The 56,521-nt window shown below is 39.2% G+C and carries 72 protein-coding genes and 2 other annotated features (1 of these 74 cut by a window edge); of the genes, 2 read left to right on the forward strand and 70 right to left on the reverse strand.

The window, feature by feature from the left end; all coding sequences use genetic code 11:
* Nucleotides 1-33 precede the first annotated feature (33 nt).
* Nucleotides 34-252, reverse strand: coding sequence for a hypothetical protein (locus tag VF726_RS29510; RefSeq protein ID WP_048526377.1), 219 nt, complete (start codon nucleotides 250-252; stop codon nucleotides 34-36).
* Between the two features lie 170 nt (nucleotides 253-422).
* On the opposite strand from VF726_RS29510, the gene pdaB reads away from it, so the two are divergent.
* Nucleotides 423-1,187 carry a polysaccharide deacetylase family sporulation protein PdaB gene (pdaB, locus tag VF726_RS29515; protein ID WP_440173815.1) on the forward strand — a complete coding sequence of 255 codons (765 nt, stop codon included), beginning with the start codon at nucleotides 423-425 and terminating at the stop codon, nucleotides 1,185-1,187.
* 90 nt (nucleotides 1,188-1,277) lie between these two features.
* Here pdaB and kbaA read toward each other — a convergent pair whose 3' ends face one another.
* Nucleotides 1,278-1,889, reverse strand: a complete 612-nt coding sequence (gene kbaA, locus VF726_RS29520; RefSeq protein WP_440173816.1) for a KinB signaling pathway activation protein KbaA — start codon at nucleotides 1,887-1,889, stop codon at nucleotides 1,278-1,280.
* Between the two features lie 139 nt (nucleotides 1,890-2,028).
* On the opposite strand from kbaA, the gene gerD reads away from it, so the two are divergent.
* A complete protein-coding gene (gerD, locus tag VF726_RS29525) occupies nucleotides 2,029-2,646 on the forward strand; it encodes a spore germination protein GerD (RefSeq protein ID WP_166705278.1) in 618 nt (205 codons plus the stop codon).
* A gap of 56 nt (nucleotides 2,647-2,702) precedes the next feature.
* On the opposite strand, the gene VF726_RS29530 is transcribed toward gerD, so the two are convergent.
* The 68 genes from VF726_RS29530 to VF726_RS29865 form a co-directional block, all read right to left on the reverse strand.
* Complete coding sequence (locus tag VF726_RS29530) at nucleotides 2,703-3,770, reverse strand: P-loop NTPase (RefSeq protein WP_440173817.1); 1,068 nt, start codon at nucleotides 3,768-3,770, stop codon at nucleotides 2,703-2,705.
* 141 nt (nucleotides 3,771-3,911) lie between these two features.
* Entirely contained in the window at nucleotides 3,912-4,625 is a 714-nt protein-coding gene (gene cwlD, locus VF726_RS29535; protein ID WP_440173819.1) for an N-acetylmuramoyl-L-alanine amidase CwlD, read from the reverse strand.
* A gap of 66 nt (nucleotides 4,626-4,691) precedes the next feature.
* Nucleotides 4,692-5,120 (reverse strand): DUF2521 family protein, encoded by a 429-nt coding sequence (locus VF726_RS29540; protein WP_048526371.1) that lies wholly within the window; start codon nucleotides 5,118-5,120, stop codon nucleotides 4,692-4,694.
* A 162-nt stretch (nucleotides 5,121-5,282) separates the two neighbouring features.
* Nucleotides 5,283-5,675, reverse strand: a complete 393-nt coding sequence (gene rpsI, locus VF726_RS29545; RefSeq protein WP_000079986.1) for a 30S ribosomal protein S9 — start codon at nucleotides 5,673-5,675, stop codon at nucleotides 5,283-5,285.
* A 21-nt stretch (nucleotides 5,676-5,696) separates the two neighbouring features.
* Nucleotides 5,697-6,134: a 50S ribosomal protein L13 gene (gene rplM / locus VF726_RS29550; RefSeq protein ID WP_001260793.1), complete on the reverse strand. Its 438-nt coding sequence runs from the start codon at nucleotides 6,132-6,134 to the stop codon at nucleotides 5,697-5,699.
* 152 nt (nucleotides 6,135-6,286) lie between these two features.
* A complete protein-coding gene (gene truA / locus VF726_RS29555) occupies nucleotides 6,287-7,030 on the reverse strand; it encodes a tRNA pseudouridine(38-40) synthase TruA (protein ID WP_087955362.1) in 744 nt (247 codons plus the stop codon).
* 14 nt (nucleotides 7,031-7,044) lie between these two features.
* Nucleotides 7,045-7,839, reverse strand: a complete 795-nt coding sequence (locus tag VF726_RS29560; protein WP_001186532.1) for an energy-coupling factor transporter transmembrane component T family protein — start codon at nucleotides 7,837-7,839, stop codon at nucleotides 7,045-7,047.
* The gene (locus VF726_RS29565) at nucleotides 7,827-8,708 is read right to left on the reverse strand and encodes an energy-coupling factor ABC transporter ATP-binding protein (protein WP_000406519.1); all 882 of its coding nucleotides are present in this window, start codon (nucleotides 8,706-8,708) and stop codon (nucleotides 7,827-7,829) included. Before VF726_RS29565 ends, VF726_RS29560 begins: the two co-directional genes overlap by 13 nt.
* Entirely contained in the window at nucleotides 8,684-9,526 is an 843-nt protein-coding gene (locus VF726_RS29570; protein ID WP_000711782.1) for an energy-coupling factor ABC transporter ATP-binding protein, read from the reverse strand. Before VF726_RS29570 ends, VF726_RS29565 begins: the two co-directional genes overlap by 25 nt.
* Before the next feature lie 103 nt (nucleotides 9,527-9,629).
* On the reverse strand, nucleotides 9,630-9,992 hold the full coding sequence (gene rplQ / locus VF726_RS29575; RefSeq protein WP_000331490.1) for a 50S ribosomal protein L17: 363 nt from the start codon (nucleotides 9,990-9,992) through the stop codon (nucleotides 9,630-9,632).
* Between the two features lie 35 nt (nucleotides 9,993-10,027).
* Nucleotides 10,028-10,972, reverse strand: a complete 945-nt coding sequence (locus VF726_RS29580; RefSeq protein WP_000569643.1) for a DNA-directed RNA polymerase subunit alpha — start codon at nucleotides 10,970-10,972, stop codon at nucleotides 10,028-10,030.
* Nucleotides 10,973-11,152: 180 nt separating this feature from the next.
* Nucleotides 11,153-11,542, reverse strand: a complete 390-nt coding sequence (gene rpsK / locus VF726_RS29585) for a 30S ribosomal protein S11 (protein WP_000101798.1) — start codon at nucleotides 11,540-11,542, stop codon at nucleotides 11,153-11,155.
* Between the two features lie 24 nt (nucleotides 11,543-11,566).
* Nucleotides 11,567-11,932 (reverse strand): 30S ribosomal protein S13, encoded by a 366-nt coding sequence (gene rpsM / locus VF726_RS29590; RefSeq protein WP_000090788.1) that lies wholly within the window; start codon nucleotides 11,930-11,932, stop codon nucleotides 11,567-11,569.
* Nucleotides 11,933-11,953: 21 nt separating this feature from the next.
* The gene (rpmJ, locus tag VF726_RS29595) at nucleotides 11,954-12,067 is read right to left on the reverse strand and encodes a 50S ribosomal protein L36 (protein WP_000868344.1); all 114 of its coding nucleotides are present in this window, start codon (nucleotides 12,065-12,067) and stop codon (nucleotides 11,954-11,956) included.
* A gap of 35 nt (nucleotides 12,068-12,102) precedes the next feature.
* Nucleotides 12,103-12,321: a translation initiation factor IF-1 gene (gene infA, locus VF726_RS29600; RefSeq protein WP_001029884.1), complete on the reverse strand. Its 219-nt coding sequence runs from the start codon at nucleotides 12,319-12,321 to the stop codon at nucleotides 12,103-12,105.
* A 68-nt stretch (nucleotides 12,322-12,389) separates the two neighbouring features.
* A complete protein-coding gene (map, locus tag VF726_RS29605) occupies nucleotides 12,390-13,136 on the reverse strand; it encodes a type I methionyl aminopeptidase (RefSeq protein ID WP_000582539.1) in 747 nt (248 codons plus the stop codon).
* Nucleotides 13,136-13,786, reverse strand: a complete 651-nt coding sequence (locus VF726_RS29610; RefSeq protein WP_440173824.1) for an adenylate kinase — start codon at nucleotides 13,784-13,786, stop codon at nucleotides 13,136-13,138. Before VF726_RS29610 ends, map begins: the two co-directional genes overlap by 1 nt.
* A 56-nt stretch (nucleotides 13,787-13,842) precedes the next feature.
* Complete coding sequence (gene secY / locus VF726_RS29615; protein ID WP_000490117.1) at nucleotides 13,843-15,144, reverse strand: preprotein translocase subunit SecY; 1,302 nt, start codon at nucleotides 15,142-15,144, stop codon at nucleotides 13,843-13,845.
* Nucleotides 15,144-15,584, reverse strand: coding sequence for a 50S ribosomal protein L15 (gene rplO / locus VF726_RS29620; RefSeq protein ID WP_000766080.1), 441 nt, complete (start codon nucleotides 15,582-15,584; stop codon nucleotides 15,144-15,146). The genes secY and rplO overlap by 1 nt, the downstream gene beginning before the upstream one ends.
* Before the next feature lie 33 nt (nucleotides 15,585-15,617).
* A complete protein-coding gene (gene rpmD / locus VF726_RS29625; RefSeq protein ID WP_001085231.1) occupies nucleotides 15,618-15,800 on the reverse strand; it encodes a 50S ribosomal protein L30 in 183 nt (60 codons plus the stop codon).
* 13 nt (nucleotides 15,801-15,813) lie between these two features.
* On the reverse strand, nucleotides 15,814-16,314 hold the full coding sequence (gene rpsE / locus VF726_RS29630) for a 30S ribosomal protein S5 (RefSeq protein WP_000554646.1): 501 nt from the start codon (nucleotides 16,312-16,314) through the stop codon (nucleotides 15,814-15,816).
* Nucleotides 16,315-16,335: 21 nt separating this feature from the next.
* Nucleotides 16,336-16,698, reverse strand: a complete 363-nt coding sequence (gene rplR, locus VF726_RS29635; RefSeq protein WP_000628818.1) for a 50S ribosomal protein L18 — start codon at nucleotides 16,696-16,698, stop codon at nucleotides 16,336-16,338.
* Between the two features lie 33 nt (nucleotides 16,699-16,731).
* Nucleotides 16,732-17,271, reverse strand: coding sequence for a 50S ribosomal protein L6 (gene rplF, locus VF726_RS29640; protein WP_000086556.1), 540 nt, complete (start codon nucleotides 17,269-17,271; stop codon nucleotides 16,732-16,734).
* Between the two features lie 32 nt (nucleotides 17,272-17,303).
* Nucleotides 17,304-17,702, reverse strand: a complete 399-nt coding sequence (rpsH, locus tag VF726_RS29645) for a 30S ribosomal protein S8 (RefSeq protein WP_000245511.1) — start codon at nucleotides 17,700-17,702, stop codon at nucleotides 17,304-17,306.
* A 29-nt stretch (nucleotides 17,703-17,731) separates the two neighbouring features.
* The gene (gene rpsN, locus VF726_RS29650) at nucleotides 17,732-17,917 is read right to left on the reverse strand and encodes a 30S ribosomal protein S14 (protein ID WP_001085700.1); all 186 of its coding nucleotides are present in this window, start codon (nucleotides 17,915-17,917) and stop codon (nucleotides 17,732-17,734) included.
* Between the two features lie 33 nt (nucleotides 17,918-17,950).
* The gene (gene rplE, locus VF726_RS29655; RefSeq protein WP_001080829.1) at nucleotides 17,951-18,490 is read right to left on the reverse strand and encodes a 50S ribosomal protein L5; all 540 of its coding nucleotides are present in this window, start codon (nucleotides 18,488-18,490) and stop codon (nucleotides 17,951-17,953) included.
* Nucleotides 18,491-18,516: 26 nt separating this feature from the next.
* The gene (rplX, locus tag VF726_RS29660) at nucleotides 18,517-18,828 is read right to left on the reverse strand and encodes a 50S ribosomal protein L24 (protein ID WP_000558200.1); all 312 of its coding nucleotides are present in this window, start codon (nucleotides 18,826-18,828) and stop codon (nucleotides 18,517-18,519) included.
* Nucleotides 18,829-18,866: 38 nt separating this feature from the next.
* Nucleotides 18,867-19,235, reverse strand: coding sequence for a 50S ribosomal protein L14 (gene rplN / locus VF726_RS29665; protein WP_000615912.1), 369 nt, complete (start codon nucleotides 19,233-19,235; stop codon nucleotides 18,867-18,869).
* A gap of 43 nt (nucleotides 19,236-19,278) precedes the next feature.
* The gene (rpsQ, locus tag VF726_RS29670; RefSeq protein WP_000004106.1) at nucleotides 19,279-19,542 is read right to left on the reverse strand and encodes a 30S ribosomal protein S17; all 264 of its coding nucleotides are present in this window, start codon (nucleotides 19,540-19,542) and stop codon (nucleotides 19,279-19,281) included.
* A 20-nt stretch (nucleotides 19,543-19,562) separates the two neighbouring features.
* A complete protein-coding gene (gene rpmC, locus VF726_RS29675) occupies nucleotides 19,563-19,763 on the reverse strand; it encodes a 50S ribosomal protein L29 (protein WP_000855718.1) in 201 nt (66 codons plus the stop codon).
* On the reverse strand, nucleotides 19,753-20,187 hold the full coding sequence (gene rplP / locus VF726_RS29680; RefSeq protein ID WP_000928969.1) for a 50S ribosomal protein L16: 435 nt from the start codon (nucleotides 20,185-20,187) through the stop codon (nucleotides 19,753-19,755). Before rplP ends, rpmC begins: the two co-directional genes overlap by 11 nt.
* A gap of 1 nt (nucleotide 20,188) precedes the next feature.
* A complete protein-coding gene (rpsC, locus tag VF726_RS29685; RefSeq protein ID WP_000529956.1) occupies nucleotides 20,189-20,848 on the reverse strand; it encodes a 30S ribosomal protein S3 in 660 nt (219 codons plus the stop codon).
* A gap of 3 nt (nucleotides 20,849-20,851) precedes the next feature.
* Complete coding sequence (gene rplV, locus VF726_RS29690; RefSeq protein ID WP_001148024.1) at nucleotides 20,852-21,193, reverse strand: 50S ribosomal protein L22; 342 nt, start codon at nucleotides 21,191-21,193, stop codon at nucleotides 20,852-20,854.
* A gap of 17 nt (nucleotides 21,194-21,210) precedes the next feature.
* On the reverse strand, nucleotides 21,211-21,489 hold the full coding sequence (gene rpsS / locus VF726_RS29695) for a 30S ribosomal protein S19 (RefSeq protein WP_000124454.1): 279 nt from the start codon (nucleotides 21,487-21,489) through the stop codon (nucleotides 21,211-21,213).
* 60 nt (nucleotides 21,490-21,549) lie between these two features.
* Nucleotides 21,550-22,380, reverse strand: coding sequence for a 50S ribosomal protein L2 (gene rplB / locus VF726_RS29700; protein WP_000511583.1), 831 nt, complete (start codon nucleotides 22,378-22,380; stop codon nucleotides 21,550-21,552).
* A 28-nt stretch (nucleotides 22,381-22,408) separates the two neighbouring features.
* Nucleotides 22,409-22,699 carry a 50S ribosomal protein L23 gene (gene rplW / locus VF726_RS29705; RefSeq protein ID WP_001205558.1) on the reverse strand — a complete coding sequence of 97 codons (291 nt, stop codon included), beginning with the start codon at nucleotides 22,697-22,699 and terminating at the stop codon, nucleotides 22,409-22,411.
* Nucleotides 22,699-23,322 (reverse strand): 50S ribosomal protein L4, encoded by a 624-nt coding sequence (gene rplD / locus VF726_RS29710; protein ID WP_001127258.1) that lies wholly within the window; start codon nucleotides 23,320-23,322, stop codon nucleotides 22,699-22,701. Before rplD ends, rplW begins: the two co-directional genes overlap by 1 nt.
* Nucleotides 23,323-23,347: 25 nt before the next feature.
* Entirely contained in the window at nucleotides 23,348-23,980 is a 633-nt protein-coding gene (rplC, locus tag VF726_RS29715; RefSeq protein WP_048526367.1) for a 50S ribosomal protein L3, read from the reverse strand.
* A 34-nt stretch (nucleotides 23,981-24,014) separates the two neighbouring features.
* Nucleotides 24,015-24,323: a 30S ribosomal protein S10 gene (rpsJ, locus tag VF726_RS29720; RefSeq protein WP_001040596.1), complete on the reverse strand. Its 309-nt coding sequence runs from the start codon at nucleotides 24,321-24,323 to the stop codon at nucleotides 24,015-24,017.
* Between the two features lie 398 nt (nucleotides 24,324-24,721).
* A complete protein-coding gene (tuf, locus tag VF726_RS29725) occupies nucleotides 24,722-25,909 on the reverse strand; it encodes an elongation factor Tu (protein WP_098759792.1) in 1,188 nt (395 codons plus the stop codon).
* A gap of 117 nt (nucleotides 25,910-26,026) precedes the next feature.
* On the reverse strand, nucleotides 26,027-28,105 hold the full coding sequence (fusA, locus tag VF726_RS29730; RefSeq protein ID WP_000090370.1) for an elongation factor G: 2,079 nt from the start codon (nucleotides 28,103-28,105) through the stop codon (nucleotides 26,027-26,029).
* A 207-nt stretch (nucleotides 28,106-28,312) separates the two neighbouring features.
* Nucleotides 28,313-28,783 carry a 30S ribosomal protein S7 gene (rpsG, locus tag VF726_RS29735; protein ID WP_001137491.1) on the reverse strand — a complete coding sequence of 157 codons (471 nt, stop codon included), beginning with the start codon at nucleotides 28,781-28,783 and terminating at the stop codon, nucleotides 28,313-28,315.
* A gap of 29 nt (nucleotides 28,784-28,812) precedes the next feature.
* Complete coding sequence (gene rpsL, locus VF726_RS29740; RefSeq protein ID WP_001142341.1) at nucleotides 28,813-29,235, reverse strand: 30S ribosomal protein S12; 423 nt, start codon at nucleotides 29,233-29,235, stop codon at nucleotides 28,813-28,815.
* A gap of 114 nt (nucleotides 29,236-29,349) precedes the next feature.
* The gene (locus tag VF726_RS29745) at nucleotides 29,350-29,598 is read right to left on the reverse strand and encodes a 50S ribosomal protein L7ae-like protein (RefSeq protein WP_016089671.1); all 249 of its coding nucleotides are present in this window, start codon (nucleotides 29,596-29,598) and stop codon (nucleotides 29,350-29,352) included.
* 113 nt (nucleotides 29,599-29,711) lie between these two features.
* The gene (gene rpoC, locus VF726_RS29750) at nucleotides 29,712-33,323 is read right to left on the reverse strand and encodes a DNA-directed RNA polymerase subunit beta' (RefSeq protein WP_048526366.1); all 3,612 of its coding nucleotides are present in this window, start codon (nucleotides 33,321-33,323) and stop codon (nucleotides 29,712-29,714) included.
* 37 nt (nucleotides 33,324-33,360) lie between these two features.
* On the reverse strand, nucleotides 33,361-36,894 hold the full coding sequence (gene rpoB, locus VF726_RS29755; RefSeq protein ID WP_440173835.1) for a DNA-directed RNA polymerase subunit beta: 3,534 nt from the start codon (nucleotides 36,892-36,894) through the stop codon (nucleotides 33,361-33,363).
* Nucleotides 36,895-37,186: 292 nt separating this feature from the next.
* The gene (locus VF726_RS29760; RefSeq protein ID WP_440173837.1) at nucleotides 37,187-37,786 is read right to left on the reverse strand and encodes a class I SAM-dependent methyltransferase; all 600 of its coding nucleotides are present in this window, start codon (nucleotides 37,784-37,786) and stop codon (nucleotides 37,187-37,189) included.
* A 76-nt stretch (nucleotides 37,787-37,862) separates the two neighbouring features.
* Nucleotides 37,863-38,222, reverse strand: a complete 360-nt coding sequence (rplL, locus tag VF726_RS29765) for a 50S ribosomal protein L7/L12 (protein ID WP_000159736.1) — start codon at nucleotides 38,220-38,222, stop codon at nucleotides 37,863-37,865.
* A 67-nt stretch (nucleotides 38,223-38,289) separates the two neighbouring features.
* The gene (rplJ, locus tag VF726_RS29770; protein WP_000048716.1) at nucleotides 38,290-38,790 is read right to left on the reverse strand and encodes a 50S ribosomal protein L10; all 501 of its coding nucleotides are present in this window, start codon (nucleotides 38,788-38,790) and stop codon (nucleotides 38,290-38,292) included.
* Between the two features lie 39 nt (nucleotides 38,791-38,829).
* Nucleotides 38,830-38,973: a sequence feature (ribosomal protein L10 leader region), on the reverse strand.
* 49 nt (nucleotides 38,974-39,022) lie between these two features.
* Nucleotides 39,023-39,715, reverse strand: coding sequence for a 50S ribosomal protein L1 (gene rplA, locus VF726_RS29775; RefSeq protein ID WP_002020168.1), 693 nt, complete (start codon nucleotides 39,713-39,715; stop codon nucleotides 39,023-39,025).
* A gap of 176 nt (nucleotides 39,716-39,891) precedes the next feature.
* A complete protein-coding gene (gene rplK / locus VF726_RS29780; RefSeq protein WP_001085872.1) occupies nucleotides 39,892-40,317 on the reverse strand; it encodes a 50S ribosomal protein L11 in 426 nt (141 codons plus the stop codon).
* A gap of 167 nt (nucleotides 40,318-40,484) precedes the next feature.
* Nucleotides 40,485-41,018, reverse strand: coding sequence for a transcription termination/antitermination protein NusG (gene nusG / locus VF726_RS29785; RefSeq protein WP_000415794.1), 534 nt, complete (start codon nucleotides 41,016-41,018; stop codon nucleotides 40,485-40,487).
* A 131-nt stretch (nucleotides 41,019-41,149) separates the two neighbouring features.
* A complete protein-coding gene (secE, locus tag VF726_RS29790) occupies nucleotides 41,150-41,329 on the reverse strand; it encodes a preprotein translocase subunit SecE (RefSeq protein WP_001241321.1) in 180 nt (59 codons plus the stop codon).
* Between the two features lie 32 nt (nucleotides 41,330-41,361).
* Entirely contained in the window at nucleotides 41,362-41,508 is a 147-nt protein-coding gene (gene rpmG, locus VF726_RS29795) for a 50S ribosomal protein L33 (protein WP_002070160.1), read from the reverse strand.
* Nucleotides 41,509-41,636: 128 nt separating this feature from the next.
* A complete protein-coding gene (locus VF726_RS29800) occupies nucleotides 41,637-42,296 on the reverse strand; it encodes an RNA polymerase sporulation sigma factor SigH (protein WP_000387198.1) in 660 nt (219 codons plus the stop codon).
* Nucleotides 42,297-42,363: 67 nt separating this feature from the next.
* Entirely contained in the window at nucleotides 42,364-42,876 is a 513-nt protein-coding gene (locus VF726_RS29805; RefSeq protein ID WP_000997883.1) for an NYN domain-containing protein, read from the reverse strand.
* Between the two features lie 3 nt (nucleotides 42,877-42,879).
* Nucleotides 42,880-43,623, reverse strand: a complete 744-nt coding sequence (gene rlmB / locus VF726_RS29810; protein WP_000093759.1) for a 23S rRNA (guanosine(2251)-2'-O)-methyltransferase RlmB — start codon at nucleotides 43,621-43,623, stop codon at nucleotides 42,880-42,882.
* Nucleotides 43,620-44,027 carry a Mini-ribonuclease 3 gene (locus VF726_RS29815; RefSeq protein WP_000564261.1) on the reverse strand — a complete coding sequence of 136 codons (408 nt, stop codon included), beginning with the start codon at nucleotides 44,025-44,027 and terminating at the stop codon, nucleotides 43,620-43,622. The genes rlmB and VF726_RS29815 overlap by 4 nt, the downstream gene beginning before the upstream one ends.
* A gap of 2 nt (nucleotides 44,028-44,029) precedes the next feature.
* The gene (gene cysS, locus VF726_RS29820; RefSeq protein WP_016089674.1) at nucleotides 44,030-45,427 is read right to left on the reverse strand and encodes a cysteine--tRNA ligase; all 1,398 of its coding nucleotides are present in this window, start codon (nucleotides 45,425-45,427) and stop codon (nucleotides 44,030-44,032) included.
* A complete protein-coding gene (cysE, locus tag VF726_RS29825) occupies nucleotides 45,408-46,073 on the reverse strand; it encodes a serine O-acetyltransferase (RefSeq protein WP_000476500.1) in 666 nt (221 codons plus the stop codon). The genes cysS and cysE overlap by 20 nt, the downstream gene beginning before the upstream one ends.
* 138 nt (nucleotides 46,074-46,211) lie before the next feature.
* Nucleotides 46,212-46,457: a binding site (T-box leader), on the reverse strand.
* Between the two features lie 47 nt (nucleotides 46,458-46,504).
* Nucleotides 46,505-47,962 (reverse strand): glutamate--tRNA ligase, encoded by a 1,458-nt coding sequence (gene gltX, locus VF726_RS29830; RefSeq protein WP_048526361.1) that lies wholly within the window; start codon nucleotides 47,960-47,962, stop codon nucleotides 46,505-46,507.
* A gap of 89 nt (nucleotides 47,963-48,051) precedes the next feature.
* Entirely contained in the window at nucleotides 48,052-48,528 is a 477-nt protein-coding gene (gene ispF, locus VF726_RS29835) for a 2-C-methyl-D-erythritol 2,4-cyclodiphosphate synthase (RefSeq protein ID WP_048526360.1), read from the reverse strand.
* Between the two features lie 115 nt (nucleotides 48,529-48,643).
* Nucleotides 48,644-49,324: a 2-C-methyl-D-erythritol 4-phosphate cytidylyltransferase gene (ispD, locus tag VF726_RS29840; protein WP_440173843.1), complete on the reverse strand. Its 681-nt coding sequence runs from the start codon at nucleotides 49,322-49,324 to the stop codon at nucleotides 48,644-48,646.
* Between the two features lie 16 nt (nucleotides 49,325-49,340).
* Nucleotides 49,341-50,450 (reverse strand): PIN/TRAM domain-containing protein, encoded by a 1,110-nt coding sequence (locus tag VF726_RS29845; protein WP_048526358.1) that lies wholly within the window; start codon nucleotides 50,448-50,450, stop codon nucleotides 49,341-49,343.
* Nucleotides 50,451-50,610: 160 nt separating this feature from the next.
* A complete protein-coding gene (disA, locus tag VF726_RS29850; RefSeq protein ID WP_000392167.1) occupies nucleotides 50,611-51,684 on the reverse strand; it encodes a DNA integrity scanning diadenylate cyclase DisA in 1,074 nt (357 codons plus the stop codon).
* A 3-nt stretch (nucleotides 51,685-51,687) separates the two neighbouring features.
* Nucleotides 51,688-53,064, reverse strand: coding sequence for a DNA repair protein RadA (radA, locus tag VF726_RS29855; RefSeq protein ID WP_001085207.1), 1,377 nt, complete (start codon nucleotides 53,062-53,064; stop codon nucleotides 51,688-51,690).
* A gap of 96 nt (nucleotides 53,065-53,160) precedes the next feature.
* Nucleotides 53,161-55,596 (reverse strand): ATP-dependent protease ATP-binding subunit ClpC, encoded by a 2,436-nt coding sequence (gene clpC, locus VF726_RS29860; RefSeq protein ID WP_000971179.1) that lies wholly within the window; start codon nucleotides 55,594-55,596, stop codon nucleotides 53,161-53,163.
* A gap of 22 nt (nucleotides 55,597-55,618) precedes the next feature.
* On the reverse strand, nucleotides 55,619-56,521 hold the 3' portion of the coding sequence (locus tag VF726_RS29865) for a protein arginine kinase (RefSeq protein ID WP_440173846.1). The gene runs 162 nt beyond the window's last position; 903 of the gene's 1,065 nt are visible here — the last part of the coding sequence; the start codon falls outside the window, past its right edge; its stop codon occupies nucleotides 55,619-55,621.

Consider the following 56,521-nt stretch of genomic DNA (forward strand, 5'->3'; position numbering starts at 1 on the left):
TTATCATATAATAACTATTAACGTCAACACTTTTTAATAAAAAGTTCTTTTTCTTACATAACGAATACATTCCTCTGTATTAGCGACTCTTCGAAACAAACAAAAAATGATTTTATATCTTTCTTCCATCGCTTTTTTTACAACATCATGAATACGCTCATCTTCAAAATCAAATAAAAGTTCTTCTAACTCTCTCTTCAGTATGTATTCCATTTCTTTTTTCTCTTCTTTCGTTAACATAAATCCAAGCAACTCATCACCTCAGTCGTTTCTTACAGAGCAATAAACGTTCTGCTCATTTTTATTTAACAAAATCCTATCATCCATTATATCCACTACTTACGATATTAATCCCTTGTTCTCTTTTTTATATTCACAGCATATATGTAACTGAAAAGGATTGGACAAAGGGGCGTAATATTATGTTTTTCTTTTTTATTACGAGTAAAAGAAACTTTAAACACATTAGCTTAATAGTGATACTTTCCTTATTTACAGCGTGGCTACTCTTTTTGAAAACATATTCACACGAATCCGCTTTTTCAACTGCTACAGGACCTAAAGTCATTTACAAAGGCGACACCTCCAAAAAACAAGTTGCATTTACGTTTGATATTAGCTGGGGAGACAAAAAAGCAATTCCAATCCTTGATACACTTAAAGAAAGAGATATTAAGAATGCAACTTTCTTCCTTTCTGCTGCATGGGCAGAAAGACACCCTGATGTTGTTGAGCGCATCATAAAAGATGGACATGAAATCGGTAGTATGGGGTACAATTACACGTCCTACACTTCTCTAGAGACAAATGAAATACGAAGAGATCTTTTGCGAGCGCAAGATGTGTTTACAAAACTCGGTGTGAAACAAGTCAAGCTATTACGTCCACCTAGTGGAGATTTTAACAAAGCAACACTAAAAATAGCAGAATCACTTGGATACACTGTCGTTCATTGGAGTAATAACTCAAACGATTGGAAAAACCCTGGCGTAAACAATATCGTTTCCACCGTCTCTAATAATTTAAAAGGTGGAGATATCGTCTTATTACATGCATCCGATTCTGCCCTTCAAACAAATAAAGCTTTACCACTGCTTCTGCAAAAATTAAAGAGTGACGGCTATGAACAAATATCCGTATCACAACTTATTTCCAACACAAGTACGAAAAGTGAAGATGTAAAATAATTCTGCACACATAAAAAGCTCTACTACCTTTCACTCAGGTAATAGAGCTTTTTTCATTCATACAATTAACCTGTGTAAAAACTCTCTTAATTAGGCCGACTTACTCGTCTTTCCAATTAAACGATGTAATATAAGTAACTGATATGCATTACATAATAAAAGTGGTATCACCATTAAATATAACCAATCTGTATCATTAATCCGAAGAGCTGGTACCCACTCAAGAATTGTTACAACAACCATAAAGAACAAAGCGGGCACAAATGCCTTTTTGTTCGTTTCTTTACTTTTTATATAAGCAACAATGGCCCCAAACACAAATAATACACCTGCAACAAGTATGTTATTTCCTAATGAAACTTCCCCATTTGCAATCAATACAGATCTTAAATACACGAAATCAAATAAAACGAATGCAATAAAGAAGAGCTGCACTGTATTCCATAAAGAAGGTGACCTGAACATCCCTAGCCCAAAACGATGGATTGTTAAATAGGCAAAGAACCCCATTTGACTAATAACACTAAAAATGAATCCTACGCCCATCAACCAGAAGGAAACTGCTAAAATCTCCTTCGCGTCGGAATTTTGAAAAAATTTAGCGTACTTGTCCCACTCTAAAACAAACCCAATAATGACCGTACTAATCCCACCAAGAAACAACGTCGTAAAAAATAGTCGTACCCACTTGCGGCTATTCACAACACATCCCCCATTATCCTTATATTTCTAATCAAATTGTATCAATGACAATTTCAAAAAGCTAGCCATGTTCATGTATAAATTCCTTAAAGATATTTATATTAAAAAGAGAGAACTGTGCTGAAAGGAGTTCCAACTTATGAAACGGATGCTGCTCGTTTTGACTTCTTCTTTTCTATTTTTTGTACTTGTAGCATGTGCACAAGAAAAAGAAGCAAAGTCCGAACTTGATTATGATCAAACGAAGAAAATGATTGTTGATATTTTAAAAACCGATCAAGGTAAGAAAGCCATTCAAGATGTGTTAACTGATGAAAAAATGAAACAAGCACTCATACTAGATGAAACAGTAGTAAAGAAAACGATTGAAGATGCAATGGTATCCGATAAAGGGCAACAATTTTGGGAAAAGCTCTTTAAAGACCCTGAGTTCTCATCGAAATTCGCTAAAAGTATGGGAAAAGAACAAACAACCTTAATGAAAACATTACTAAAAGACCCTGAATACCAAGCAGGCGTTATAGAAATTATGAAAAACCCTGAAGTAGAAAAAATGATGCTACAAACGATGAAGAGCAAAGAATACCGCCAATATTTACAACAAGTACTAACAGAAACTGCCGAAAGCCCACTCTTCCAAGCTAAGATGATAGATATTATTAGTAAAGGTGTACAAAAGGCTGAAAAAAGTGGTTCTGATAAAAAAGAAGCAGGCGGTGAAGGTGGTTCTCAAGACGGTAAAAAGGAACAGCAGTAAAAATAATAACGATAATAATGAGTGGACAATATATGTATCGTCCACTCATTATTATTTTATTTTTGTGCAACAGCTGTTTTATCAATTACTGTCTCAGCTATCGTGCGATAAATAAGACCTGTCGTATGTGTATCCTCGTATACTGACGGCGCAAAGTCTTCTTTATTCCAATCAGGTTGTTGAAGTGGGATTCGGCCAAGTACTTCCGTTTGAAGTTCTGTAGCTAATTTATCTCCCCCACCTCTTCCAAACACATATTCTTTTTCACCAGTTGTTTTACTTTCAAAATACGCCATATTTTCAACAACGCCAAGAATACTATGTTCTGTACGTAAAGCCATAGCTCCAGCACGCGCTGCTACAAATGCCGCTGTTGGATGTGGCGTTGTTACAATAATCTCTTTACAAGCCGGCAACATCGAATGTAAGTCTAGCGCAACATCACCTGTACCCGGTGGTAAATCTAAAACTAAATAGTCTAAATCTCCCCACTCTACTTCTGTAAAGAAATGATTTAACATTTTCCCAAGCATAGGTCCTCTCCAAATAACCGGTGCGTTATCCTCTACAAAGAACCCCATTGAGATTACCTTTACACCTAGACGTTCCACTGGGATGATTCTATCTCCTCTTACAACAGGACGTTTCTCTATCCCCATCATATCCGGTACACTAAAACCATAAATATCGGCATCAATGATACCAACCTTTTTCCCTAGACGAGCTAGAGCAATAGCAAGGTTAACAGAAACTGTTGATTTTCCCACTCCACCTTTTCCACTCGCCACTGCTAAAAATGTCGTTTTTGAATTTGGTGACAATAAAGATTCCGTTTGCTCTTCTTCCTGTTCTGGTGCAAACTGAGATAATTCCTCTTCTGTAAATTCTGCAAAGCGAAGCCCTACTGTTGCTGCTCCTAGTTCTTTTACTAACTTTACAATTCCAGATTGCAATTGCATTTGTTCCGCTGTACCGGTTTTTACGATTGCAATTTTAACACTTACATGTTCCTTCTCAGGCTTAACTGTTACCTCTTTAATTGCCCCTGTTTCTTTTAACGTTTTATGTAAAAACGGATCTACAATCCCTTCTAACGCTTCCACTACTTGCTCTTTCGTTACCATAATTAGCCCAGCCCCCTGTATGAAAAATAACGTAATGTTAATTTAATGTCTCTCTTTATTCTCAAAATAAATGCGTTTACATTTCCAGTATAACATATTTTCGGAAAACTTCGTTAACGAGAGAAACGCAAAAAATCCTCCTTATTCTGGAGGATTTCCTTTTTCGGTGAAATAACGTAATATACCACGATATACTGCAGCCGCTACCTTTTGCTGATATTTCTCCGAATTTAACATATACCTTTCATTTACATTCGATAAAAAGCCAGCTTCAATTAAAGCGCCTGGTGTTTTCGCATACTTTAATAGATACACATGAGAAATTGTTTTAGCAGAACGATTCGTATTCTCTAAACTCGTTCTCAATTCAGCTTGTATAAATTTCGCAGCACGTTCATTTTCAATTGAAGAACGGTAATAGAACGTTTGTGCGCCTCTCGATCCACTACTAGTTAAAGCGTTTAAATGAATACTCGCAAAAAAGTCTACATCAGGTTTATTAATAATCTCTACACGCTTTTTTAAATCCTCTGCTTTACGTCTACTATATGATTTTGTATCTTTCTGAGCTAAATCATAATCTCCATCTCTCGTTAAAATAACTAGCGCACCTTGCTCTTGTAAATAATCTTGCACCTTCTTTGTAATCTCAAGCGTAATATCCTTTTCTACAATATCCTTTCCACCAACTGCCCCTCCGTCTGGCCCACCATGCCCAGCATCTAATACAATTACTTTCCCTGATAAGGGTAAATTCCAAGCTCGCCACGATTTTGTAATTTGAAACTCTTGTTTGACTAAAAAAAACAAAACAACCGCAGCGAGTGCAAAAGAGATAATTCGAATTCTCTTCATACCTTTCCTCCTCCAGCTAGTCCCTCTAATTACTTATATGGGACAAGAGGAAAGTTTATGCTTGTCTTAATGAAGCTTTAATCGATATCTTCTTTCACCTTTTTCATATCCTTCCTGCCACCATAAGCCGATAAACTGCTGGCAAGATTCAAAAAGCAATTCCTCATCTTGTAACTTAATTTCACGCATAGTCATGCTCGCTAAAAATTGAAATAGTGTTTCCGTTAATTGTTGCTCTTCTTCTAAGGCTCTATATTTCACATCAAAGAACGATTCACCATAATAACCAAATTTACTATATCTCGCTCCTAATAAATACGATTCTATTCCTAGTTCAATACAGTAATCTTCATACTGCCGATGAAGTTCCTGCATCTGAAAGGCATCTCTAATATTTGAACGTAATGTTTTTAATGATAATTCCCGCAGCATCTTCCGTTCATATTTCAACTGCTTTTCTTTTTGTTTTTCTTGTAAGCTGACAATGACATTCATAGTACTTATAAACCTCCCTAATACGTATTAGTCTAAACTTCTAAAGAAGAAGCATACGCGAGAGGGTAGGACTAAAATATTCCAAGCAACAAAAATTATAAAAGAAGAATGAAACATAAAAAAACCCCAACCAAAATGGTTGGGGTTTGTAGTTCGCAAAAATTAACGTTTTGAGAACTGAGGTGCACGACGTGCGCCTTTAAGACCGTATTTTTTACGCTCTTTCATACGTGCGTCACGAGTTAATAGACCTGCACGTTTTAGTGTTAGACGGTATTCTGGATCAGCTTTTAATAAAGCGCGAGAAATACCGTGACGAATAGCACCAGCTTGACCAGTGTATCCACCACCATTTACGTTTACAAGTACATCGTAGTTACCTAAAGTTTCTGTTGCAACTAGAGGTTGTTTCACTACTTCACGTAATGCAGCAAATGGGATATAGTTTTCAAAATCACGACCGTTAATGATAACGCGTCCTTCGCCTGGAACTAGGCGTACGCGCGCTACTGAACTCTTACGACGTCCAGTGCCATAGTATTGAACCTGTGCCAAAGTAAGCCCTCCTTTAATTAATTATCCGCGAAGTTCGTAAACTTCTGGTTTTTGTGCTTGGTGTGGATGCTCTGCTCCAGCATACACGTTTAGTTTCTTAGAAACTTGACGGCCTAAGCGTCCTTTTGGAAGCATGCCTTTAATTGCAAGCTCTAACATTTGTACAGGGTAGTTTGTACGCATTTCTAGAGCTGTTCTTTGTTTAAGTCCACCTGGGTGGTTAGTGTGACGGTAGTAAATTTTATCGTTTAATTTATTACCTGTTAAATGAATTTTCTCAGCGTTAATAATAATTACATGATCACCCGTGTCAACGTGTGGTGTAAATGTAGGTTTGTTTTTACCGCGTAAAATGGATGCTACTTCACTAGCAAGGCGACCTAAAGTTTGACCTTCAGCATCAACCACATACCATTTACGCTCAACTTCGTTAGCTTTTGCCATAAAAGTCGTACGCATGTGTTTCCCTCCTCGTTATCTTTTCCATAGAAAAAATCTATTGTTTATCTTAAACACGATTTCCTTCCGGGGCTAATCGTGGTTTTAGAAACAATACCATATGTTATGATATACTTTTGAGTTTCTAATGTCAAGCAAATGTTACACCAGGATTAGTTGTTATAGTTTACTTGCCATAAGTAAAGCCCATGACCAGGAGCCATCTTTCCAGCAAACTGACGATTTTGTTTCGCTAGAATCTCTGGAATGCTATCTGGATCAAGCTTTCCTTGCCCTACGCTCAGTAACGTACCAACAATAATTCTGACCATATTATATAAAAATCCATTACCTACAAAACGAAAAATTAATTCATCGTCTTGCTCAATTAGCTCAATTTCATAAATTGTTCTCACTTTATCTTTTTTGTCAGTTTTTGCCGAACAAAAAGAAGTGAAATCATGCGTTCCAATAAAATAAGGGATCGCTTTTCTTATAGAGTTTATTTCGAGTGGATATGGATATTGATATACATAATTTCTACGGAATACATCCGCAGTCTTTGATAATAATACACGATAACGATATTCTTTTCTCTCAACACCGTAACGCGCATGAAATTCTTCGGTTTTTTTCTCTACCTGCCTGATAACAATATCATCTGGCAACATTGTGTTTAATGCATTACCCCATTGCCACTCTTCAAGAGACAACGGTGTATCAAAGTGTATTACTTGTCCTTTAGCATGAACGGTAGAATCCGTTCTGCCTGATGCCTGAACACGAACAAGTTCTCCTTTATGCAATTTCTGCAAAGCTTTTTCAATCTCTTGTTGAACAGTACGATGCTGCGGCTGAATTTGATAACCACAAAAATGCATGCCATCATATGCAACCGTACATTTTATTCTATCCATTTCTCTATTCTCCATTACGATCGCACCCATGCCAAAATACAAGCTAAACAAAGTAAGCTTATAATCGTTACTGTATCGCTTGTTTTCCAGCGTAGTTGCCTAAATTTAGTACGTCCTTCGCCACTTTGATATCCACGAGCCTCCATAGCAATTGCTAAGTCCTCAGCACGCTTAAAAGCACTGATAAATAGAGGAACGAGTAGGGAGATAATGGCTTTCATCCTATCTTTTATCGGTCCCCCTGCGAAATCAATACCACGTGACGATTGTGCCTTCATTATTTTACTCGTTTCATCCATTAATGTTGGAATAAAACGAAGAGAAATTGACATCATTAATGCGATTTCATGAACAGGAACTTTTATACGCTTCAACGGCTTTAATAACGTCTCCAAACCATCTGTAATCTCAATAGGTGTCGTCGTTAACGTTAATAATGTCGTCATTAAAATAATAACGAAGAATCGTATAGAAATGTATATCCCTTGCTCTAATCCTTTTTCATGTATCGAAAACCAACCAAGCTGGAATAGTACTTCCCCTTCTTTATTTGTAAAAATATGCAGGAAAAATGTAAAAAGAAAAATCCATAGAATTGGTTTTAAGCCCGAAAGTACATAACGAATCGGCACTTTTGCAAAAAATAAAGCAATGAGTGCATATAAAAATAAAAATCCATATGAAATCGCATTATTTGCTAAGAAAACAACAAATACATATAAAAAGACAATCAGCAGCTTCGTACGTGGATCAAGTTGATGAATAAGAGAATTCCCTGGAATATACCTTCCAATAATCAACTGCTGCATGATTCATGACCACCTTTTCGTAACACCTGCACAACTTCATGAGTAAGATCCTCTAAAGATAAGGTAGCCTTTGGGATTGAAATGCCAAACTTCTCTTCAATTGCACGTTTATACTTTAAAGACATAGGAAGATCCACGCCAATTTTCTCTAGTTCATCAGCATGTGAAAATACTTCCTCTGCACTTCCTTGCAAAAAGACCGTTCCTTTATGCATGACTACAATCTGCTCCGCATACTTAGCAGCATCCTCCATATTATGCGTTACAAGAATAACCGTAAGACCTTTCTCCTTATGCAGCTTATAAAACATCTCCATAAGTTCATTCTGCCCTTTTGGATCTAGTCCTGCTGTAGGTTCATCTAATACAAGCACTTCGGGTTCCATCGCCAATACACCCGCTATCGCAACACGCCTCATTTGCCCACCACTTAACTCAAACGGTGAACGTGTTAACAGTTCTGGTTCTAACCCTACAAGTTCAATTGCCTCTCTTGCCTTTTGCTTCGCTTCTTCTACAGATACCCCAAAATTAGTAGGGCCGAAACAAATATCTTTCTCCACAGTCTCTTCAAACAACTGATGTTCTGGGAATTGAAAGACAACCCCTACCTTTTTACGTAGTGGCTTTAGCTTTTTTTCTTTCTTTCCTGCCGAAATGAAATGTTCACCAATTTGAACTGTGCCATTTGTCGGCTGCAATAAACCATTTAAATGTTGAATCATCGTCGACTTACCTGAACCAGTATGACCGATAATGGCATAATAGCCCCCACTTGGAAACGACACGTCTACATCATAAAGTGCGCGTCTTTCAAATGGAGTTTTATATTGATAACGATGTTCTACTTTTTGGAATGTAATCTCCAAAGTTCGTTCACCAAGCTTTCCATTGTAAGATGCGTATTTTGCAAGAGAATTTCATTTCTTTTTAATAATTCTGCTATTTTCACTGAAAATGGTACATCTAATCCAATTTCTTGGAGCATATGAGAGGATTTGAAAATTTGTTCTGGAGTCCCTTCCTCTAATATCTCTCCCTTATTTAAAATAATGACACGGTCTGATTGTGCCGCTTCTTCTAAATCGTGCGTAATTGATAACACGGTAATACCTTTTTGATTAACAAGTTGTCTAACCGTTTCTACTACTTCACGTCTCCCTTGGGGGTCTAGCATTGACGTTGCTTCATCTAATATTAAAATAGATGGCTGAAGTGCTAAAACACCTGCTATTGCCACTCGCTGCTTTTGCCCACCAGATAACGAATGAGGCTCATCATTAAGAAAATCTTCCATACGGACAAGTTTGAGGGCCTGATCTAATCTTTCTACCATTTGCTCTCTTGGCATTCCGATATTCTCTAAGCCAAAGACAACGTCATCTTGCACTGTCGTTCCAACAAATTGATTATCTGGGTTTTGAAATACCATCCCAATTTGTTTTCGAACATCCCATACCGTTTCCTCTGATAAAACCATTGTATCATTTACTGTAATAGTTCCTGCTTCTGGCAAAAACAAACCATTCAATAATTTTGCAAGTGTAGACTTCCCTGAACCGTTTTGTCCAATAACAGATACCCATTCTCCCTCATATAAAGAAAATGAAACATCTTTTAATGCATAAGTGGCTGCCCCAGGATATTGAAAGGATATATTTTCTGTCCGAAGTTTCTCTTTTTTCAATACAAGGCACCCTTTCTTTCGCCAAGTTAGCCTATTTTTATATTTAAAAAAAAGGGCCATGACCAGTTTCTTGAAAAGAACTGTCCTGCCCTTTTAATTATCATTATACTAACTCGATAATTACCATTGGTGCTGCGTCTCCGCGACGTGGACCAATTTTTGCAATACGAGTGTATCCGCCTTGGCGCTCAGCATAGCGTGGAGCTACATCAGCGAATAATTTTTGAAGTGCATCTTGACCAGTCTCAGCGTTAGCTACTTCATTGCGAATGAAAGCTGCTGCTTGACGACGAGCATGAAGATCTCCGCGTTTACCTAAAGTGATCATTTTTTCCACTACAGAACGAAGTTCTTTTGCACGAGTTTCTGTCGTTTGGATGCGCTCGTTGATAATTAAATCAGTAGCTAAGTCACGTAACATAGCTTTACGTTGCGCACTTGTACGGCCTAATTTTCTGTATGCCATTCGTAGTTCCCTCCTTTGTTGATGGGTTTAAATCCTCAGTCGTCTTTACGTAAACCTAAACCTAATTCCTCAAGTTTATGTTTAACTTCTTCTAAGGATTTACGTCCTAAGTTACGAACTTTCATCATATCTTCTTCTGTTTTGTTCGCAAGCTCTTGTACAGTATTAATTCCTGCACGTTTAAGGCAATTATAAGAACGAACAGAAAGATCTAGTTCCTCGATAGTCATCTCAAGAACTTTCTCTTTTTGATCTTCTTCCTTCTCAACCATAATCTCAGCATTTTGTGCTTCATCAGTTAAACCAACAAAGATATTTAAATGCTCAGTTAAGATTTTGGCACCTAAAGAGATAGCTTCTTTTGGCCCGATGCTTCCATCCGTCCATACATCAAGCGTAAGCTTATCATAATTAGCCACTTGTCCGACACGTGTCTTTTCCACTTGGTAAGTCACACGTGATACTGGAGTATAAATAGAATCAATAGGAATTACTCCTATTGGTTGATCTTCGCTTTTATTTGCATCAGCTGGCGTATACCCACGGCCACGCTTTGCAGTTAAACGCACGCGGAAATGCGCATCTTTTGCTAACGTTGCAATGTGTAAATCTGGATTTAAGATTTCTACATCACTATCGTGAGTAATATCAGCAGCTGTGACAATACCTTCGCCCTGCACATCAATTTCCAACGTCTTCTCTTCTTCAGAGTAGATTTTAAGAGCTAACTTTTTCAAGTTTAAGATGATCGTTGTAACGTCTTCTACTACGCCCTCAACTGTTGAAAATTCATGTAATACGCCATCGATTTGGATAGCAGTAACAGCGGCACCAGGGAGTGAAGATAAAAGAATACGACGTAAGGAGTTACCCAACGTAGTACCATATCCACGCTCAAGCGGTTCAATTACGAATTTACCATATTTAGCATCTTCGTTAAGTTCAACCGTTTCGATTTTCGGCTTTTCGATTTCAATCATTAACTAAACCCTCCTTCAAAACGTCGAAACCCCGGTTAAACAAAGGTACAACCCCTGTCTAACCGAAAGTCCCCCTTAGGCAGTTCCCGATTGTGCACAACAAGCGATGTTTCTGTACGAAATTTCTCGATAATGCATCATATCCATTATAGACAAAAGGGAAAATTCTATACAGAAAAATTACACACGACGACGTTTTGGTGGACGACATCCATTATGAGGAACTGGAGTAACATCTCTAATTGCTGTTACTTCTAGACCTGCAGCTTGAAGAGCACGAATTGCAGCTTCACGACCAGCACCAGGACCTTTAACAGTAACCTCTAAAGTTTTTAAACCGTGCTCCATTGCAGCTTTAGCAGCAGTTTCAGCAGCCATTTGCGCAGCGAATGGAGTAGATTTACGAGATCCACGGAAACCAAGTGCACCAGCACTAGACCAAGAAAGTGCGTTACCGTGAGTATCTGTAAGAGTTACGATTGTGTTGTTGAAAGTAGAACGAATATGAGCTATACCAGCTTCGATATTCTTTTTCACACGTTTTTTACGAGTGTTTGTTTTACGTGCCATTGTTAGTTCAACCTCCTTTACTTATTATTTCTTTTTATTTGCTACTGTACGACGTGGACCTTTACGTGTACGAGCATTGTTTTTAGAATTTTGACCACGAACTGGTAAGCCACGACGGTGACGAAGACCACGGTAAGAACCGATCTCCATTAGACGTTTAATGTTAAGAGATACTTCACGACGAAGGTCTCCCTCAACTTTAATACGATCGATGATATCACGGATACGTCCTAATTCGTCTTCCGTTAAATCACGAACTCGTGTTTCTTCAGAAATACCTGCTTCAGCAAGAATTTTTTCAGCAGTTGTGCGACCAATGCCGAATACGTAAGTTAAAGAAATAACAACGCGTTTGTCTCGAGGAATATCTACACCTGCGATACGTGCCATTACGAATGCACCTCCTTCTGATTAACCTTGTTTTTGTTTATGTTTAGGGTTTTCACAAATAACCATTACTTTTCCACGTCTACGAATAACTTTACATTTTTCGCAGATTGGTTTAACTGACGGTCTTACTTTCATGTCTCGAACCTCCTTAAAGATTACGGAGTGCTATATTATTTAAAACGGTACGTAATACGACCACGATTTAAATCGTACGGAGATAATTCTACCGTAACTTTGTCTCCTGGTAAAATACGAATGAAGTTCATACGGATTTTACCAGAAACGTGAGCCAATACGACATGCCCATTCTCTAATTCTACTTTGAACATAGCATTTGGCAACGTTTCAAGAACGGTACCTTCGACTTCAATTACATCATCTTTAGCCATTCAATAGTTCTCCCTTCTTCAAATCAGTAACATTTTACACTGCTCTGAAATCCCGGAGAGCCAGCTACTTATAAAGTGGTAAGGATTTCGTATCCTGCTTCTGTAAGAGCAATCGTGTGCTCAAAATGGGCACACCATTTACCATCTACCGTTACCACTGTCCAGTCATCAGATAGTGTTTTTACATATCGTCTTCCTTGATTCACCATCGGCTCAACACAGATGACCATTCCCGGCTTTAATCTAGGGCCTCTATTTGGTGGACCATAGTGCGGGATTTGAGGGTCCTCATGTAAGTCTTGCCCGATTCCGTGACCAACATACTCCCTAACGATCGAGAATCCATTCTCTTCAGCATGGGTTTGAACCGCATGTGAGATATTTGATAATCTTTCGCCTGGTTTTACTTGTTCTAGACCAAGATACAACGATTTTTCTGTGACATCAAGTAGCTTTTGAACAGATTCAGAAATGTTTCCAACTGGATACGTCCATGCAGAATCGCCATGGTACCCATTGTATTTCGCACCAATATCGATACTGATGATATCGCCCTCTTTGAGCTTGCGCTTCCCTGGAATTCCGTGTACAAGCTCTTCATTTACAGAAGCACATATGCTCCCCGGAAATCCGTTGTATCCTTTAAAAGATGGCGTAGCACCATATTTTTGAATCGTCTTTTCCGCTATTTGATCGAGCTCTTTCGTTGTAATTCCTGGAGTAATGTGCTGTTTCAACTCTTGATGAGTTAAAGCAACGATCCTGCCAGCTTCTCGCATGATTTCTATCTCGCGAGGAGTTTTGCAGATTATCATTACGCTAAGCCTCCGATGAGAACATCGATATCAGCAAATACTTTATTGATATCTTGCTCACCATTAATGCTTTGTAGGTAACCAAGCTCCTCGTAGAAATCAAGCAAAGGTTTTGTTTGCTTAATATTTACATCTAAACGATTTGCTACAGTTTCTTCATTGTCATCAGAGCGTTGATATAGTTCGCCACCACATTTATCGCACACGTCAGCTTTTGCTGGCGCATTGAATTCTAAGTGGTAAGTCGCACCGCACTCTTTACAAATGCGACGGCCTGTAAGGCGTTTTAATAACAACCCTGAATCCACATTAATGTTTAAAACATAGTCGATTTTTTTGCCAAGATCTTTCATAATCTCTTCAAGAGCTGATGCTTGTGCAACAGTTCGTGGGAAACCGTCTAATAAGAAGCCTCTTGCGCAGTCTTCTTGACTTAAACGTTCATGAACGATTCCGATTGTAACTTCATCTGGAACAAGTGCACCTTTATCAATAAAAGATTTTGCTTGTAAACCCATTTCAGTTTCAGCCTTCATAGCTGCACGGAACATATCTCCTGTTGAGATGTGAGGGATGTTATACTTGGCAACAATCTGTTCGGCTTGTGTACCTTTACCAGCACCAGGAAGCCCCATTAAAATTAAGTTCATCCTTGTTCCCCCTCAGAGTACATGAGCATGTAGGGAAGATAATACTTCCCACTTACTCACTGCTTGATAAACCCTTTGTAATGGCGTTTTACCAGTTGGCTTTCTAGCTGCTTCATTGTTTCTAAAGCAACGCCGACAACGATTAACATACTCGTTCCACCAATCTGTGCAGATGGAGGAAGATTTCCCAGCTTCGTAAAGATAACTGGTAAGATTGCAATCGCTGCTAGGAAAATTGATCCTACAAAGGTCAAACGATACAAGATTTTTGTTAGATATTGTTCCGTATTCTTACCCGGACGAATACCTGGAACATATCCACCTTGTTTGTTTAGATTCTCTGACATTTGCTCTGGATTAACCTGAACAAACGCATAGAAATATGTGAAGGCTACAATGAGCGCAACATATATGATCATTCCCACTGGGTGAGAATAGTTAAAGTTTGCAATAATCCACTGCGATACATCATGTTTCGGGAAGAACTGTGCAATAGTCGGAGGCGTAATTAAGAATGAAACAGCAAAAATTACTGGAATAACACCAGCACTATTTACCTTAAGGGGTAAATGCGTGTTTTGTGCTCCAGCATAACCACCATTTCCTCCTGTTACACGCTTCGCATATTGAATTGGGATCTTTCTAACAGCCTGTTGAATGAAAATAACACCCACAATAACTGCTAGCACAGCTAGTAAGATCAATGCAACTTTAACGATACTCATGAACAATTGATCTCCGATATTTTGAAACTGTTGCTGATACACTTGAGATATAACACTTGGGATCGCTGCAGCAATACCACCAAAGATAAGGATGGAAATACCATTACCTACACCTTTAGCTGTAATCTGTTCACCTAACCACATTAAAAATGCAGTACCAGCAGTCAGTACCGTAGCAATGTATAAATAAGTGCTCCAACCTGGATTCAAAATTAATTGCCCACCTACCATACCGTTAAAACCGATTGACATACCAAACCCCTGAATAAACGCAAGAACAATTGTAAAGTAACGCGTGAATTGCGTTAGTTTACGACGGCCCATTTCACCTTGCTTCGACCATTCCGAAAATTTAGGAACAACATCCATCTGCAATAATTGCACGATGATGGATGCTGTAATATACGGCATGATTCCCATCGCAAAGATGGAGAAGTTTTTCAAGGCGCCACCGCCAAATGTATTTAGAATACCTAAAGCATTTAATTGATCTTGTGCCTTCAGTACGTCTCCATTTGTAAATGGCACGGGGATAAACGTGCCAATCCTGAATACGATTAACATCGCTAAAGTGAATAATATTTTACGTCTTATCTCAGCAACGCGCATAAAGTTGGAGATTGTACGAAACATTAGATCACCTCAACTGATCCGCCAGCTGCTTCAATTGCTTCTTTAGCACTTGAAGAGAACTTGTGCGCTTTAACAGTTAGTTTTTTCTCTACTGCGCCGCTTGCAAGAATTTTAACACCGTCGTTTAACTTGCTGATAACGCCAGTTTCCAGCAATAATTCAGGTGTTACTTCTGTACCATCTTCAAAACGATTTAACGTTGATAAGTTTACAATAGCAAACTCTTTACGGTTAATGTTTGTGAAGCCGCGTTTTGGTAAACGACGGAATAATGGAGTTTGACCACCTTCGAAGCCAAGACGAACACCGCCACCAGAACGTGCGTTTTGTCCTTTATGACCTTTACCAGCAGTTTTACCGTTACCAGAACCGATACCACGACCGACACGGTTACGTACTTTACGAGAACCTTCTGCAGGTTTTAATTCATGAAGTTTCATTCCCAGGCACCTCCTTATATTAATGAGTTATCCTTAAGCTTCTTTTACAGTTATAAGGTGAGAAACTTTGTTGATCATACCAAGAATAGCAGGAGTTTCTTCCTTAACTACAGTTGAATTCAACTTTTTAAGACCTAAAGCTTCTACCGTCGCACGTTGATCTTGTGGACGACCAATTACACTACGAGTGAGGGTAATTTCTAACTTTTTCGCCATTTGTTTTCCCTCCTTAACCTAGTAGCTCTTCTACAGATTTACCGCGTAATTTTGCAACATCTTCAGCGCGCTTAAGTTCGCTTAATCCGTTCACAGTAGCGCGAATCATGTTGATTGGTGTGTTAGAACCAAGAGATTTCGAAAGAATATCTTGTACACCAGCTAATTCAAGGACCGCACGAACAGGTCCACCAGCAATAACACCAGTACCTTCAGCAGCAGGTTTTAAGAATACTTCACCAGCTCCAAAGTGACCGTTGATTGTGTGTGGAATTGTTGTACCAACTAATGGTACAGCGATTAAGTTTTTCTTAGCGTCTTCGATAGCTTTGCGGATTGCGTCTGGTACCTCTTGTGCTTTACCAGTACCGAATCCAACATGACCGTTTTTATCGCCAACTACAACTAGTGCAGCAAAGCGGAAACGACGACCACCCTTAACAACTTTCGCGACACGATTTATCGTAACTACACGTTCTTCAAGTTCTAATTTACTTGGGTCAATGCGATGCATCAATTTTCCCTCCTTTGACCATTAAAATTGTAATCCAGCCTCACGAGCAGCTTCAGCTAGAGCTTTAACACGGCCATGGTATAAGTAACCACCGCGATCGAATACTACTTCTTTAACGCCTTTCTCTACAGCACGCTTAGCAACTGATTCTCCTACTTTCGTAGCAGCTTCAGTGTTGCTAGTACCGTTAAGAGCAAGGTCTTTATCAAGAGTAGATGCACTTACTAACGTTACACCATTCACATCATCAATAACTTGAGCGTAAATATGTTGGTTAGAACGGAACACGTTTAAACGTGGACGCTCTGCAGTACCAGTAAGTTTAGCACGTACACGTGCATGTCTTTTCTTACGAGTCGCATTTTTATCAGCTTTAGTGATCATTTTCTTGTCACTCCTTTCTCTCACCTAACGGGTTTACTTAGCAGTTTTACCTTCTTTACGACGAACAACTTCGCCTTCGTAACGAATACCTTTACCTTTGTAAGGCTCAGGAGCACGTACAGCACGGATGTTAGCAGCAAATTCGCCAACACGTTGCTTGTCGATACCTTTGATTACGATTTTAGTTGGTGCAGGTACTTCAACTTCAAGACCTGCTTCCGGAGTCATTTCTACTGGATGAGAATAACCTACGCTTAATACAAGTTTATCACCTTGTTTTTGAGCACGGTAACCAACACCGACTAATTCAAGTCCGCGTGCGAAACCTGCAGTTACACCTTCAACCATGTTTCCGATTAAAGCACGAGTTGTACCGTGTAATGCACGGTGTTCCTTCTGTTCAGATGGACGCTCAACTGTTAATGTATTCTCTTCAATTTTGATAAGCATATCAGCATTGAAAGTACGAGTTAATTCACCTTTAGGGCCTTTTACTGTTACAGTATTGTCTTCTGCAACTGTAATAGTAACACCTGCAGGGATTTCAAGAATCTTTTTACCAATACGAGACATGTGGTCACACCTCCGTTCGTTTTAAATATATATTACCAAACGTATGCTACTACTTCTCCACCAGTTTGTAATTGACGAGCGTCTTTGTCTGTCATTACTCCCTTAGATGTAGAAACAAGAGCGATACCTAATCCGTTAAGTACACGTGGTACTTCATCAGCTTTAGCGTAAACGCGTAAGCCAGGTTTACTGATACGTTTTAATCCAGTGATTACACGTTCATTGTTTGCACCATATTTCAGGAAAATACGAAGGATACCTTGTTTGTTATCCTCGATGTATTCTACATCACGAATGAAACCTTCACGTTTTAAAAGTTCAGCGATCTCTTTTTTGATTTTAGAAGCAGGAACCTCTAATTTCTCATGACGTACCATGTTCGCATTACGGATGCGAGTAAGCATGTCTGCAATTGGATCTGTCATCACCATGTGTTTTACCTCCTTCCCATTTGTGGGTTTTACCAACTAGCTTTTTTAACACCAGGAATTTGACCTTTATATGCAAGTTCACGGAAACAAATACGGCAAAGTTTAAATTTGCGGTATACAGAATGCGGACGACCGCAGCGTTCGCAACGTGTATACTCTTGTACTTTAAACTTAGGAGTACGCTTTTGTTTCGCTATCATAGATTTTTTAGCCACGTTTTCGCCTCCTCTACTTAGCGTTGGCTTCCATTATTTTTGGAATGGCATACCGAATTGTGTTAACAGTTCACGAGCTTCTTCATCAGTTTTCGCTGTAGTAACGATTACGATGTCCATACCGCGGACTTTGCTTACTTTATCATAATCAATCTCAGGGAAAATAAGTTGCTCTTTAACACCTAATGTATAGTTTCCACGACCATCGAATGATTTCTTAGAAACACCACGGAAATCACGTACACGTGGTAAAGAAACTGATACTAATTTGTCGAAGAACTCATACATTTGCTCGCCGCGTAAAGTTACTTTCGCACCGATTGGCATACCTTCACGAAGACGGAAACCAGCGATTGATTTTTTAGCACGAGTTACAACAGGTTTTTGACCTGCGATTTGTGTTAATTCTTCTACTGCATTGTCTAAAGCTTTTGAGTTAGATACCGCGTCACCAACACCAGTGTTGATTACGATCTTTTCGATTTTCGGTACTTCCATCACAGATTTATAGTTAAACTTGCTCACTAGAGCAGGAGTAATTTCCTTTTGGAACTTCTCTTTAAGGCGATTCAATGAAGTGACCTCCTTTCTTAAGAAAATTATTTATCTAATAATTCACCAGATTTTTTTGCAATACGAACTTTTTTACCATCTTCTACTTTGAAGCCTACACGAGTAGGTTCACCTGTTTTCGGATCTAAAATCATAACGTTAGAAACGTGAATAGGTGCTTCTTTAGTAATAATTCCACCTTGTGGATTTAATTGAGATGGCTTAGAGTGCTTCTTAACGATATTGACACCCTCAACGATAACACGGTTTTGCTTTGGGAAAGCCACAAGGATAACGCCTTGTTTTCCTTTGTCTTTACCAGTGATTACCTGTACTTTATCACCTTTTTTTACATGCATCTTAATTCTGCACCTCCTTAGCAAGGCAATACCTTAAATTATAGAACTTCTGGAGCTAAAGAAACGATCTTCATGAAGTTGCTATCACGTAATTCACGAGCTACTGGTCCGAAGATACGAGTACCACGTGGGCTCTTATCGTCTTTAATGATAACCGCTGCGTTTTCATCAAATTTGATGTAAGAACCGTCCGGACGACGAGCTCCGCTCTTCGTACGTACTACTACTGCTTTAACAACGTCACCTTTTTTAACAACGCCACCTGGTGTTGCTTGTTTTACCGTAGCAACGATAATATCACCAATGTTAGCATATTTACGACCAGAGCCGCCTAATACTTTAATTGTTAAAAGTTCACGTGCACCAGAGTTGTCAGCAACTTTCAAACGAGATTCTTGTTGGATCATGTTATGAAACCTCCCTTCGGACTAAAAATTCCGATTCGTCTATTTAGATAATAACCGCTTCTTCAACGATTTCAACTAAACGGAAACGCTTAGTAGCAGAAAGCGGGCGAGTTTCCATGATTTTAACGATATCGCCAAGTTTCGCTTGGTTTTGCTCATCATGGGCTTTGTACTTCTTAGAATACTTAACACGTTTTCCGTACAAGGAATGAGTTTTGTAAGTTTCAACTAAAACTGTAATCGTTTTGTCCATTTTATCAGACACAACACGACCAGTATAAACTTTGCGTTGGTTACGTTCGCTCACTATGCAAACCTCCCCTCAATTTATCGATTAATTCCGATCTCTCTTTCACGAACTACAGTTTTCATACGAGCAATTGCTTTACGCACTTCACGAATGCGAGTTGGATTCTCTAATTGTCCTGTAGCAAGTTGGAAGCGAAGATTAAACAACTCTTCCTTTAAAGCTTTAACTTTTGTTTCGATTTCGGCAGTGGTTAATTCACGAATATCATTAGTTTTCATTAGATTCACCACCATTTTCTTCACGTTTTACGAATTTACATTTCACAGGTAACTTGTGAGCTGCAAGACGTAATGCTTCGCGTGCTACCTCTTCAGATACACCCGCGATTTCGAACATAATTTTCCCAGGTTTTACTACTGCTACCCAGCCTTCTGGTGCCCCTTTACCGGAACCCATACGTACTTCTAGAGGTTTTGCAGTGTAAGGCTTAGAAGGGAAAATTTTAATCCATACTTTACCGCCACGTTTCATGTAACGAGTCATTGCACGACGAGCAGCTTCGATTTGACGGTTTGTAATCCATGAAGCAGCTTGTGCTTGTAAACCGAATTCACCGAAAGCAATTTCAGTTCCACCTTTTGCACGACCACGCATTTTACCACGATGCTCTCTACGATATTTTACGCGTTTTGGCATTAACATATTATTTTCCTCCTTCCTCAGAAGCTTTCTTTTTTGTAGGAAGGACTTCTCCACGGTAGATCCATACTTTTACGCCTAATTTACCGTATGTTGTATCAGCTTCAACTGCTGCATAGTCAATATCAGCGCGAAGTGTATGAAGTGGAACAGTTCCTTCACTGTAAGATTCTGCACGAGCGATATCAGCTCCGCCAAGACGACCAGAAACCTGTGTTTTAATACCTTTAGCACCTGCACGCATAGCACGTTGAATAACTTGCTTTTGTGCACGACGGAATGATACACGGTTTTCTAATTGACGAGCGATGTTTTCGCCTACTAATTTAGCGTTAAGATCAGCTCTCTTAACTTCTAAAATGTTGATGTGTACACGCTTGCCTGTTAATTGGTTAAGAGCTTTACGAAGTGCTTCAACTTCAGTACCACCTTTACCAATTACCATACCAGGTTTTGCAGTGTGAATTGTAACATTTACACGATTTGCTGCACGTTCGATTTCTACTTTAGCAACAGCAGAATCTTTTAAGCGTACATTAATGTACTCACGGATTTTGATGTCTTCATGTAATAATGTAGCATAATCTTTCTCTGCGAACCAACGAGATTCCCAGTCACGGATAACGCCGACACGAAGACCAATTGGATTAACCTTTTGACCCATCGATTATCCCTCCTTCTTTTCTGATACCACAACTGTGATGTGGCTTGTGCGTTTGTTAATTTGGCTTGCACGACCCATTGCACGTGGACGGAAACGTTTTAACGTTGGACCTTCGTCAACGAAAACTTTCTCAACAACTAGGTTGTTAATATCCATTTCATAATTGTGCTCTGCATTTGCGATTGCAGATTTTAAAACTTTCTCTACAACTGGAGAAGCAGTTTTTGGTGTGTGGTTAAGGATAGCAATCGCTTCACCCACTTGCTTACCTCGGATTAAGTCTACTACTAAACGAACTTTACGAGGAGCAATACGAACTGTTCTCGCTACTGCTTTAGCTTGCATTGAAGTGCCTCCTCTCATTATCTTCTAGTTTTCTTATCGTCAGCAAGGTGACCTTTATACGTACGAGTTGGTGCGAATTCACCTAACTTATGGCCAACCATATCCTCAGTGATGTACACAGGTACGTGTTTACGACCATCATATACAGCGATTGTGTGTCCGATGAACTGAGGGAAGATTGTTGAACGGCGAGACCAAGTTTTAACAACTTGTTTTTGCTCAGATGCAACTAATTTTTCCATTTTGCTCATTAAGTGATCATCGACAAATGGTCCTTTTTTTAAGCTACGAGCCATTTTGGTGCCTCCCTTCGTGATTGGCGTACGGTTCTAGAAATGAACCGTACTACAATCCCATTATTTTTTGCGACGACGAACGATGAATTTGTCAGACGCTTTGTTTTTCTTACGAGTCTTGAATCCAAGAGTTGGTTTACCCCATGGAGACATTGGAGACTTACGTCCGATTGGAGAACGTCCTTCACCACCACCGTGTGGGTGATCAACCGGGTTCATTACAGAACCACGAACTGTTGGGCGTTTACCTAACCAGCGAGAGCGACCTGCTTTACCGATTTTGATAAGTTCGTGTTGTTCGTTACCTACTTGACCGATTGAAGCGCGACAAGCAGATAATACAAGACGTACTTCACCAGAAGTTAAACGTACAAGTACGTATTTACCTTCTTTACCAAGTACTTGAGCAGATGTACCAGCAGAACGAACTAATTGTCCGCCACGACCAGGCTTAAGCTCAATGTTATGAACAACAGTACCTACTGGAATGTTGATTAATGGTAATGCGTTACCGATTTTGATGTCAGCTTCTGGGCCAGACATAACTTCCATACCTACTTCTAAAGATTTAGGAGCAAGAATGTAACGTTTTTCACCGTCAACGTAGTTAATTAATGCGATATTCGCAGAGCGGTTTGGATCGTATTCGATCGTAGCAACGCGTCCTGGAATTCCATCTTTGTTACGCTTAAAGTCGATGATACGGTATTGACGCTTATGTCCGCCACCTTGATGACGTACAGTAATTTTACCTTGGTTATTACGACCAGCCTTCTTGCTTAAAGGAGCAAGTAATGACTTTTCGGGTCTATCAGTCGTGATTTCAGCGAAATCGTTCGTAGTCATATTACGACGACCGTTAGTAGTTGGATTATACTTTTTGATTCCCATCTCAATTTCCCTCCTTCTTTAGTAAGAATTAAACGCCTTGGAAGATTTCGATTTCTTTGCTGTCAGCAGTTAGCTTAACGATTGCTTTACGACGACGGCTAGTAAAACCAGCGTGACGACCAACGCGTTTTGCTTTCGGCTTGTAGTTCATGATGTTCACTTTTTCTACTTTAACACCAAAGATCGCTTCAAGAGCATCTTTAACTTCTGTTTTATTAGATTTAACGTCCACATCGAACGTGTATTTTTTTTCAGCCATCATTTCCATAGAACGTTCAGTGATAACTGGGCGCTTAATGATATCACGAGGATCTCTCATTATGCAAGCACCTCCTCTACTTTTTCCACTGCCGCTTTTGTCATGATTAGCTTATCATGATGAAGCACGTCTAAAACGTTTACGCCATCAGCAGTGATTACTGTTACTCCAGGGATATTGCGAGCAGATAACTCTACAGATTCGTTTGCATCAGCAGTTACGATAAGAGCTTTCTTCTCAACAGTTAATCCTTTAAGTACTGCTAGCATGTCTTTTGTTTTTGGTGCATTTAACACTAGGTCTTCAAGAACTACAATGTTGTTCTCAACTACTTTAGTAGCTAATGCAGATTTGATTGCTAAACGACGAACTTTCTTAGGAAGTTTGTACGCATAGCTTCTTGGTGTAGGTCCGAATACCGTACCACCACCACGCCATTGAGGAGAGCGGATAGACCCTTGACGAGCACGTCCAGTTCCTTTTTGACGCCATGGTTTACGACCACCACCGCGAACTTCAGAGCGAGTTTTTACTTTGTGTGTACCTTGACGTAAAGATGCACGTTGCATCATTACAGCTTCGAAAAGTACAGCTTCGTTTGGTTCGATACCGAAAATAGCTTCAGCTAATTCGATTTCACCAACCTGTGAACCAGTTTGGTTATATACAGTAACTTTTGGCATTGGAATTCCTCCTTCCTATTGTGAATTATTTGCTAACCTTCACAGCGCCTTGAACAACTACAAGAGATTTCTTAGCACCTGGAACGTTACCTTTTACTAATAATAAGTTGCGCTCAGTGTCAACTTGAACGATTTCTAAGTTTTGGATAGTAACTTGGTCTCCACCCATACGTCCAGCAAGTTTTTTGCCTTTGAATACACGGTTCGGAGCAACTGGGCCCATTGAACCTGGACGACGGTGATAACGAGAACCATGAGACATAGGTCCGCGAGATTGTCCGTGGCGTTTGATAACACCTTGGAAACCTTTACCTTTAGAAATTCCTGTTACATCAACGATTTCACCTGCAGCGAATACGTCAACTTTTAGCTCTTGACCAACCTCTAATCCGTCCACGTCTGCATCGCGGATTTCGCGAATGAAGCGCTTAGGAGTTGTAGATGCTTTAGCAGTGTGGCCTTGTTCAGGTTTGTTAGTTAACTTTTCACGTTTATCTTCAAATCCTAACTGGATTGCATTGTAGCCATCAGTTTCAGTTGTTTTCTTTTGAAGAACAACGTTTGGATTAGCAGCGATAACTGTTACTGGGATTAACTCACCGTTCTCAGCAAATACTTGAGTCATACCGATCTTTCTTCCTAAGATTCCTTTGGTCATGAGTTACACCTCCTACATTTTTAAGTTATATAAATTATAGTTTGATTTCGATATCTACACCAGATGGTAAGTCTAAACGCATTAATGAATCTACTGTTTGTGGAGTAGGACTCACGATGTCGATTAGACGTTTGTGCGTGCGCATTTCGAATTGCTCACGAGAATCTTTGTACTTATGAACAGCACGAAGAATTGTGTAAACAGTTTTCTCAGTTGGTAATGGGATCGGACCAGAAACTGTTGCCCCAGAACGCTTAGCTGTTTCTACAATTTTCTCAGCTGACTGATCAAGAATACGGTGATCGTAAGCTTTTAAACGGATACGAATTTTTTCTTTTGCCATTATTTTCCCTCCTTCGTTCGCCTATTTCTAAAATAGACCTTCTCCATGGAAATTTCCCCACACCATGCCATGGCAAAGCGGCCGGGTGTGTCAGCAACCTTCCACTTCATCGCAGTCAAAGACCAACATTGTCTATTATACAATGTTATTCGTCTAGATGCAAGCATCTTTTTGTTTGCATCTGCTTTTCTCTACTTTTGCTATTATACATGGCGCTTTAAAGAATTTCAAGTTTTCATCTCATAGAATTCATTTTACAGTTTCTGGGTTTTGTTTTATTGATTTTATATTACTATAGAAGAAACTCGTCAAAACATAAAAACATCATTTCATTCATTATACAAACACAAACAAAAAACCCAAGGGAAAATCCCTTGGGTTTTTTATATCAGTTAAGATTACTCAACGATAGTAGCAACTACACCGTAACCTACTGTACGTCCACCTTCACGAATAGAGAATTTAGTTCCCTCTTCGATAGCGATTGGAGCGATAAGTTCGATAGTCATTTCGATGTTGTCACCAGGCATTACCATTTCAGTACCTTCTGGTAATTGGATGATACCAGTTACGTCAGTTGTACGGAAGTAGAACTGAGGACGGTAGTTAGCGAAGAATGGAGTGTGACGTCCACCTTCTTCTTTAGATAGTACGAAAACTTCAGCTTTGAATTTAGCGTGAGCTTTTACAGAGCCAGTTTTTGCAAGTACTTGTCCACGTTGGATGTCTTCACGAGCAACCCCACGAAGTAAAGCACCGATGTTGTCTCCAGCTTGAGCTTGGTCAAGAAGTTTACGGAACATCTCTACACCAGTAACAGTTGTAGAAGCATTTTCTTCAGCAAGACCGATGATTTCTACTACGTCACCAACTTTAACGATACCGCGCTCAACACGACCAGTAGCAACTGTACCACGACCTGTGATAGAGAATACATCCTCTACAGGCATTAAGAATGGTTTGTCAGTTTCACGTTCTGGAGTTGGGATGTAAGCATCAACTTCAGCCATTAATTCAATGATTTTTGCTTCCCAATCAGCTTCTCCTTGAAGAGCTTTAAGAGCAGAACCTTTGATTACAGGAATGTCGTCGCCTGGGAATCCGTATTCAGATAATAGGTCGCGAACTTCCATTTCTACTAATTCTAATAATTCTTCGTCGTCTACCATGTCGCATTTGTTTAAGAATACAACGATGTAAGGAACACCTACTTGACGAGAAAGAAGGATGTGCTCACGTGTTTGAGGCATTGGGCCATCAGCAGCAGATACTACTAAGATACCGCCGTCCATTTGAGCAGCACCAGTGATCATGTTTTTAACATAGTCAGCGTGACCTGGGCAGTCAACGTGTGCATAGTGACGAGTTTCAGTTTCGTACTCAACGTGTGCAGTTGAGATTGTGATACCGCGCTCTCTTTCTTCTGGAGCAGCATCGATTTGATCGTATCCGCGTGCTTCAGCACCACCAGCTTTTGCAAGAACTGTAGTGATCGCAGCAGTTAATGTAGTTTTACCATGGTCAACGTGGCCGATTGTACCGATGTTAACATGGGGTTTAGAACGTTCGAATTTAGCTTTAGCCATTCTAAATTCCTCCTTAGTTTATATAGGTTATTTTATATTTAGGCTAGAAAGTGAAACTTGCGCCCCACTTTCTAAGCTTACATAAGTAGTTATACGTGAAGAATCGATAAAAATCAATTATTCACCTTTATTTTTTTTGATAATTTCTTCAGAAACAGACTTTGGTACTTCTTCATAGTGGTCAAACACCATAGAGAATGTTCCGCGTCCTTGAGTGTTAGAACGTAATGACGTTGCATAACCGAACATTTCAGAAAGTGGAACCATAGCGCGAACAACTTGAGCGTTACCGCGAGCTTCCATACCTTCTACACGTCCACGACGAGATGTTACGTCACCCATAATGTCACCCATGTACTCTTCAGGAATTACAACTTCAACTTTCATCATTGGCTCAAGAATTACTGGGCTACATTTAGAAACCGCAGCTTTAAGTGCCATAGATGCAGCGATTTTGAACGCCATCTCAGATGAATCGACATCATGGTAAGATCCGTCAACTAATGCAGCTTTAATGTCAACTAGTGGATAACCAGCTAGTACACCATTTTTAAGTGCATCTTCAAGACCTGCTCCAACAGCTGGGATGTATTCACGAGGAACTACACCACCGACGATCTTGTTTTCGAATTCGAATCCTTTACCTTCTTCGTTAGGTTCAAACTCAATCCAAACGTGACCGAATTGTCCACGTCCACCAGATTGACGAGCGAACTTACCTTCAACTTTCGCAGCAGCGCGGAAAGTTTCACGGTATGCTACCTGAGGAGCACCAACGTTTGCTTCAACTTTGAATTCACGGCGCATACGGTCAACGATGATATCAAGGTGAAGTTCACCCATACCAGCGATGATTGTTTGGCCAGTTTCTTGGTCAGTGTGAGCACGGAATGTTGGATCTTCTTCAGAAAGCTTAGATAATGCTGTACCCATTTTATCTTGGTCAGCTTTTGATTTTGGTTCGATAGCTACAGAGATAACTGGCTCTGGGAATTCCATAGACTCAAGGATAACAAGGCTCTTCTCGTCACAAAGAGTATCACCAGTAGTAGTATCTTTTAAACCTACAGCAGCAGCGATATCACCAGCGTAAACTGTTGAAATCTCTTCACGGCTGTTAGCGTGCATTTGTAGGATACGACCTACACGCTCACGCTTACCTTTAGTTGAGTTTTTCACGTATGATCCAGAGTTTAACACACCAGAGTACACACGGAAGAACGTTAACTTACCAACATAAGGGTCAGTCATGATTTTGAATGCTAAAGCTGCGAATGGTTCTTCATCGCTAGACTTACGTTCTACTTCTTCATCTGTATCCGGAAGAGTACCTTTAATAGCTGGTACATCTAATGGAGATGGTAGGTAGTCGATAACTGCGTCTAACAGAATTTGAACACCTTTATTTTTGAATGCAGAACCACAGATTACTGGGAAGAATTCTACAGAAGTTGTAGCCTTACGGATACCAGCTTTAAGCTCTTCTACAGTGATTTCTTCACCTTCTAGGTACTTCATCATCATTTCTTCATCAAGCTCAGCTACCGCTTCAATAAGCTTTCCACGGTATTCTTCAGCTAGTTCTTTGTGCTCTTCAGGAATTTCAACACGTTGAATGTCTGTTCCTAAATCGTTACCGTACATGTAAGCACATTCTTCAACAAGGTCAATGATACCATTGAACTCATCTTCAGCACCGATTGGTAACTGAATTGGGTGTGCGTTTGCTTGTAAACGATCATGGATTGTTCCTACAGAGTATAAGAAATCTGCACCGATTTTATCCATTTTGTTAACGAATACGATACGAGGTACGCCGTAAGTAGTAGCCTGACGCCAAACAGTTTCTGTTTGTGGTTCTACACCAGATTGTGCATCAAGTACTGCTACCGCGCCATCAAGTACGCGTAAAGAACGTTCTACTTCTACTGTGAAGTCTACGTGACCTGGAGTGTCAATGATGTTTACACGGTGACCTTTCCATTGTGCTGTAGTTGCAGCAGAAGTAATTGTGATACCACGCTCTTGCTCTTGCTCCATCCAGTCCATCTGAGATGCACCTTCGTGAGTTTCACCGATTTTGTGAATACGTCCTGTGTAGTACAGAATACGCTCAGTAGCTGTTGTTTTACCAGCATCGATGTGAGCCATGATACCAATATTACGAGTGTTTTCTAAAGAGAACTCTCTTGCCATTTGGTGTCTTGCTCCTTCCATATATGGATTGGATTTTTTATTTTAAGTAGCAAAAAAGCCACTTTATATTGTTACACATGTCAGTATGTCCAGTACTCTCATTATGTAAAACGAGCGCCCAACGAAAGGGAGAGGCATTCTCCCTCTCCACACTTCCATAAGCGACAAATAAAGCGGTTTATGCTTACATTTATTTTACGTTGAATCCTACCAACGGTAATGAGCAAATGCTTTGTTAGCTTCTGCCATTTTATGAGTGTCTTCACGTTTCTTAACAGATGCACCAGCGTTGTTAGCTGCATCTAAGATTTCGTTAGCAAGACGCTCTTCCATAGTTTTTTCACCACGAAGACGAGCGTAGTTTACTAACCAACGAAGACCTAAAGTTGTACGGCGTTCTGGACGAACCTCAACTGGAACTTGGTAGTTAGCACCACCAACACGACGAGCGCGTACTTCAAGAACAGGCATGATGTTCTTAAGAGCTTGCTCGAATACTTCCATTGGCTCTTTACCAGTACGTTCGTTTACGATATCGAACGCATTATAAAGAATTGTTTGAGATTTACCTTTTTTACCGTCAACCATCATTTTGTTGATAAGGCGTGTTACTAGCTTCGAATTGTACATTGGATCTGGTAACACGTCACGTTTCGCAACAGGTCCTTTACGAGGCATATTGAGTTCCTCCTTTCATTTTAAAGTTATTATTTTTTAGCAGGTTTTGGTCTCTTAGTACCATATTTAGAACGTCCTTGCATACGTTTGTCAACACCAGCTGTGTCAAGCGCACCACGAACGATGTGGTAACGTACCCCCGGTAAATCCTTTACACGACCACCGCGAATTAATACTACGCTATGCTCTTGTAGGTTATGACCGATACCTGGGATGTAAGCTGTAACCTCGATACCGTTTGTTAAACGTACACGAGCGTATTTACGTAACGCTGAGTTAGGTTTCTTTGGAGTCATTGTACCAACACGAGTACATACACCACGTTTTTGAGGTGCAGAGATATCAGTTGATTTTTTCTTTAAAGAGTTGAACCCTTTGTTTAACGCAGGTGATTTAGATTTCCATACTTTATCAGTACGACCATTTCTCACTAATTGGTTAATAGTAGGCATTTGATTATCCTCCCTTCGCATGTTTGTATGACCACATATCCAGGTGGTTCATTATTAGTTGAAAACAAAGTTTTTGCAAGGGAGAGCAAATGCTCTCTCCTCACAAAAACAGTTTTAACTTATTATTCCTATTGCTGAAGCTCCCACTTGAATCCCCGAAACTTTTCCAAGTTTACGAACTGATTCAACTTTGGTTATGGGTATGTTATGTTGTAATGCAGTACGAATGATAACATGGGTTAACCGCATATCAGCATCTTCCGCAATAACAACTTCTTTAACTATACCGTTTTTGATTGCTTCCAATGTGCGTTTATGACCAACGACTACATTTTCAGCATTTGACACTTTTTGATAAGACATATAAATATCCTCCAAAGCATCGTTCAGGAGCAACCTTGCTTATAGTAACATTTTGACTCATACAATGTCAACTAGGATTAACTGTTTTTATACAAAATTTACGACGGAAAATTTTACTGTTCCACGTAAACTTCATCGTTTTCTACATTCATGTCATCTTGTGTTGTTTTTACAAGATCCACTTTGCGATAACGATTCATACCTGTTCCAGCAGGAACAAGTTTACCGATAATAACATTTTCTTTCAATCCTAGAAGCTCATCGCGTTTACCCTTAATTGCTGCATCAGTTAAGACACGAGTTGTTTCTTGGAACGATGCTGCAGATAAGAATGAATCTGTTTCAAGTGAAGCTTTTGTAATACCAAGTAGAACAGGTCTAGCTGTTGCTGGTTGTTTACCTTGCAGTAACACCTTCGCATTCGCATCAGTAAACTGATGGATATCTAGTAATGTTCCTGGTAATACATCTGTTTCACCTGCATCACTTACACGAACTTTACGTAACATTTGGCGTACCATTACTTCTACGTGCTTGTCACCAATTTCTACCCCTTGCATACGGTATACTTTTTGAACTTCACGTAATAAGTATTCTTGAACTGCCGTAATGTCCGTTACTTTTAGTAATTCTTTCGGATCAATAGAACCTTCTGTTAACTCTTTACCGTGGCTAATTTGCTGTCCTGGAATTACTTTCAGACGAGCACCGTAAGGAATAGCATAAGTACGAGCTTCAACTTCACCCTGTACAACTACTTCTTGGCGATCTTTAACATCGTTGATCGCTGCGATAACACCGTCGATTTCACTGATAACTGCCTGACCTTTCGGATTACGAGCTTCGAAGATCTCTTGGATACGAGGTAAACCTTGAGTGATATCATCTCCGGCAACCCCACCTGTATGGAACGTACGCATCGTTAACTGTGTACCTGGCTCACCGATAGATTGAGCTGCGATAATACCTACCGCTTCCCCTACTTCTACGTCTGTTCCAGTTGCTAAGTTACGACCGTAACACTTCTTACATACACCATGGCGAGTGTTACACGTGAACGCTGAACGAATGTTTACAGTTTCAACACCCGAGTTTTCAACGATATGAGCGATATCTTCAGTAATTAATTGATTTTCAGCAACTAATACTTCACCTGTTTCAGGATGTTTTACAGTTTTTCTTGCAAAACGTCCAACAAGACGATCATATAGTGACTCAATAACTTCATTACCCTCTTTAATTGCACCAATTAATAAACCGCGATCTGTTCCACAGTCATCTTCACGAACGATTACATCTTGTGCAACGTCAACAAGACGACGTGTTAAGTAACCAGAATCGGCAGTTTTAAGTGCTGTATCGGCAAGACCTTTACGCGCACCATGCGTAGAGATGAAGTACTCAAGTACTGTTAAACCTTCACGGAAACTTGATTTGATCGGAAGTTCGATGATACGACCAGATGGATTGGCCATCAGACCACGCATACCAGCAAGCTGAGTAAAGTTCGATGCGTTACCACGGGCACCGGAATCACTCATCATGAAGATTGGGTTGCGTTTATTCAAGGACTTCATCAGTTTTCCTTGGATAACATCTTTTGCATTACTCCAAATAGAGATAACGCGATCGTAACGTTCTTCTTCCGTGATTAAACCGCGACGGAATTGTTTAATTACATTATCTACTTTTGCTTGTGCTTCGTGGAGAATTTCATCTTTTTCGCCTAATACAAGAATGTCAGATACCCCAACTGTAATACCAGCTTTTGTAGAGTATTTGAATCCTAAGTTTTTCATACGGTCAAGCATGCGAGACGTTTCTGTAATTTTGAAACGTTTAAATACTTCCGCAATGATGTTACCAAGGATTTTCTTGCTGAATGGCGCCACTTCTTCGCGACTAGCAATAATTTCTTTAATGTTCGCACCTTTTTCAACGAAATATTTCGCTGGTGTTTCTTTTTCAAGGTTTGAATTTGTTGGTTCATTAATATAAGGGAACGACTCTGGTAAGATTTCGTTAAATATTAATTTACCAACTGTTGTTAATAGAAGCATGCTCTTTTGCTCTTCAGTAAATGTTGCGTTGTTTACTGCACTTGCAGCAACTGCAACACGTGTATGAAGATGTACATATCCATTTTGGTATGCAAGTAATGCTTCGTTTGCATCTTTGAAGACCATACCTTCACCGATTGCACCTTCACGCTCAAGTGTTAAGTAATAGTTACCTAATACCATATCCTGAGATGGAGTAACAACTGGTTTACCATCTTTCGGGTTCAAGATGTTTTGTGCCGCTAACATAAGAAGACGAGCTTCTGCTTGTGCTTCTGATGATAAAGGTACGTGAACGGCCATTTGGTCACCGTCAAAGTCCGCGTTGTATGCAGTACATACAAGTGGGTGAAGACGGATTGCGCGACCTTCTACTAATGTAGGTTCAAACGCCTGAATACCAAGACGGTGAAGTGTTGGTGCGCGGTTTAGAAGTACTGGATGTTCTTTAATCACAGATTCTAAAACGTCCCAAACTTCAGGTTGTACACGCTCGATTTTACGTTTCGCACTCTTAATGTTGTGTGCTAATCCTTTTTCAACTAACTCTTTCATTACGAAAGGTTTGAACAGTTCAAGTGCCATCTCTTTCGGTAATCCACATTGGTACATCTTTAAGTTCGGTCCTACAACGATTACAGAACGGCCAGAGTAGTCAACACGTTTACCTAATAAGTTTTGACGGAAACGTCCTTGTTTACCTTTAAGCATGTGAGATAGTGATTTTAATGGACGGTTACCCGGTCCAGTTACTGGACGGCCACGACGACCATTATCGATTAATGCGTCTACAGCTTCTTGTAACATACGTTTTTCGTTTTGAACGATGATGCTTGGTGCACCTAAGTCCAATAGACGTTTTAAACGGTTGTTACGGTTAATTACACGACGGTATAAGTCGTTTAAGTCAGAAGTAGCAAAACGTCCACCATCTAACTGTACCATTGGGCGTAGTTCTGGTGGGATTACTGGTAGAACATCTAAGATCATCCAAGATGGCTCATTTCCAGAGTTACGGAATGCTTCTAATACTTCTAGACGTTTAATAGCACGAGTACGGCGTTGTCCTTGTGCTGTTTTTAATTCTTCTTTTAAGAAGTCTACTTCTTTATCTAAATCGATGTCTTGTAATAGCTTTTTAATCGCTTCTGCACCCATAGCAGCTTGGAATGTGCTACCATATCGATCTCGATATGCACGGTATTCTTTTTCAGAAAGTAATTGCTTCTTATCAAGTGGTGTATCTCCACTTTCTGTTACAACATAAGAAGCGAAATAAATTACTTCTTCAAGCGCGCGAGGGGACATGTCTAAGACAAGTCCCATGCGGCTCGGGATACCTTTGAAATACCAAATATGAGATACAGGAGCAGCTAATTCGATATGACCCATACGTTCACGACGTACTTTTGCACGCGTTACTTCAACGCCACATCGATCACAAACTACACCTTTATAACGTACACGTTTGTATTTTCCGCAATGACATTCCCAGTCCTTTTGTGGTCCGAAAATACGCTCACAGAACAAGCCGTCTTTTTCAGGCTTTAACGTACGATAGTTAATTGTTTCTGGTTTCTTAACTTCACCGTATGACCAAGAACGAATCTTGTCAGGTGAAGCAAGTCCAATCTTCATATATTCAAAGTTATTTACATCTATCAAGGGGCCTACCTCCCTTTTAGTCTACAGGTTATCCCAATTATTCCTTAGTTGTCTCAACTTCGACATTCAATTTATCTGCTGATTGATGATCATCGTCATCTTCCGTATCACGCATTTCAATTTCTGTATCGTCGCTAGACATCATTTTAACGTCCATACCTAAACTTTGCAGCTCTTTAATCAATACTTTGAATGATTCAGGAACGCCTGGTTCTGGAACATTTTCGCCTTTAACAATTGCTTCATACGTCTTAACACGTCCAACAACATCATCAGACTTCACCGTTAAGATTTCTTGAAGAGTATAAGCAGCACCGTAAGCTTCAAGTGCCCAAACCTCCATCTCACCGAAACGCTGTCCACCGAACTGAGCTTTACCTCCAAGAGGCTGCTGCGTTACAAGTGAGTATGGTCCAGTAGAACGAGCATGAAGTTTATCGTCAACCATGTGCGCAAGTTTGATCATATACATGACACCAACAGATACGCGGTTATCGAATGGTTCACCAGTACGTCCGTCATACAGGATTGTTTTCGCGTCATTTGCCATACCAGCTTCTTCAATCGTGCCCCAAACATCTTCCTCACGAGCACCATCGAATACTGGTGTTGCAATGTGAATGCCAAGGTATCTTGCTGCCATACCAAGATGAAGCTCTAATACCTGACCGATATTCATACGAGATGGTACCCCTAATGGGTTTAACATGATATCGATTGGCGTACCGTCTGGTAAGTAAGGCATATCTTCTTCTGGTAAAATACGAGAGATAACACCTTTGTTACCGTGACGTCCGGCCATTTTGTCACCTTCAGAAATTTTACGTTTTTGAACGATATATGCACGTACAAGTTGATTCACGCCTGGTGGCAATTCATCGCCATCTTCACGGTTGAATACTTTTACGTCTAAGATAATACCGCCACCACCGTGTGGTACACGTAGTGATGTATCACGTACTTCACGTGCTTTTTCGCCAAAGATAGCATGTAATAGACGTTCTTCAGCTGTTAATTCTGTTACACCTTTAGGTGTTACTTTACCAACAAGTAAATCTCCATCTTTTACTTCTGCACCAACGCGAATGATACCGCGCTCGTCAAGGTTACGTAATGCGTCTTCCCCAACGTTTGGAATGTCACGTGTAATTTCTTCTGGTCCAAGCTTCGTATCACGAGCTTCTGACTCATATTCTTCAATATGAATAGAAGTGTACACATCATCTTTTACAAGGCGCTCACTCATGATGATCGCATCCTCGTAGTTATAACCGTCCCAAGTCATGAAGCCAACAAGCACGTTACGTCCAAGTGCTAGTTCACCTAATTCCATAGAAGGACCATCCGCAAGGATTTCACCTTTTACAACTTCATTTCCAACACTTACGATTGGACGTTGGTTGTAACAAGTTCCTTGGTTAGAACGAATGAATTTTTGCATTTTGTAGCGATCTAAGTCGCCTTTTACTGTTTGACCGTCAACTTCTACATAGCGACGTACCCAAACTTCACGTGCTTCTACGCGCTCAACAACACCAGGATGTTTACAGATTACTGCAGCACCTGAGTCTTTTGCTGATACGTACTCCATACCTGTACCTACAATCGGAGATTCCGGATTCATTAACGGAACCGCCTGACGTTGCATGTTCGCTCCCATAAGTGCGCGGTTAGAGTCATCGTTTTCTAAGAACGGAATACAAGCTGTCGCTGCCGACACTACTTGTTTTGGAGATACATCCATGTAGTCGATGCGTTCTCTATTTGTCACAATGTTTTCACCACGGAAACGAGCTACGATATCTTCACTTAGGAATTCACCTTCATCAGATAATTTCATATTCGCTTGGGCTACAACATAGTTATCTTCTTCATCTGCCGTTAAGTAATCAACCTGCCCTGTTACATGACCAGTTTCTGGGTCAACACGACGGTATGGTGTTTCAATGAAACCAAACTCATTTACTTTCGCGAACGAAGATAATGAGTTAATCAAACCGATGTTTGGTCCCTCTGGTGTTTCAATCGGACACATACGACCATAGTGAGAGTAATGAACGTCACGCACTTCAAAGCCTGCGCGCTCACGCGTTAAACCACCAGGTCCTAATGCAGATAGTCTTCGTTTGTGAGTTAACTCTGCTAATGGATTTGTTTGGTCCATGAACTGAGATAACTGAGAACTTCCGAAGAACTCTTTAATCGATGCAATAACAGGACGAATATTAATAAGTGCCTGTGGTGTAATTGCATTTGTATCTTGGATCGACATTCTCTCACGAACAACACGTTCCATACGAGAAAGACCGATACGGAATTGATTTTGTAATAGTTCTCCAACAGAACGCAGACGACGGTTTCCTAAGTGGTCGATATCATCTGTATCCCCTACTTTGTATAGTAGGTTGAAGAAGTAACTGATAGAAGCAAGGATATCACCTGGTGTGATGTGTTTTACATCACGAGTAATATTCGCATTACCAATTACGTTAATTACGCGCTCGCCTTCTGACTCAGGAGCATAAATCTTAATAGATTGCAGCTCAACATCGCCTTCTACCACTCCACCCATTGGTTTCGCTGTTTTGAATCCAATGTTTTTCTCTAAGTAAGGTAAAATGCGATCAAGTGTACGACGATCTAAGATTGTTCCTTCTGCCGCTAAAATTTCACCAGTTTCTGGATCCACTAATGTTTCAGCTAAACGTTGATTAAACAATCTGTTTTTAATGTGTAACTTCTTGTTGATCTTGTAGCGACCTACATTTGCTAAATCGTAGCGCTTTGGATCGAAGAAACGAGACACAAGTAAGCTCTTAGCATTTTCTACTGTTGGTGGTTCACCAGGACGTAGACGCTCATAAATTTCAAGCAATGCTTTTTCTGTGCTATCTGTGTTGTCTTTTTCTAATGTGTTGCTTAAGTATTCGTTATCACCTAAAAGCTCGGTGATTTCTTGATCAGAGCCAAACCCTAATGCGCGTAACAAAACAGTTACAGGAAGTTTACGCGTACGGTCAATACGCACATATACAACATCCTTAGCATCTGTCTCATACTCTAACCAAGCTCCGCGGTTTGGAATTACAGTAGCAGTAAAACCACGTTTTCCGTTTTTATCCACTTTGCCACTATAGTATACGCTTGGAGAGCGAACTAACTGGGAAACGATAACACGTTCTGCACCGTTAATTACGAATGTTCCAGTCTCTGTCATGAGTGGGAAATCTCCCATGAACACATCTTGTTCTTTTACTTCACCAGTTTCCTTGTTGATTAGACGCACTTTTACACGAAGTGGTGCTGCATACGTCACATCACGCTCTTTGCATTCGTCTACAGAGTATTTAGGTTCACCTAAGCTGTAGTCGATAAATTCAAGCGATAGATTTCCCGTAAAGTCTTCAATCGGAGAAATGTCTTGGAACATTTCTCGCAAACCCTCATCAAGAAACCACTGATAAGAAGAGGTTTGAATTTCGATAAGATTTGGTAACTCTAATACTTCACTAATACGGGCATAACTTCTTCGTTGGCGGTGGCGTCCGTATTGAACTAGTTGACCTGTCAACTGCTTCACCCCTCAAATCATGAGTATTATAAATGCACAAAAAAATTTGTGCAAAATCACAAATAAATACAACTACTGCTATTAGCGTAGTCTTTTTTCTCTTAAAGATAAATACGTTGAGTCTTTCTACCTGCTCAAAAAAGAAAAATGGCTTCTATAAGAAAACCATCATTCTGTTTCATAATCTGCTGATTTTACTATCTTTTCCAAGAGAAACAAAAATATACATCTTTCTCAACGCAGAAAATCATATATTGGCATTGTATAATGTTAACATAGCCAAAAATAACCGTCAACGTTTTTTTGATTTTATGATATAATATCCTTTTTTCTTTTCTACAACTTCGACTTCAGAAAATACTTCTTCTAGTTTTTTCAGCGCAGATGGTGCACCTTGCTTCTTTTGAATAACAATCCACAACTCTCCACCTGGAACTAAATGCTCTACAGCTTTTTCTAAAATCTCATGCACGATATCTTTACCTGCACGAATTGGAGGATTAGATAGAATAGCAGCATACATACCATCTACATTTTCATAGACGCTACTTTGAAAAATGTGTACATTTCCAACTCTATTGTTAGCGGCATTTTCTTTTGCAAGCTCAAGTGCCCTTTCATTCACATCCACCATGTGAACTTTACGCTCCTGAAACTCTTTCGCCAACGATAAACCAATTGGTCCGTATCCACAACCTACGTCTAATATATCACCTTTAATATCCGGCACTTGAAACGCTTCAATTAAAAGACGAGAACCAAAGTCCACTTCGTTTTTCGAGAACACCCCACGGTCAGATAAGAAAGTAAATCGAGATCCACGAAGTGTAAATTCCCATCGCTTACGATCACTTTTACTAGAAGGGTCGTTAGAAAAATAATGGTCTGCCATATGGCCACCTCTTTTCTTTACAGTTAAAAAAAAAGCTCGCATGAGAGCGAGCTTTTTTTAAAGCATCAAAAGTTAATTACTTAACTTCTACAGCAGCGCCAACTTCTTCAAGTTTAGCTTTGATTTCTTCAGCTTCTTCTTTAGCAGCAGCTTCTTTGATTACTTTTGGAGTGTTGTCAACTAATTCTTTAGCTTCTTTTAAGCCAAGACCAGTGATTTCACGAACAACTTTGATAACTTTGATTTTTTGTGCACCAGCGCTAGTTAGTTCCACATCAAATTCAGTTTTCTCAGCAGCAGCTTCTCCAGCGCCACCAGCAACAGCTACAGGAGCAGCAGCAGTTACGCCGAATTCTTCCTCGATAGCTTTTACTAAGTCGTTAAGTTCTAATACAGTCATAGATTTAACTGCTTCAATGATTTGTTCTTTAGTCATTGTAAATATCCTCCCTTAAATAGGTTTGTATTGTTTTATCGATAATACGTAATTATCTTTTAAAAAATTAAGCGCCTTGCTCTTCCTTTTGGTCTGCAACTGCTTTAGTAGCAAGTGCAAGGTTACGGATTGGAGCTTGAAGAACGCTAAGAAGCATAGAAAGTAAGCCTTCACGTGATGGAAGAGTAGCGATAGCTTTAACCTCATCAAGTGTTACAAGTTTACCTTCGATTACGCCTGCTTTAATTTCTAAAGCTTCATGATCTTTAGCGAAGTCGTTTAATACTTTCGCAGGAGCAACTACATCCTCGTTACTGAACGCGATTGCGTTTGGTCCTGTTAAGAATTCATTTAACTCAGCCATTTCAGCAGATTCTGCAGCACGACGAGTTAGAGAGTTTTTGTAAACTTTGAACTCAACGCCAGCTTCACGTAATTGCTTACGTAATTCTGTTGCTTCAGAAACTGTTAAACCACGGTAGTCAACAACGATTGTAGATTTACTAGCGCGAAGTTTGTCCGCGATTTCAGTTACAACTTGTTGTTTAGTTTCGATTACTTTGCTCATGTTATTACACCTCCTGTAGATTATATAGAAGATGTACCGAAAGTGCACTAAAAACCTCCATGCCCAACTTGTAGACATGGAGGCATATAGTCACAGAAAAAAATTCCGTTTCGTATATTAACACCTAGGTAGGAAATTAAGTCTATCGACACCTACTGTCTACGGTACACTAATTAAATTCACAACATAAATGATTATATAAAAACTTCTTTATGAAGTCAACTTCCAAAATTTACGCTAATGTAGAAACGTCTACACGTACGCCAGGTCCCATTGTAGAAGCAACTGTTACGTTCTTCATGTAAGTACCTTTTGCAGCAGCTGGCTTAACTTTTTGTAAAGTGTCAGCAATTGTTCTGAAGTTTTCTACTAATTTAGCATCTTCGAAAGATACTTTACCGATTGGAACGTGGATGTTACCAGCTTTATCAACGCGGTATTCAACTTTACCAGCTTTGATTTCGTTAACAGCTTTAGTTACATCGAAAGTAACTGTTCCAGTTTTAGGGTTTGGCATTAAACCTTTAGGTCCTAATACGCGACCAAGTTTACCAACTTCACCCATCATGTCAGGAGTTGCTACTACTACATCGAAATCGAACCAACCTTGTTGGATTTTACCGATGTAATCAGCATCGCCTACGAAGTCAGCTCCAGCAGCTTCAGCTTCTTTAGCTTTTTCGCCTTTAGCGAACACTAATACACGTTGTACTTTACCAGTACCGTGTGGAAGAACAACTGCACCACGGATTTGTTGGTCAGCTTTCTTAGGGTCAACACCTAAACGGAATGCAGCTTCTACAGTTGCATCAAATTTAGCTGTGTTTGTTTTCTTTACTAATTCTACTGCTTCTGTTGCAGAGTAAGCAGCTGCACGATCAACAAGCTTTGCAGCTTCTACGTACTTTTTACCTCTTTTAGCCATTTTTATTTCCTCCTCGAATGTGGTTTTAGCGGAATAACCTCCCACGTTTACGCTTATTTTCAGGTATAACCTGAGGATGCGCGCCATCCATTTATTTAAAAACGATAATCATTTACGATAATAAAGGTTGCGAATTGGAATTCCAGACCCGCAACCTTTTTTAAAAACAAATCGAATTAGTCTTCGATAACGATGCCCATACTGCGTGCAGTACCTTCAACCATACGCATTGCAGCTTCTACGCTAGCAGCGTTTAGGTCAGGCATTTTAGTTTCAGCGATTTCGCGTACTTTATCACGCTTAACAGTTGCCACTTTATTACGGTTTGGTTCACCAGAACCAGACTCAATACCAGCTACTTTCTTAAGAAGAACAGCAGCAGGAGGAGTTTTAGTAATGAAAGTGAATGAACGGTCCTCAAATACCGTAATTTCAACAGGGATGATAAGACCAGCTTGATCAGCTGTACGAGCGTTAAACTCTTTACAGAAGCCCATGATGTTAACACCTGCTTGTCCTAATGCTGGACCAACTGGTGGAGCTGGGTTAGCTTTACCTGCAGGAATTTGAAGCTTTACCATTTTAATTACCTTTTTAGCCACGAGACACACCTCCTTAAGTCCGTGATGTGGTCAATTGGACAGTGATTTGCCCTCCCACGTCATATTTTATCTGTAAGGATAAAATCTTTCAAAAAACGTCTCCGATAACGAAGACGTACTGACTTAAAAGATATTATCACTTTTTACAATTCATTTCAAGTTTCATTTTATAATTTTTCAATTTGATGGAAGTCAAGCTCAACTGGAGTCTCGCGACCAAACATGTCCACAAGCACGCTAACCTTTTTCTTCTCCACATCAATTTCTTCGATAGCACCTGTATAATCTGCGAATGGTCCCTCATTTACACGTACTGTCTCATGAAGTTCAAAGTCGAAATCAACCACTTCATTGTCCATTCCCATATGTTTCATAATGGTAACAACTTCCTCTTCTAATAGAGGTGATGGTTTAGAACCTGAACCAGAAGAACCAACGAACCCAGTTACACCTGGTGTGTTACGTACAACATACCAAGAGTCATCAGTCATGATTAATTCTACTAATACATAACCTGGGAACACTTTTCTTTTCATTAATTTTTCTTTACCGTTTTTCATTTCTACTTCTACTTCTTCCGGGACAACAACACGGAAAATTTTATCTTGCATACCCATTGATTCTACACGTTTCTCTAGGTTTGCTTTTACTTTATTTTCATATCCAGAATAAGTATGGACAACATACCAACTTTTTTCCATTCATTTAGGACGAGCGTCCTTCCCTCCCTGACGTACATTTTTTTGCGCAAATGAAAAAACCCGTTCACCGGGCTTTTACACAGTTCTTATAAATAACATTATATCATGGATAAGTGCTTCTTATTCAAGAATTAACCAAGAATTAACCGAATTAAAGAAGAAATGCCCATATCAACCACTGCGAAGAAAATCGCAAAGAAGACAACTGTAGCAATAACAGTCGCTGTTGAACGGAGTAATTCATCTTTTTTAGGCCAACTTACTTTTTTCATTTCGCGACCTACATCGCCGAAAAAGTTCGTTAAACGCATCTACGGGACCTCCAGTGTATTATTTCAATTATTTATTTTGTTTCCTTGTGAACTGTATGCTGATTGCATGTTTTACAGAATTTCTTTATTTCAAGTCGCTCTACTGAGCTCGTATCTTTCATCGTAGAGTAGTTTCGATTTTTACACTCTTCACATGAGAGTACAACTTTTTTCCTCATTAGTTACACCAACCTTGTAACATTATGTCCCTAAAAATGTATCATACAACAAAAGACAATGTCAATGTCATGCCTTTTGTACTCTCCACAAAAAGAAAACAGGTGATTTTGTACACCTGTAGCACTTGTTATGAATTTAAAGTGGTACTCTCTCTCATTTCCATATATCGTTCCAATTTCCGCTTCACCCTCTGTAAAGCATTATCAATAGATTTCACATGTCTATTTAACTGTTCCGAAATCTCTTGATAAGAACGACCATCTAGATATAAAGAAAGCACTTTTCTTTCTAAATCGCTTAATAATTCAGATATTTTAGATTCTATGTCTGTATATTCTTCCTGACTTATAATCATTTCTTCAGGATCAGTTACCTTCGCTTCCGAAATAACATCTAATAACGTCCGATCAGATTCCTCATCATAAATCGGTTTATCTAAAGACACATACGAATTTAATGGAATATGTTTTTGCCTGGTTGCTGTTTTAATAGCGGTAATAATTTGTCGAGTGATACACAGTTCAGCAAATGCTTTGAATGAAGACAACTTGTCCTCTTTATAATCACGAATCGCTTTAAACAACCCAATCATACCTTCTTGAACAATATCTTCTCGATCGGCACCCACTAAGAAATAAGATCTCGATTTCGCGCGAACAAAGTTCTTATATTTGTGAATCAAATATTCTAGAGCGTCAGTATTACCTTTTCGAACTAACTCAACGATTGCCTCATCTTCTAAATCACGAAATGTAACGTCGCCTACACTTACGAAGCCTGCTTCCACCTTGATCCCTCCGACCGCTATTTATTTAGCAATATTATACAGTAAAAAGACAAAGAGCGTCAATGCTTCAACGCTCTCCTCTTCTTAATTTTTCTAATTTTTCTGTAATATCTTTACTAAATATCTTTCGCATAGCGGGTTGCTTCTCTTTTGTGTCTTGTGTACGTCTTCTTACCTGTTGCTCCATCGCTTGTACTTCTAACTCTAACTCACGTGCAGATTTCCGAAGAGCACCTTGTGCAAATATAACCCATTGTTCCGTATAATCAGAAGTTGCAACATATATTTGCGTATTTATATTTCTAAGCTCGATCGCAAGCTGCTCTATCTTTTCATCTGCAGTTTGATTCTTCCTCGTGAATATAACTTCCACACGCGATTGCTTCATCTTTTTTTCAATACCGTGGACTGTATACGCATCGAAGACTATCATTACCTTTGTACCTGTGTAACCTTGGTAATCCGCCATCTTATCAATCAGTGCATCTCTTGATGATTGCAAATCTACATCCCGTAGTTTCTTCAAGTCTCCCCAAGCTCCAATAATGTTGTAACCGTCAACGATTAAAATATCGTTCATTTTTTATTTACCAATTTCGTTACGTTTACGATATACCTCATACATTAACAAACTTGCGGCTACTGAAGCATTTAAGGATGTAACTTTACCAACCATCGGTAAAGTAATTAAGAAATCACATTTTTCACCAATAATACGACTCATACCTTTTCCTTCACTTCCAATTACTAATCCAATTGGCATTTTACCATCTAAATTACGGTAATCCGTTTTCCCTTTTGCATCTGTACCGGCAATCCAAAGTCCACGCTCTTTTAATTCATCGATTGTACGAGATAAATTCGTTACGCGCGCAACAGGAATATATTCAATTGCTCCAGTAGATGCTTTCGCAACTGATGCTGTAAGTCCTACCGCTCTTCTTTTCGGAATAATAATTCCATGAGCGCCTGTTGCATCCGCAGTACGCATAATAGAACCTAAGTTATGCGGGTCTTCAATTTCATCTAAAATTAAGAAGAACGGATCTTCATTACGCTTCTCTGCTACTTTAAATAGATCTTCTAACTCAGCATATTGATATGCAGCCACTTGAGCAATTACACCTTGATGGTTCCCCTCAACTAATTGATCTAACTTCTTCTTTGGCGCATGTTGTAAAATAATCTTATTTTCTTTCGCTAGTGCTAGTACAATTTGTACTTGTCCTTTGGCAGCACCTTCCGCGATCCAAATTTTATTAATATCTCTTCCTGATCGCAACGCTTCAATTACAGGGTTACGTCCGATAATATATTCACTACTCATGATGATGTGCCCCCTTCCTTTTCTTCTAAAACAGCAATTGCCTTATATACAATTTCGTCTAATCTTTCACGATTATTTAATAAGTGATGATAGCCAATTAACGCTTCAAAGGCTGTACTATGTCGATATGTTTGTACATCCGTATTTTTCGGAACAGTACCTGAATTGGCATTACGCCCTCTTCTTAGTACCGCTTCTTCTTCTTCAGTTAAAAATGCTGTCTCTAATAAATGATAAACAACTTTCGCCTGTGCTTTTGCCGAAACAAAGCTTGTCCCTAATCGATGTAATTGATTAGGACGAACTTTCCCTTTTTGAAGTAGGTGATAGCGGATATATTGTTCATACACCGCATCACCCATATATGCTAACGCTAAGCTGTTTAATTGCTTTGCATCAATCATTCTTATCCTCTTTTCCATCTTGTACCTTGAGCGGTATCTTCTAAAATAATATTACGATCTTTTAAATCATCGCGAATTTGATCTGATAATGCAAAATCACGATTTTTACGAGCTTCAATACGTTTTTGAATAAGCGCCTCAATTTCTTCATCGAGTAACTCTTCTTGCGCTAATTCTAACCCTAAAATATCAAATAATGTTTCAAGTTGTTTTACGTATGCTTCAATTACTACTGTAGACGTATGTTCTTCCAGTAAATATTGATTTGCATGATTTGCTACATTATATAACTCAGTGATTGCATTAGCTGTATTGAAGTCATCATTCATTGCTTCCTCAAATGCAGTCTGGAATTTTTCCAGTTCAGCTAACCATTTCTCATTATGATCTGTTAAATCCGTACTACTTTCCATACGGTGTTTCAAGTTACCGTAAGCCGTTTTAATTCTTTCCAGCCCGTTATTTGTGCTTTGTAATAACTCTTCACTGAAATTAATTGGGTGACGGTAATGTACTGATAGCATAAAGAATCTAATTAACTGTGGATCATATTGCTTAATGATATCGTGAACTAAAATGAAGTTCCCAAGTGACTTAGACATCTTCTCATTATTAATATTAATATATCCATTGTGCATCCAATAACGTGCAAATGTTTTTCCTGTTAACGCCTCAGATTGCGCGATTTCATTCTCATGATGAGGAAATGCCAAGTCTTGACCACCAGCGTGAATATCAATTGTGTCCCCTAAGTATTTACGCGCCATTGCCGAGCATTCGATATGCCAACCTGGACGACCTTTCCCCCAAGGGCTTTCCCAGAAGATTTCTCCTTCTTTCGCCGCTTTCCATAAAGCAAAATCAAGAGGGTCTTGTTTCTTTTCTCCTACTTCAATGCGCGCACCGTGACGTAAGTCTGCGATTGGTTGATGAGATAGTTTACCGTATCCTTCGAATTCCTTCGTTCTAAAGTACACATCACCTTCTGATTCATATGCATATCCTTTATTCACAAGTTCTTGAATAAATTCAATAATAATATCCATATTTTCCGTTACACGCGGATGAACCGTTGCATGTTTGCAACCTAGTGCCGTTACATCCTCAAAGTACGCTTCAACGAAACGGTCAGCAATTGTTGGTACATCTTCACCTAACTCATTTGCTGCTTTAATTAATTTATCATCTACGTCTGTAAAGTTAGATACATACTGCACATCGTATCCTTTATATTCTAAATAACGGCGTACCGTATCAAATACCATAGGTGGTCTTGCATTCCCAATGTGAATGTAGTTATAAACTGTAGGTCCGCATACATACATCTTTACCTTATTTTCTTCTAATGGAGTAAACTCTTCCTTTTGACGTGTTAACGTATTATAAATGTGAATAGTCATTTTTATCCTTCCTTTCTACCTTTACTTCAAGTTGTTTTTTCAATTTATCAAGTTCTACTTCCATAACCTTTAATTTATCAAAAATTGGGTCTGGAAGGTCAGAATGATTTAATTCTTGACCGATCTTTACTCCATTTTGAATAACGACCCGGCCAGGTATACCTACAACTGTAGAGTGTGCAGGGACTTCTTTTAATACGACAGATCCTGCTCCAATTTTAGAATTCTCTCCAACCGTAATAGAACCTAGTACTTTGGCACCTGTTGCAATTAATACATTATCCTGAATTGTAGGGTGCCTCTTTCCCTTTTCTTTACCCGTACCACCTAATGTAACCCCTTGATAGATCGTTACATTATCACCAATTTCGCACGTTTCTCCAATTACAACCCCCATTCCATGGTCTATGAAAAAACGACGACCAATTGTTGCTCCTGGGTGAATCTCAATGCCAGTAAAGAAACGACTAACTTGTGAGATCCAACGTGCAATAAAGAAGAAATTCTTTTTATAAAAAGCATGTGCAATTCGATGGGCCCAAACTGCATGTAATCCAGAGTAAGTCAAAATGACTTCGAAATAACTTCTTGCCGCTGGATCCTGTTCAAAAACGACTTCAATATCTTCCCGAAGCCTCTTAAACATCGACGTTCCCTCCCCTTTATGGGCTGCTTTTTCGAGCGAACTAACTCCCTACTTATCTCCCTAAATCTTTATACACGTAGATAAAACTTATACTCACACCCAGTTTTACGGTATAAAAAAAGACGCCTCTGTCATATTGACAGAGACGCCTTATAAGCGCGGTTCCACTCTGTTTAGGCCAAAAAAGCCTCAAACTCATCTCTGATAACGGTGTACACCGCTTCTGCTTACTTTATGCCCTAAGGCGTTTCGCAAAACAATTTGCTGTTCAGCAGAAGACTCGAAGGGGCATTTCAAAAATCCGCTTATAAACCACTTCCAGCCTAAAGGTGGTTCTCTCTGTAAAAAGCCTGATTTTCTACTTCTCCTTCTCGTCGCTTTTCCTTATTAGGTTTTAAGTATACTTATTATATTTCTAAACCTAGAAAATGTTAACCAATTACTTTTTGAAGACGATTTAAAACTTTTTCTTTTCCAAGAAGTGCAATAGCATTAGGAAGCTCTGGTCCATGTGTTTGACCAGTAGTTGCAACACGGATTGGCATAAATAAGTTTTTACCTTTATGACCTGTTTCCTTTTGAACTGCTTTAATAGCCGCCTTAATTGCTGCAGGTTCCATCACTTCTAGCGCTTCTACTTGACCAGCAAATGCACGAAGTACTTCTGGTACTTGTTCACCTTTTAATACTTCTTGTCCTTCTTCCTCATGATCAACATGATCTTTGAAGAACATTTCAGAAAGCTCTACAATTTCAGCTCCAAAGCTCATTTGTTCATGATATAACGCAATTACATCACGAATCCAAGCTTGTTCTTGTTCACTTAAAGTTTCACCTATACGTCCAGCTTTCACTAAATGCGGTAAGCTTAATTCTACCACCGTATCTAAATCTTGCTTTTTCATATATTGGTTGTTCATCCATTTTAGTTTTTGAGAATCAAATAATGCAGGTGATTTTGATAAACGAGCTGCATCGAACATTTTGATAAACTCTTCTTGAGAGAAGATTTCTTCTTCTCCTACCGGCGACCAACCTAGTAATGCAATAAAGTTAAAGATTGCTTCTGGAAGATATCCAAGCTCTTTATATTGCTCAATAAATTGAATAATAGATTCATCGCGCTTACTTAATTTTTTACGGCTTTCATTTACAATTAAAGTCATATGACCGAATTGCGGGATATCCCAACCGAAAGCTTCATAAATCATCATTTGTTTTGGCGTGTTTGAAATATGGTCATCACCACGAAGTACGTGTGTAATTTCCATTAAGTGATCATCTACTGCTACTGCAAAGTTATAAGTTGGAATTCCATCTTTTTTCACGATAACGAAATCACCGAAATCATTTGAATGGAATGCAACTTCATCTTTTACAATATCTTTAAATGTGTAATCACGGTCAGCTGGTACACGGAAACGAATACTTGGAATACGTCCCTCAGCTTCAAATTCTTTCACTTGCGCTTCAGTTAAATCACGGTGGTTACCTGCATAACGAGGTGTTTCACCACGAGAGATTTGCCCTTCACGTTCTGCTTCTAGCTCTTCTTCTGTCATATAACATTTGTAAGCTAAGCCACGCTCTAATAAATCTTCATATAATTTTTTATAAATATCTAAACGCTCTGTTTGACGATATGGTCCAAATTCACCACCAACATCAACACCTTCATCCCAGTCCATACCGAGCCATTTCAAGTATTTTAATTGGCTTTCTTCTCCACCTGCAACATTACGTTTTACATCAGTATCTTCAATACGAATAATAAACTTACCATCTTGATGACGAGCAAATAAATAATTAAATAATGCCGTACGCGCATTTCCGATATGTAAGTGTCCTGTTGGACTTGGCGCATAGCGCACTCTCACTTGCTTTTCCATAATTGGTACACCTTCCATTCTTAATGTCAACACATTCTATAATTGTACACCAAACAAATGTGATTATCCATCTTACGAATTAAAAACCATTATTTTTTCTGTAATAAAACAACTGCTTGAGAAGCAATTCCTTCTTCTCTACCTGTAAATCCTAATTTTTCTGTTGTTGTTGCCTTTACATTGATATTATCAATAGACGTTTCTAATAGTTCACTAATGCGTTTACGCATACTTTCAATATGTGGTGCCATTTTTGGCTTTTGAGCAATAATTGTACAATCTAAATTCCCTAATTCATAACCTTGGTCACGCACAAATTCCCAAACCTTTTGCAGCAATACAGCTGAATCAGCATCCTTAAAGGCAGGATCTGTATCTGGGAAATGTTTTCCGATATCTCCTGCTGCAATTGCACCTAAACATGCGTCTGCGATCGTATGTAACAATACGTCTGCATCAGAGTGACCAATTAATCCTTTCTCATGAGGAATTGTAATCCCGCCAATAATTAACGGTCTACCTTCCGCGAATTCATGCACATCAAAACCTTGTCCAATTCGAAACATTCTTTACATCCTCCTCGAGCTAAACTACTGAGCTTTATGATTCTATATTATATCGCTATCCTTATAAAGAAAAGCCCGGCCGTTGCCGAGCTTTTCTTCGCTATAATCATTACTATCATTTCTTTTGAACGTGAAGAAAACTTTCAGCAATTAGTAAATCCTCCGGAGTCGTCACTTTAATATTATAGTAACTCCCCTCTACTACACCTACTTGCTTCCCGATACGTTCTACAAGACTTGCATCATCTGTACCAAGGAAACAGCCCTGCTTCGCGCTTCTATGAGCTTCTAATAAAAGAGAAACAGCAAACCCTTGCGGTGTTTGTACAGCTTTAAGCTGAGATCTTTCTACCGTTTCGACAACAACACCCTGCTCTACTTTCTTAACGGTATCTTTCACTGGCACTGCACAAATGGAAGCCCCATGGTGTTCTGCTGCAGTTAATACATCTTGAATCACTTTATTCGTTACGAACGGGCGTGCACCGTCATGTACAAGAACATACTCAACCTCACTCGTATGCTGAATCGCGTTATACACACTATCTTGTCTTTCAGCTCCACCTTGAATAAATTGTACTGGCTTTTCAACCGGATACTTCTGCATTAACTCTTCAAAACATGGGCGCTCTTCTTCGTTAATTGCCATAATAATATTTTTACATGCCTTATCCTTTTCAAAAGCACGTAACGTATGCACAATAATTGGTACTTCATTAATAAGTAAGAACAACTTATTTTTGCCAGCACCCATCCGTTTTCCTTGACCAGCTGCTGGAATAATTAATGTATACATATTAATAATCCTCTACTTATAATGCTTTTTCTAATAATTTACGTTTGGCGAAAATCATACGACCTGCCGATGTTTGTAACACACTCGTAACAAGTACATCGAGTTGTGAACCTACATATTCTCTACCATCTTCTACTACAATCATCGTGCCGTCATCTAAATATGCAACACCTTGATTTTGTTCTTTACCATCTTTTACAACATAAACACTTAGTTCTTCACCTGGGAGTACAACAGGTTTAATTGCATTAGCTAAATCGTTAATGTTTAAAACTGTTACCCCTTGTAATTCAGAAACTTTATTTAAGTTGAAATCATTCGTTACTACCGTTCCACCAGTGATTTTCGCCAACTTTACAAGTTTGCTGTCCACTTCTTGAATATCATCGAAATCGCCTTCATAAATTTCTACCGGAATCGGCATCTCTTTTTGAATACGATTTAAAATATCTAATCCTCTGCGACCACGATTACGCTTTAAAGCATCAGAAGAATCGGCAATGTGCTGAAGCTCTTCTAACACGAATTGTGGAATGACAATTGTTCCTTCTAAAAACTTCGTTTGGCAAATATCAGCAATACGTCCATCGATAATTACACTCGTATCGAGAATTTTCCAGTGGGTTGTAGATTCCTCTACCTCAGTTTCAGTTTCTTCATTCTCACTATTATTATTTTTCTTCTTCCCACGTTGTGGTAATGTAAATAACCCTAGCAATTCATTCCTCTTTTTAAATCCTACTTGGAATCCTAAATACCCAAGTAAAAGAGTAAAGAACACTTGCAACACTGTACTAATAACTGGAATTGTAAATTCACGAATTGGGATTAAAATTAAATATGCAACAATAAGGCCAGAGATTAAACCTAATGTACCAAATAAAACATCTGCTACAGGCGCCTTTACAAGAGCCTCTTCAATATGCTTAATAAGTTGAACAATATAATCTACAAGCCAAAATGTTGTTAAAAATAAAATAATTGCACCAATAATTGCACGAGCATACGATCCTTCCAATAAAGGAACGGCACCGATGTCTAATACATTAATAACTTTTGGGATTAAGTAAATCCCCAACGCTCCCCCGATTACTAGAAAGAAGAGCTGTACAATCCGTTTTAACATCCAACCACCTCCTACTCATTATTAACCATTGTTTCGCTAATCAAAACGCCGAATGCAAAAGCGGACGTGTTTTTTTATAAATAGTTTTATTTACCAATATATCATATCATATACCAAAAGTGTTCTAGTGTCGTTATATTATGGAATCAATGTAATATTCTTAATTGTGTCTACTCATATAGAGATGCTCTTGGATTCTTTTTAGACCTTCTCGTATTTTCTTCGCCCTGACTTCCCCAATTCCTTCCACATCATCTAATTCATTAATAGTTGCCCGACAAACACCTTGCAAAGTTTTAAATCGATTAATTAAATTTTCAATGATAAGTGGTGGAACGCGTGAAATCTTACTGGTGATTCGGTATCCTCTCGGCGTCACACTTTCTTCTAAACTCGTTTGTCCAGGGTATCCAAGCAATTTAACTAAATCGCTATCCTCTAGAAGTTGTGTATTCGCAAGATCTTGTAATTTTTTCAAAATTTGATGATGGTCTTGTGTTTTTTCTTGATAGTAATCTTTAATTAATAACGCTGCTTCTGCCTCTAAATCAGCTAGTAGTTCGGTAAGCTGTAAACGAATTAACCTACCTTCTGTTCCTAGTTCATGAATATAGCTTAATATTTCATTTTTAATACGCAGTACCATTTCAACACTATGTAAAACATGAACTACTTCGGACATTGTAACGACTTCTTCAAATTCCAGGATACCCAAATTCGTAATCCCATCATTCCATACAGCCTTATATTTTTCTAGCGTTTGAATAGCTTGGTTTGCCTTTGTTAAAATAACACCTATATCTTTTAGTGTATAACGTAAATTCCCTTGATATAGCGTAATTACGTTACGTCTTTGTGAAATAGCCACTACAAGGCTACCTGTCTGCTTTGCTACACGCTCCGCTGTTCGGTGGCGCATACCTGTCTCAATAGAGTCAATAGATGACTCTGGAACTAACTGTGCGTTCGCAATTAAAATTTTACTTCCAGTTTCATTTAAAATAAGTGCTCCATCCATTTTTGCTAATTCGTATAAACTAGCAGGAGAGAATGCACAATTAATATGAAAACCTCCATCAACAATACTTTTAATCTGCTCATTATATCCCAGGACAATTAATCCCCCTGTTTGTGCGCGAAGTACATTATCTATCCCTTCGCGCAGTGGTGTTCCCGGGGCAACAAGCTGTAAAATATTAATCATACTTTTGACACGTTGCTTGTTTTCTTCCATAGCCTAGCCTCCTAATGTCAAACGAAGCGCTTCTCCTAAATTGGATACACCTACTACCTCAATCCCATCAGGAATTGTCCATCCTCCTAAATTTTTTCTAGGAATAATAGCGCGTTGAAATCCTAATTTAGCTGCTTCTTGTACACGTTGTTCAATTCTTGATACTCTTCTTATTTCTCCAGTTAATCCTACTTCTCCTATTACTGCATCGGTTGGTGCCGTAGATTTATCTCTAAAACTTGAAGCTATACTTAAAGCCACAGCTAAATCAATTGCTGGTTCATCTAACTTCAGACCACCTGCTACTTTTAAATATGCGTCTTGGTTTTGCAATAATAAACCTGTTCTTTTTTCTAACACCGCCATAATAAGCGATACACGGTTATGGTCAATTCCCGTTGCCATTCTTCGAGGGTTTCCAAAACTAGTAGGGGAGATTAATGCTTGTATTTCTACTAAAACTGGTCGTGTTCCTTCCATTGAGGCAACCACCGTTGACCCTGCAACCCCAACCGGTCTTTCCTCAAGGAAAATTTCAGAAGGATTTAATACTTCCGCAAGGCCAAGTTCTTTCATTTCAAAAATACCCATTTCATTCGTGGAACCAAAACGATTCTTCACCGCTCGCAAAATACGATATGTATGATGACGGTCTCCTTCAAAATAAAGAACTGCATCGACCATATGTTCTAACATACGAGGTCCTGCAATTGCCCCCTCTTTTGTCACATGTCCAACGATAAAAATAGGGATCCCTTTCGTTTTTGCAAGTTTCATTAATTCCGCTGTACATTCACGTACTTGCGCCACACTTCCTGGTGCTGACGTTACCTCAGGTAAATGTATCGTTTGGATGGAATCAATAACAACAAAAGCTGGATTCACTTCTTCAATGTGTGCTGCAATTCGCTGCAAATCCGTCTCTGATACAACAAATAGATTGCTACCATTTACATGTAAACGGTCCGCACGCAGTTTAATCTGTTTTGCTGATTCTTCACCCGATATATATAGTACATCATATGAAGAATCTGCTAATTGCGATGATATTTGTAATAGTAACGTTGATTTTCCAATCCCAGGGTCACCACCAATAAGTACTAAGGACCCATCTACAATCCCGCCACCAAGCACGCGGTTAAATTCTTGAAATTTTGTTTCAATACGCGCCTCAGACTTTGTTTCTACTTCTGTTAGACGTCTTGGTTTTGTTACTTCTGATTGAATTGCATTGGCATAATTAAGGCGCCTTGATGATACAACTGGTTCCATCTCTTCAACAAGCGTATTCCATTGACCACACCCAGGGCATTTCCCCATATATTTTGGTGACTGATACCCACACTCTTGACATGTGAATTTTGTTTTCTTTTTAGCCATATCGTTTTATATTTCACTTCACTTTCATCTATAAACAGTTTATCCTTCTCGTACAAGAAAGAGGGCTATCTCGTAGCCCTCTTAGTTTGTCTATACTTATTTTACCTTTTCAGCACTATGAATGACAAATGATTCTCCTTCAACATCAAAGATAACTTTTTGTCCTTTCTCAATAGCACCTTTTAAAAGCTCTTCCGATAGTCTATCTTCTACATGCTTCTGAATTGCTCTACGAAGCGGGCGAGCACCGTACTCTCGGTCAAATCCTTTATCAGCAATAGCTGAAATTGCTCCTTCAGTTAAATGTAATTCAATTTCTTGCTCTTTTAAGCGGTTCACTAACTGATTTACCATAAGTGTTACAATCTCTTGAATATGTTTTTTCTCAAGCATATGGAACACGATAATTTCATCAATACGGTTTAAGAACTCTGGACGAAATGCCTTTTTCAGTTCATCCATTACTTTACCTTTCATATCTGAATAATCGCGGCTCTCATCTTGTACGTTAAATCCAAGATGTTTATTACGTTTTAACGCCTCTGCACCAACGTTAGATGTCATAATAACAATTGTATTACGGAAATCAACTGTACGCCCTTTAGAATCTGTTAAGCGACCATCTTCTAATACTTGTAGCAAAATGTTAAACACATCAGGATGAGCTTTCTCTACTTCATCTAATAAGACAACTGAATATGGCTTACGGCGAACCTTTTCTGTTAATTGTCCACCTTCTTCATATCCAACATATCCTGGAGGAGATCCAACTAAACGAGAAGTAGAATGCTTCTCCATGTACTCAGACATATCGATGCGAATCATTGCATCCTCATCACCGAACATAGATTCTGCTAACGCTCTTGCTAGCTCTGTTTTACCTACACCTGTTGGTCCTAAGAAAATAAATGAACCAATCGGACGTTTCGGATCTTTCAATCCTGCTCTAGCACGACGAACAGCTTTCGCTACAGCTACTACCGCTTCATCTTGACCAATAACACGATCGTGAAGAATCGATTCTAAGTTTAATAATTTATCAGTCTCTGTTTGTGCAAGCTTAGAAACCGGAATACGAGTCCACGTAGAAACGACATTTGCAATATCTTCTACTGTCACTTCTGAGTTTTCTTTTCCTTGTTGCTCTTTCCATTGACGCTTCGTATCTTCTAACTTCTCACGTAAGCGTTGTTCCATATCACGTAAGGAAGCAGCTTTTTCAAATTCTTGACTTTGTACAGCTGCATCTTTTTCTTTTCTAATTTCCTCAAGCTTCACTTCAAGCTCTTTTAGATTTGGTGGTGTTGTATAAGAGCGTAAACGAACCTTTGAAGCAGCTTCATCAATTAGATCAATTGCTTTATCTGGTAAGAAACGATCTGTAATATAACGATCTGAAAGCTTTACAGCCGCATCAATTGCATCATCTGTAATAGACACGCGGTGATGCGCCTCATAACGATCACGTAAACCTTTCAAGATTTGAGTTGATTCATCTAAACTTGGCTCATCAACGTGAATTGGTTGGAAACGTCTCTCTAAAGCCGCGTCTTTTTCAATATATTTACGATATTCGTCTAACGTTGTCGCCCCAATACATTGTAACTCTCCGCGTGCTAAAGATGGTTTTAAAATGTTCGATGCATCAATAGCACCTTCTGCTCCACCTGCACCAATTAAAGTATGAAGTTCATCAATAAATAGAATGATATTTCCTGCTTGGCGAATTTCATCCATTACTTTCTTCAAACGATCTTCAAATTCACCACGATATTTCGTTCCAGCTACCACTGTACCCATATCTAGTGTCATAACGCGCTTATCTCTTAAAGTTTCAGGAACTTCATTATTTACGATTTGTTGTGCTAATCCTTCTGCGATTGCCGTTTTACCTACACCAGGCTCTCCAATTAACACGGGATTATTTTTTGTTCTACGGCTTAAAACTTCAATTACACGTTGAATTTCTTTACCACGCCCAATAACAGGATCTAAGCGATTTTCACGTGCAACAACCGTTAAATCACGCGCTAAGCTATCAAGTGTTGGTGTATTTGCATTTGTTGAAGAACCGCCTTGGTGACCTGAACTTGCTTCATTACTTCCAAGCAGTTGCAATACTTGTTGTCTTGCCTTATTTAGGCTAACACCTAAGTTATTTAAAACACGTGCTGCTACACCTTCACCCTCACGGATTAAACCGAGTAGGATATGTTCTGTTCCAACGTAAGAATGACCTAACTTACGAGCTTCATCCATAGACAACTCAATAACCTTTTTAGCACGCGGTGTATAATGTACCGTTTGAGAAGCTTCTGTTCCGCGCCCAATTAACGCTTCTACCTCTTTTTGAACTTTCTCTGGACTTAATCCAAGAGCAATTAACGCTTTTGCTGCAATTCCTTCTCCTTCGCGTACAAGCCCAAGTAAAATATGTTCTGTTCCAATATTATTATGCCCAATGCGAATTGCTTCCTCTTGAGATAAAGCTAATACTTTCTGTGCTCTTTCTGTAAATCTTCCAAACATCATAGAAATCGCCTCCTACTTGCGCTTAGTTTTTTTCAATACGTAATCGCTCACGGATTAAGGTTGCTCTTCGATAATCTCTTTCTTCTGGTCCTAAAGGCCCTCCCGCATATTGTTGTAAAATGCCCGGTTGTGTAAGAACCATTAGCTCAGTCAAAATATTTCTCGATACACCTTTTATATATCCTAAATCAATACCAAGTCGTACATCTGATAAGCAAGTGGCCGCTTCTGCAGATTGAATTAACCGACTGTTTGCTAGTATGCCATAAGAGCGATAAACTTTGTCTTCAAGCTCAATACTTGAATTTTGTACAATTAATTCTCTAGCCATTTTTTCTTGCTGTATAATTTGTTGAATGACACCCTTTAAATCTGCAATAATATCTTCTTCAGATTTTCCTAGTGTCATTTGATTTGACACTTGAAATATATTACCTAACGCTTCGCTACCCTCACCGTATATTCCTCTTACTACTAACCCTAATTTTTGAATTACTTGTATGATACGACTAATTCTTTTCGTTAAGACGAGTCCCGGTAAATGAATCATTACAGAAGCCCTAAGTCCTGTACCAACGTTGGTAGGACAACTCGTAATATATCCAAGTGATTCATCAAAAGCATATTCAACCTCTTTCTCTATCCAATTATCTATTTGATTGGCACTTTGAAGAGCCTCTGATAACTGCAATCCTGAAAATAAGCACTGAATCCGAATATGGTCTTCTTCATTCAACATAACACTAATATGTTCACTTTCTGACAATAGACATGCTCCGTACTCTGTTCCAGCAAGGTTAGGACTAATTAAATGCTTTTCAACTAATACTCTCCTTTGAAGAGGTGTTAATTCATTCATTTTTAATAGTTCAAACTCTCCAAAGGGTTCTACCGTTTTATTTATAAATTCCTTTTTAAATAACTC

The organism is Bacillus sp. Brlt_9 (assembly GCF_051948935.1).
Taxonomy (GTDB): Bacteria; Bacillota; Bacilli; order Bacillales; family Bacillaceae_G; genus Bacillus_A.

Coding starts and splice junctions, on each gene's coding strand:
- VF726_RS29760 (WP_440173837.1), bottom strand. CDS start 37,786: ATGGCAGACCATTATTTTTCTAACGACCCTTCTAGTAAAAGTGATCGT.
- rplJ (WP_000048716.1), bottom strand. CDS start 38,790: ATGAGCAAAGTAATCGAAACTAAACAACAAGTTGTAACTGAAATCGCG.
- gltX (WP_048526361.1), bottom strand. CDS start 47,962: ATGGAAAAGCAAGTGAGAGTGCGCTATGCGCCAAGTCCAACAGGACAC.
- rpsC (WP_000529956.1), bottom strand. CDS start 20,848: ATGGGTCAAAAGGTTAATCCAATTGGTCTTCGTGTCGGCGTTATCCGT.
- VF726_RS29815 (WP_000564261.1), bottom strand. CDS start 44,027: ATGATTGATGCAAAGCAATTAAACAGCTTAGCGTTAGCATATATGGGT.
- VF726_RS29530 (WP_440173817.1), bottom strand. CDS start 3,770: ATGGTAACGAAAGAGCAAGTAGTGGAAGCGTTAGAAGGGATTGTAGAT.
- disA (WP_000392167.1), bottom strand. CDS start 51,684: ATGGAAGAAAACAAGCAACGTGTCAAAAGTATGATTAATATTTTACAG.
- rpsJ (WP_001040596.1), bottom strand. CDS start 24,323: ATGGCAAAAGAAAAAATTCGTATCCGTTTAAAAGCTTACGATCACCGT.
- secY (WP_000490117.1), bottom strand. CDS start 15,144: ATGTTTCGTACAATCTCCAACTTTATGCGCGTTGCTGAGATAAGACGT.
- rplW (WP_001205558.1), bottom strand. CDS start 22,699: ATGAGAGATCCTCGTGATATCATTAAGCGCCCAGTTATCACTGAACGT.
- VF726_RS29610 (WP_440173824.1), bottom strand. CDS start 13,786: ATGAACTTAATTTTAATGGGGCTTCCTGGTGCTGGTAAAGGTACACAA.
- gerD (WP_166705278.1), top strand. CDS start 2,029: ATGAAACGGATGCTGCTCGTTTTGACTTCTTCTTTTCTATTTTTTGTA.
- rpsE (WP_000554646.1), bottom strand. CDS start 16,314: ATGCATCGCATTGACCCAAGTAAATTAGAACTTGAAGAACGTGTAGTT.
- radA (WP_001085207.1), bottom strand. CDS start 53,064: ATGGCTAAAAAGAAAACAAAATTCACATGTCAAGAGTGTGGGTATCAG.
- cwlD (WP_440173819.1), bottom strand. CDS start 4,625: ATGAAGAGAATTCGAATTATCTCTTTTGCACTCGCTGCGGTTGTTTTG.
- rpsL (WP_001142341.1), bottom strand. CDS start 29,235: ATGCCTACTATTAACCAATTAGTGAGAAATGGTCGTACTGATAAAGTA.
- rlmB (WP_000093759.1), bottom strand. CDS start 43,623: ATGAGTAGTGAATATATTATCGGACGTAACCCTGTAATTGAAGCGTTG.
- nusG (WP_000415794.1), bottom strand. CDS start 41,018: ATGGAAAAAAGTTGGTATGTTGTCCATACTTATTCTGGATATGAAAAT.
- rplD (WP_001127258.1), bottom strand. CDS start 23,322: ATGCCAAAAGTTACTGTATATAACCAAACTGGTTCACAGGTTGGTGAA.
- rplP (WP_000928969.1), bottom strand. CDS start 20,187: ATGTTAATGCCAAAACGCGTAAAATATCGTAGAGAGCATCGTGGTAAA.
- tuf (WP_098759792.1), bottom strand. CDS start 25,909: ATGGCTAAAGCTAAATTCGAACGTTCTAAACCCCATGTTAACATCGGT.
- rpmJ (WP_000868344.1), bottom strand. CDS start 12,067: ATGAAAGTAAGACCGTCAGTTAAACCAATCTGCGAAAAATGTAAAGTT.
- fusA (WP_000090370.1), bottom strand. CDS start 28,105: ATGGCAAGAGAGTTCTCTTTAGAAAACACTCGTAATATTGGTATCATG.
- rpsM (WP_000090788.1), bottom strand. CDS start 11,932: ATGGCACGTATCGCAGGTGTAGATATTCCTCGAGACAAACGCGTTGTT.
- VF726_RS29580 (WP_000569643.1), bottom strand. CDS start 10,972: ATGATTGAAATCGAAAAGCCGAAAATCGAAACGGTTGAACTTAACGAA.
- rpsK (WP_000101798.1), bottom strand. CDS start 11,542: ATGGCACGTAAAACAAACACTCGTAAAAAACGTGTGAAAAAGAATATC.
- rpsH (WP_000245511.1), bottom strand. CDS start 17,702: ATGGTGATGACAGATCCAATTGCAGACATGCTTACTCGCATCCGTAAT.
- truA (WP_087955362.1), bottom strand. CDS start 7,030: ATGGATAGAATAAAATGTACGGTTGCATATGATGGCATGCATTTTTGT.
- rplM (WP_001260793.1), bottom strand. CDS start 6,134: ATGCGTACGACTTTTATGGCAAAAGCTAACGAAGTTGAGCGTAAATGG.
- secE (WP_001241321.1), bottom strand. CDS start 41,329: ATGCGTTTAACGAACTTTTTCGGCGATGTAGGTCGCGAAATGAAAAAA.
- rplX (WP_000558200.1), bottom strand. CDS start 18,828: ATGCATGTAAAAAAAGGTGATAAAGTACAGGTAATCACTGGTAAAGAC.
- rplB (WP_000511583.1), bottom strand. CDS start 22,380: ATGGGAATCAAAAAGTATAATCCAACTACTAACGGTCGTCGTAATATG.
- rpmD (WP_001085231.1), bottom strand. CDS start 15,800: ATGGCGAAAAAGTTAGAAATTACCCTCACTCGTAGTGTAATTGGTCGT.
- rplR (WP_000628818.1), bottom strand. CDS start 16,698: ATGATCACTAAAGCTGATAAAAATGCGACTCGTAAGAAAAGACATGCA.
- VF726_RS29845 (WP_048526358.1), bottom strand. CDS start 50,450: ATGTTAAAACGGATTGTACAGCTCTTCTTTCTAGTAATCGGGGGAGCG.
- rplF (WP_000086556.1), bottom strand. CDS start 17,271: ATGTCTCGTATTGGTAAAAAGATTCTTGAAATCCCTGCAGGTGTTACT.
- rpmG (WP_002070160.1), bottom strand. CDS start 41,508: ATGAGGAAAAAAGTTGTACTCTCATGTGAAGAGTGTAAAAATCGAAAC.
- rplC (WP_048526367.1), bottom strand. CDS start 23,980: ATGACCAAAGGAATCTTAGGAAGAAAGATCGGTATGACTCAAGTATTT.
- clpC (WP_000971179.1), bottom strand. CDS start 55,596: ATGATGTTTGGAAGATTTACAGAAAGAGCACAGAAAGTATTAGCTTTA.
- rplN (WP_000615912.1), bottom strand. CDS start 19,235: ATGATCCAACAAGAATCTCGTTTGAAAGTTGCTGACAACTCTGGTGCA.
- ispD (WP_440173843.1), bottom strand. CDS start 49,324: ATGTATACATTAATTATTCCAGCAGCTGGTCAAGGAAAACGGATGGGT.
- cysS (WP_016089674.1), bottom strand. CDS start 45,427: ATGACTATTCACATTTATAATACGTTAACACGTCAAAAGGAAGAGTTT.
- rplO (WP_000766080.1), bottom strand. CDS start 15,584: ATGAAACTTCATGAATTAAAACCTGCAGAAGGTTCTCGTAAAGTACGT.
- VF726_RS29805 (WP_000997883.1), bottom strand. CDS start 42,876: ATGAACGATATTTTAATCGTTGACGGTTACAACATTATTGGAGCTTGG.
- infA (WP_001029884.1), bottom strand. CDS start 12,321: ATGGCTAAAGATGATGTAATTGAAGTCGAAGGTACCGTTCTTGAAACG.
- rplV (WP_001148024.1), bottom strand. CDS start 21,193: ATGCAAGCTAAAGCAGTAGCGAGAACAGTTCGTATTGCTCCTCGTAAA.
- map (WP_000582539.1), bottom strand. CDS start 13,136: ATGATAATCTGCAAAACTCCTCGCGAGATAGAAATCATGCGAGAAGCT.
- cysE (WP_000476500.1), bottom strand. CDS start 46,073: ATGTTTAAGAGGCTTCGGGAAGATATTGAAGTCGTTTTTGAACAGGAT.
- rplQ (WP_000331490.1), bottom strand. CDS start 9,992: ATGGCATACAGAAAATTAGGCCGTACAAGTGCGCAACGTAAAGCTATG.
- rpsG (WP_001137491.1), bottom strand. CDS start 28,783: ATGCCTCGTAAAGGACCTGTTGCGAAACGTGACGTGTTACCAGATCCA.
- pdaB (WP_440173815.1), top strand. CDS start 423: ATGTTTTTCTTTTTTATTACGAGTAAAAGAAACTTTAAACACATTAGC.
- VF726_RS29745 (WP_016089671.1), bottom strand. CDS start 29,598: ATGTCTTATCAAAAAGTGTCAAATGCTGAAAATGTAGTCGTTGGTCAT.
- rplL (WP_000159736.1), bottom strand. CDS start 38,222: ATGACTAAAGAACAAATCATTGAAGCAGTTAAATCTATGACTGTATTA.
- VF726_RS29540 (WP_048526371.1), bottom strand. CDS start 5,120: ATGAATGTCATTGTCAGCTTACAAGAAAAACAAAAAGAAAAGCAGTTG.
- rpsS (WP_000124454.1), bottom strand. CDS start 21,489: ATGGCTCGTAGCTTAAAAAAAGGACCATTTGTCGATGATCACTTAATG.
- VF726_RS29560 (WP_001186532.1), bottom strand. CDS start 7,839: ATGCAGCAGTTGATTATTGGAAGGTATATTCCAGGGAATTCTCTTATT.
- rplA (WP_002020168.1), bottom strand. CDS start 39,715: ATGGCTAAAAGAGGTAAAAAGTACGTAGAAGCTGCAAAGCTTGTTGAT.
- rpmC (WP_000855718.1), bottom strand. CDS start 19,763: ATGAAAACTAATGATATTCGTGAATTAACCACTGCCGAAATCGAAACA.
- ispF (WP_048526360.1), bottom strand. CDS start 48,528: ATGTTTCGAATTGGACAAGGTTTTGATGTGCATGAATTCGCGGAAGGT.